The sequence below is a fragment of the Streptomyces sp. NPDC057617 genome (assembly GCF_042800555.1).
Lineage (GTDB): Bacteria > Actinomycetota > Actinomycetes > Streptomycetales > Streptomycetaceae > Streptomyces.
Genome location: NZ_JBHVGV010000001.1, coordinates 797,319 through 854,432, shown reverse-complemented (window position 1 = coordinate 854,432; position 57,114 = coordinate 797,319). Strand labels below are relative to the sequence as shown.

The window sequence follows — 57,114 nt, the reverse complement described above, 5'->3', positions numbered from 1 at the left end:
GTGCCGGACGCGCCAAGTGGCTCAGCCACTCGGCAGGGTGGGGCGAGTGGCTCAGCCACTGGGCCACGGTGGCCGGGCCCTCCGCGTCTCTCGTGCGCCCCCGAGGTCATCGTGCTCTCCGCCGATGAACTGCACCGCGCCGCGGACGCGTTGGGGGAGTTGATGCTCGATGTCGTCGCTGGCGGGGCCTCGATCGGGTTCTTTCATCCACTGGAACACACGACCGCCGTGCGGTGGTGGCGTGGGCAGGTGTCCGCCGTGCGGGAAGGGCGGCTGGCCGTACGGGTCGTGCGGGACGGCGGACGGATCGTCGGCACCGTCGGACTGGCGTTCGCGGACAAACCCAACGCCCGGCACCGCGCCGAGATCGTCAAGCTCATGGTGCACCGTGACGCCCGGGGCCGAGGGCTCGGCCGGGCACTGCTCACCACCGCCGAAGAGGCCGCGGCCGAGGCCGGGGTGACACTGCTGCTGCTCGACACCGAGACCGGCAGCCCCGCCGAGACGCTCTACCGCTCCTCGGGCTGGACGGAGATCGGGGTGGTCCCGGGCCATGCCGCCGACCCGGGTGGCACGCTCCGTCCGACTACCTTCTTCTACAAACACCTCGGGACGGGCCACGGGACGGCCCTCGGGAAGGCCGACGGGCCGGTCCCGGCCACCGCGTGAACGCGGCGGCCAGGACCGGCCCGTACCGTACCCCCGGCTCAGTACCGCAGCCGCGACAGATACCGGTAGCTGTTCAGCGCGCTCACGAACGGATCGGCCGGCGCGTCATGCTCCACCAGCCACTGCCGTACGCCGCCACTGCGCGCCGTGTCGAACATCGCGGGGAAGTCCAGCACCCCCGACCCGACGTCCTCGAAGCCACCGTTCGCCGCCATGTCCTTCACATGCAGCGCCGGGAACCGCCCGGGGTGTTCGACGAAGAGCCGGCCCGGATCGTCCCCGCCCTTCGCCGCCCAGTACAGATCCAGCTCGAAGCCCACCAGCTCCGGATCGGTCTCCTTCAGCAGGATGCCGTACAGATTCTCGCCGTCGACCACAACGTGATCGGCGTCGTGGTTGTGGAAGAGCACCTTGAGTCCCGACTCCCGGGCGATGCGCCCCGCCGCGTTGAACTGCCGTGCCGCTTCCCGGTATCCGGCCGGTGAGTGCATCGTGTCAGGCAGGCTCGGCACCACCACCCACTTGCCGCCCAGGGTGCGGACGTCCTCGATCGCCTGCGGCAGACCACTGCCGGCGACCGTGGTGTAGGGGACATGTTCGAGCACGGCCCTGAGCCGGGTCTCGTCCAGCATCCGCCGGATGTCGGCGGCGCTGTGACCGTGCCTGCCGCTGACACCGACCGTCGCGTAACCGATCTCCGCCAGCCGCTCCAGCGTCCCTCTGAAGTCCGTCGCCAGCGGTGTGCGCATGGTGTAGAGGTGCATACCGATCCCGGACGGCGGTATGCGCCGCTGCCGGCAGCGGTCCGCGCCGGCCTTCACGGCGCCCGCGGCAGTGGCCCCGGACGCCGGGCCCGCCGCCGTACCCACGCCAAGCGCCGCCAGTCCGACAGCCGTGCCCAGGAACGCCCTTCGAGTGCTTCGCGCGCTGCTGCCGCTCATGGTCGCTCTCCTCTCAGGACGGCTCATGACGCCGTACCCACGTTGATCCGGACCTCACCGGTCGTCGTATCGCCCTTGTCGTCGGTGACGGTGAGATGCGCCGTGTACGCGCCCGGCCTGGTGTACGTGTGGGCCGCGGTCGGCCCCTCCGGACCCGTGACAGCGCTGTTGTCGCCGAAGCTCCAGTGGTACGAGGCGATCGTGCGGCCCGCCACCGGTTTCACCGTGCTGCTGAGCTGTACGGCCAGCGGTGCGCCGCCCGAGACCGGCGAGGCCTTGACCGACACCGTCGTGGCCGGCTTCTTCTCGACCCCGGAACCGTTGAAGCGCAGCCAGTCCAGCGCCAGGAGATCGGGCTTCTCCGCCGACCAGCCGGGGTTGGTGAAGACGGCGTACAGCTTCACCGAACCGCCGGGGTTGCTGAGCGCGACAGTGGGCGAGATGACATTGCCGAAACCGCCCGTGTTCGGGATGGTCGCCTTGCCCAGCAGCGGCCCGGTCGGCGAGCCGTTACGGAACTCGATGTCCCCGCCGAGACCGCCCGAGGCCGCGCCGACCGTCACCGACGAGATCCCCTTGAGGTTCACCGGGTCGAACGCGATCCAGTCGCCGTCCTCGATCTCGATCAGCCGCTTGCCGCCGGAGGCGTCGGGGCGGTCGCCGGTCAGCACGCCGTCGTGCGCGCCACCCGTGGCGGTACGGTGCTCCGCCTCCCGGAAGGTGGTCCGCAGGGTCAGCGAGGACGAGCCGGTCAGGGCGGGCACGCCCGCGGCGCCCTTGTCCTCGTACTGCGCGGTGATGCCGTAGTACAGATTCTGCCCCGGACCATGGCTGTCCCCGGCGTCCGTGACGATCTCGCCCGCGCAGCCCGTGTAGTTGTCGAGCGGATGGAGATGGCTGTCATGGCCGAGCTGCGACTGGACGACCACCCGCGAGCAGTCGATCGCCCGGTGTCCGCGCCGGCCGGTCGAGCCGTCCTCGCGGTCCTCGACCTTCACGGTGAACGGGATGGTGTCGCCGAAGCTGAACATCCCGCCGTTGGGCGGCTGTTGGATGGTGACCACCGGCCTGGTGTTCCCGACGGTGATCTCCCGGACTGAGAGCGCGGTCAGCCCGCCGGGTCCTGTGACGGTCAGCCGTGCGGTGAACCGGCCCTTGTCGCGGTAGACATGGGACGGATTCGGCTCGGTGGAGTCGGTGGTCCCGTCGCCGTCGAAGTCCCAGGCGTAGTCGACCGGTTTGCCGCCCGGCAGCCCCGAACCCTCACTGGAGAACGCCACCGTCAGCGGAGCGGGCCCGCTGTCCGGGGCCGCCGCTGTTTTGGCGTCGGGCAGCCGGCCGTCGCCGACATAGTCGATACGGTAGATGCCCGAGCCCTCGTTGCTGCCGCCGCGGCCCGTACCGCTGCCGAGCCCGAAGTCGATGACGTACAGCGCCCCGTCGGGTCCGAAGTCCGCGTCGAAGGGCTGGTTCCAGCTCATGTCGCCGAACACCCCGTTGATGGAGTGGAGATCGCCCGCCTTGGCGGGCTCGAAGCGCGGATCCGTGAAGGTCTGGTCCTCCTCCTGGAACGAGAACGCCTTGAACCAGGTCCTGGTCAGCTCGTAGTTGAGCCACTTCCCCTCGAAGTACTCGGGGAACTTGGACGGATACGGGTTCGCCGGGTCGTAGTCGTAGACCGGTCCGCCCATCGGTCCGCCGCCGCCCGTGCCGAGTTCGGGGAATTCGGGCGAGGCGGAGTAGGCGTACCAGACCGTCGCGGGCTTGGCCGCGGGCAGCTCGCGCAGACCGGTGTTGTTCGGCGAGTCGTTGACCAGGGCGGCACAGTCGAACTTCGCCCCCGAGGCGCCGGTGGCGAAGTCGTAGTCGTTGAACGGGGTGTTGTTGCCCGTGCAGTACGGCCAGCCGTAATTGCCGGGCTCCGTGATGCGGTTGTACTCGACGGTCCCCTCGGGGCCGCGGTCCGCGACCGCCTCCCGCGCGTCGGGCCCGTAGTCGCCCACCAGCAGCGCCCCGCTCAGCGGGTCGGTGGTGATACGGAACGGATTGCGCATCCCCATCGCGTAGATCTCCGGGCGGGTCTTCTCGGTGCCCGGTGCGAAGAGATTGCCCTCGGGGACGGAGTACGTGCCGTCGTCCTCGGGCGTGATGCGCAGGACCTTGCCGCGCAGATCGTTCGTATTGCCCGCCGTGGTCTGGGCGTCCCAGGCGCGGCGCCCCTCGCGCTCGTCGATCGGGCTGAATCCGTCGGAGGCGAACGGATCGGTGTTGTCACCGGTCGCCACGTACAGATCGCCGTTCCTGTCGAAGGTGATCGAGCCCGCCATGTGCGAGTTGGCGCGGCCCTCACCGCGCAGTGTGGGCACGGTCAGCAGCCGCTTCTCCGAGGCCGGGTCGACGGTGTTGCCGGTGACCGTGAAGCGCGACAGGTTCAGCCGTTTCTCGGTCTTGTCGGAGTGCAGCAGATAGAGCCAGTTGTTCTCCGCGAAGTCCGGATCGAGGGTGAGCCCGAGCAGCCCGTCGGACTGGCTGGTCATCTCCGGCGTGTACGCGAAGTCCAGCGCGGTCGAGACCTGGAGGGTCTGCTGGTCGATCACCTTGAGCTTGCCGGTGCGCTGGATGAAGAAGACCCGGCGGTCCGGGGCGACGGCCAGCTCGAAGGGGTCGGCGAGATCACTGGTGGCCAGCGCGGTGCGCTGGAAGGCACCGGTCTTGGTGGCCGTGCAGTCACCGGGCTTGTTGCCCGCGGCCCACTGGATGCCGCCGAGCAGGTGCTTGCGGAAGGCGTCCTCCTGGAAGGCGGACGCGGCGTGCCCGCCCGCGGTGAACCAGGAGCGTCCGCCGTCGTAGTTCTGGCACCAGGACCACGGGTGGTCGACACCCTCGTCCAGTCCCTCGACGCCGTCGTTCACCTTGATCTGCGCGAGGGTGTGCACCTTGCCGGTCGGGTTGACGCGCCAGTTGTACCACTCCTCCGTACGCTCCCAGAGCTGCGGCAGCCCCTGGGTGGAGGGGTGCACCTGGTCGAGCACCTTGACCCGGCCCGTCTGGACGGCGGGGTGCTTGTCGAAGATCGCGCCGACCAGCCCCTCGTACCAGTCCCAGTCGCGCTCGCTGGCGGACGCGGCGTGCAGACCGACCCAGCCGCCGCCCCCGCGGACGAACGCCTGGAGCGCGGCACGCTGGTCCGCGTCGAGCAGATCGCCGCTCTCCGGGGTGGAGTTGGTGTTGTTGAAGACGATCGCCTGGAAGCGGGCGAGATTCTCGGCGGTGAAGGCCGTGGCGTCGCTGGTGGCCTCGACCTCGAACCCGTTCTCGCTGCCGAGCTGCTGGACGGCCTCGATCCCGGCCGGGATCGAGTCGTGCTCGAAGTTGGTGACCTTGGAGAAGACCAGAACGCGGAACGGAGCCGCGTCGGCGCGGGGCGGCGAGGCCATCCCGAGTCCGAGGACGAGCGCCAGTAACGCGGTGATCACAAGGAAGGGCGAGGAGGTGCGGAGGGGCGTTCTCATGGGCGCTCCCGGTGCTCGTAGGGCCGGCTGCGGGTTAGAAAGCGCTTTCTTCGGTACGTCGCACAGCGTAGGTTCCGGTGTCACAGGGGGTCAATGGGTCGGAAGCGCCCGCCGCGGCCGGGGATCCGCCCGTCGGGGCAGGGCAGTTGGGGCCCGGCCGAGTGCGGGGCCGGGGTCCGGCCGCGCGGTGGGTACGGCCGATCCGCCCCCGGAACGCGGCTGACCCGTCCGGGCGGGTCGCCCGGACGGGTCAGGGGTGCGGCGATGGTACGGGCGGGCTGAGAGCGCTCTCGGGGGTGGGGGCGCTCTCAGCCCTGGGTGGTGGCTTTGAGTGTTCTCGGGGGCGGGAGCGCTCTCAGGCCCGGTCGGTTCTGTCAGGCCGCGTCCAGCTCCGCCAACTCGGCCTCGTCCAGCACCAGTTCGGCCGCGCCCACCGAGTCGCGGATCGTCTCCGGCCGGCTGGATCCCGGAATCGGCACCACCACGGGCGACTTGGCCAGCATCCAGGCGAGACACACCTGCTGCGGGCTCACCCCGTGCGCCTCGGCGATGCGAGCGAACGCGCCGTACGAGGAACCCAGTTCACCGGCCCGCTTGATCCCGCCGAACGGGCTCCACGGCAGGAACGCGATGCCCAGCTCCGTGCACAGCTCCAGCTCCGGCTCGCTGGAGCGGAACGCCGGCGAGAACTGGTTCTGTACGGAGACCAGTCGGCCGCCGAGGATCTCCTGCGCCGAACGGATCTGGTCCGGGTCCGCGTTGGAGATACCGGCCTGCTGGATCTTGCCCTCGTCGAGCAGGTCGCGCAGTCCGCCGACGGACTCCTCGTACGGCACCTTCGGGTCGGGGCGGTGGAACTGGTACAGCCCGATCGCCTCCACACCCAGCCGCTTGAGCGACGCCTCGCACGCCGCCCTCAGGTGCTCGGGGGAGCCGTCCAGCGTCCAGGAGCCGTCGCCGGGCCTGAGGTGGCCGCCCTTGGTGGCCACCAGCACCTCGGAGCCCCGCGGGTGGGACGCCAGTGCCTTGGCGATCAGGGACTCGTTGTGCCCCACCTCGTCGGCGTCACGGTGGTACGCGTCCGCCGTGTCGATCAGTGTCACCCCCGCGTCCAGCGCCGCGTGGATGGTGGCGAGGGAACGCGCCTCGTCGGGCCGTCCCTCGATGGACATCGGCATACCGCCCAGACCGATCGCGCTGACCTCGACGGTTCCGATGCGGCGAGTCTTCATGGTGGAGTGCACCCTTCCTGCTGCGGTCCCCGCCGGTTCCGGCGGGTACTTTCCAGCTTTGCCGCTGCCACGCGGGCCGTCCAATAGAAGAAACCGAACGCATTGAGCGCCCCCGCTTCTCAATTAGGCTGGGTCACCATGGAACTGCGTCACCTCGAATACTTCGTCGCCGTCGCCGAGGAACGCCACTTCACCAGGGCCGCTCAGCGGCTGATGGTCTCGCAGTCGGGCCTCTCGGCGTCCGTACGGGCCCTGGAACGCGAGCTGGGCGCCCGGCTCTTCGTACGCTCCACCCGCAGGGTCGAACTCACCGGGGCAGGACGGGCCCTGCTGGTGGAGGCGTCCCGCGCGCTGGCGAGCGTACGGGCGGCCAAGGAAGCGGTCGCGGCGGTGCAGGGGCTGCTCCGCGGCACACTGTCGGTGGGTACGGAGCAGTGTGTCACCGGGGTCCATGTGCCCGGACTGCTGGCGCGCTTCAGGGCGGACCACCCCGAGGTGGAGGTACGGCTGCGGCAGGCCGGATCGGCCTCGCTCGTCGAGGATGTGGCGGCCGGGCGGCTCGACCTGGCCTTTGTCGCCCTGTCCGGGGCGGTTCCCGAGGGCGTACGGCTCGTCCCGCTGGCGAGCGAGCCCATGGTGCTGCTCTGCCACCCGGACCACCCGCTGGCCGACGCGGCCGAGGCCGACTGGGCCGAGCTGGGCGACGAGGTGTTCGTGGACTTCCACGAGGACTGGGGCGCCCGCGGCCTCACCGACCGGGCCTTCGCCGCGGTCCGTACGGAACGGCGTGTCGCCCTGGAGGTCAACGATGTGCACAGCCTGATTGAGCTGGTCGGACACGGTCTCGGTATCGCGGTGGTGCCCCGGCCGATCGCGCGCAAGGAACAGGCGGCAGCGCTGTGCACGGTGCCGCTCGCGGGCGCCGAGGACCATCTGTGGGAGGTCTCGGCCGCGCTCCCCGACGAGCAGCGCACCGGCCCGGCCGCCCGGGAACTGCTCGCGTATCTGCCGGAGACGGCCGGCCTGGAAGGCGGGCCGGAAGGCGGGTCCGGTACGGATGACCGGCCCCGTACGGACGGCAGGTCCCGTACGGACGGCAGGTCCGCCGGCCCGGCGGACGGGCCGCGTACGGAAGGCGGACCGCACCCGGACGGCAGGCCGTTCGTCACGGCCGTTCCAGCCAGCCCCTGATGAAGGCGGCCTGCCCGGCGTGCTGGAGATCATCGGCGATCACACTGACCAGCCGTACACCGAGCGTCACGGCCGGCACCCACGCGTCATCGACGACCCGCCGCAGATCCGCGTCCTTGAGCGGCCGGACGAACTCGACCGTCTGATCGTGGACGGCGTCGTGATACCCCGTGAGCAGCTCCGCCGAGACCCCGCCCAGCGCGGCCACCTCCTTGGGGGAGTGCCCGTAACCGGTCGCCCCGCGCGTGAACGGCAGCTCGAACCGCTCCGACCAGTCCTGCGCGATCCACACCTCGTCGATTCCGGCGGCATCGGCGATGTGGTCGTCCTGGATCCGGGTGAGATGCCAGACGAGCCAGGCGATCGAATTGGCCCCGTCGTCGAGCCGTACCGCCAGCTCGTCGGGGGAGAGGCCGTCCACCACCTCGTGGACGGCCTCGTTGATACGGCCGAAGGCGTCGACGAGCAGGTCGGCACTGGCGGTCATGGCACCCTCCGGGGGCCGGGCCGGGAGTAGCCCCTGTCTGCGTGTGACAGACAGGCCCTGGCCCGGCGGGTGGGCGGTATGTCCATGTCCAGGGTGCCCCGGACGGACCGGGTCAGCGCGTCGGCGGTGAATCAGCGTGAGCGCGGTCAGCGCGTCAGGAACGCCGAGATCCGGTCCCGCAGCGATTTCGGGTCGAGCCCGTGCGCGGCCAGGTGCTCGTCCAGCTCGCCGTAACGCCGCAGCTCGCGCCGCGCCACCCCGAGGCCGAGAACCCGGTGCGGTGTCGCGTACAAGGCGTCGTTCGCCGCGGCGGTGGAGGTCCCGGCGAGGTACGGCTCGACGAGTACGACATCCGCCGCGGCCCCGCCCGCGACGGCCCGCCGCAGCGCCTCCCCGTCGAACGGCCGCACAGTCGTCGCGTACAGCACCGTCGTGTCCAGGCCCTCCGTCGCCGCCAGTACGTTGTCGAGCATCGGCCCGACGGCGATCACGACCCCGCCGCGCCCCTCCCGTACGGTCTGGAAGCCCGGCCCGGTCACCGGCCGCGCCTGCTCGTTGCTCTGGAGCGAGAGCCGTACGTACACCCGGCCGTCCCCGGCGGCGGCGTCCCGCAGCAGTGTTTCGGCCTCGTCGGGGTGGCCCGGCACCTGCACCGTCCAGCCGTCGAGCGTGTCCATGAGCGCCACATCGCCCGGCGACATGTGGGTGAACCCGCCCGCCGGCCAGTCGTACGAGGCCCCCGCGCTCACCAGCACCCCGCCCACGCCCTGATGGCCGAAGTCCAGTTTCACCTGCTCGAAGGGGCGCTCGACCAGGAAGCTGGCGAAGGTGTGCACGATCGGGCGCATCCCGGCGAGCGCGAGCCCGCCGCCGACTCCGACCAGGAGCTGTTCCCGGATGCCGACATTGATGACCCGGTCCGGATGGCGGCGCTCGGCCGCGTCGAAGCCGTCCCGGCTGATCTCCGCGAGGACGAGCGCGAGGCGTGGGTTCTCGTCGAGCAGCGCGGAGGTGGTGGAGATGAAACGGTCCCGCATGGTGTCCATGAAAGATCCCCTGTGGTCAGCGGTGCTGTGTCCGGTGATGCCTTGGAGTGGTGATGCCTTGGAATTGGGGGGCTCAGGCCTTGGGCTCCACGCGGGCCACGACGGCCCGGGGCCGGCCCGGGTGCGGGGCGGTGAACGCGGCGTACATCGCCTCGTGGTCGCGTCCGTCGACGGTCTCGGCCGACCAGCCGGCCGCCTCGAACCGGGAGGCGATCCCGCCGGGCCAGCCGTATGTGGCCGAGGCGTTGTCGATCACCAGCGTGTGGAGCTGTTCGAGCCCGGCGGGGCCCGCGTAGGCGAGCGCCTCGTGATTGCTGCCCTCGTCGAGTTCGGCGTCGCCGATCAGCACCCAGACGCGCGGGTCGGTGAGCCCCCGCGCCCGCAGTCCCAGCACCGTACCGACGGCGAGCGGCAGCCCGTGCCCGAGGGAGCCGCTGCCGATCTCGACGCCGGGAAGCAGTGTGCGGTCGGGATGGTGGCCGAGGGGCGAGTCGTACGAACCGAACCCGGGCAGCAGCTCCTCGGCGAGGAACCCCTTGGCGGCGAGGACGGCGTAGTACGCCATCGGCCCGTGCCCCTTGGAGAGGAGAAAGCGGTCCCGCTCCGGCGCGTCGACAGTCTCGGGGGACACCCGCAGCACCCTGTCGTACAGCACCCAGAGCGCGTCCAGCGTCGAGGTCGCGGCGGGTCCGTGCTTCTCGTCACCCGTCATGAGGCCGAGCAGCCTGGTCAGATCCTGCTGGCCCGGTACGGGGGCCGGTTCTGTCTTCGTCATACAACCCACCGTGCAACGTCAACCACACTTGAGGTCAAGCGCGCCCGCCGCCGGGCCCGGGCGCGCCTTGGCGGCGCGGAAAGCAGTTCGTGACCACCGCGCCGAGTGCGGTATTGTTCTCATGCGCGTTCGGCCAGGGGAAATCCCAGGTCAGACAGCATCGGGACGTGGCGCAGCTTGGTAGCGCACTTGACTGGGGGTCAAGGGGTCGCAGGTTCAAATCCTGTCGTCCCGACCAGCGTTTACGCAGGTCACAGGCGGTATCGGAGAAATCCGATACCGCCTTTCCGTGTGTCCCGGGTACGAGCCGGGTGCCGGCCGGGGACCAGCCGGTCCGGGCCTGTCAGGCGGATCGTGCCGCATGGATGAGGCCGATCGCCCGCCCCCGGAGTGATCGCCCGCCGCCAGATCCGCCGTCGGCTCAGCGCAGTGCCGCGAGGACCTCGCCCGTCGCGTCGCAGAGCGTGACGCGGCGGATGAAGTCCGCCGGCGCGTCCGCGTTCCCGCCGGTGCCGGCTCCGGCGCCCATGCCTTCGGCCCCGAGGTCCGCCGTGTCGGGCGGCGGTTCGGTGGTGGTGTACCAGACGCCCCAGCCGGGCCTGCCCGCCAGCTCAAGCAGCTCGGCGCGCATCACACGGCCGGTCGCGGTCGTGATCTCGACCCGTACCGCGTCGCGCGTCCCGTAGTAGAGGCCGGAGTGGAAGTAGCTGTCGCCCGCCGGTTCCGACTGGCGCGAGACGTCCGGTGTGCTCAGGTTGAGGTTGCCGTCGATCACGCTGCGGAACTGTTCGCCGTCCGGGGTGGACCAGTGCTTGCCCTCCCCGGTCAGCCATACCTCCACGCCCGGCGCCGCCTTCACCCGCTCACCCGGCCGCACCACACGGGCGGGCGCCGGGGCGGGCGAGGGCGCCGGGGCGGGCGAGGGCGTCGGCGGTGCGGTGAGGACCGGCACCGGCGGGGGTACGGGGTCCGGCGGCGGAGCGGAGCGTACGAGGACGACGGCCAGCGGGCCCAGCAGCAGCCCGCAACCGGCCGCCACCAGGGCGGCGTTGCCGAGCCGGCGCCGGGCACGGCCGGACCGTTCGATCGCGGCCAGCGGGACGGGGGAGGGCGTGACGGCGTTCGCGGTGTCGGCGAGGGCGGCGCGCAGCACGTCGTCGTAACCGAGGTGCGGTACGCGGCGAGGTGTGTTGTCCGGCTGTGGTGCGGTCCCGGAGGGGGGATTCATGGGCGGACTCCGGTTCCTGCTCCGGTGCCGGGGGCGGCTCCGGTCGCGGGGGCGGTTCCGGCTCCGGAGCGCGGTGCGGGAAGCCGGTGGGCGAGGACGGGATGGGCGCGCAGCGTCTCCAGAGCGCGCCGGGCATGGGTCTTGACCGTGCCGACCGAGCAGTTCAGCAAGCCGGCTGTCTCCTGTTCGCTCAGGTCCTCCCAGTAGCGCAGCACCACGACCGCACGCTGCCGGGCCGACAGCGCCGCCAGCGCCTGGGCGAGGGCGGCGCGCTCCTCGATGTGCTCGGCGTGCCCGGTGTGCCGGCCGTGCACCGCCTCCGGCAGTAAGGGCGTCAGCAGATGGATGACGCGCCGTTTCCGTACCCGGCTGAGGTTGTTGTTGACGAGCGCCCGGCGCACATAGAAGTCGACTTCCTCGCGCGGGATGCGCCGCCAGCGCGCACAGACCTTGGCGAGGGTGGTCTGCACCAGGTCCTCGGCCTCGTGGAAGTCGCCGGTGAGCAGGTGCGCGGCGCGTACGAGGCGGGGCCAGGCCGCGGCTGCGTACTCGGCGAAGTCGTCGTTCGTGTACGGCACAAGCGGCGGTCCCTCGGTTCGGGTGGAGAGCGCAGGGTCGGTACGGCGGTGGCGGGGCGCGCCGGGGAGCGGGAGCGGGTACGGGTGGGGGCCCGGACTCCCCCGGGCGGTCAGGACGTCCCCGCCCGGGCCCCCACCCGGGCTGTCAGCCGGCCGGGGAGGACAGGGTGGCCAGGACCCTGCCCGCCGTGTCGTACAGCGTCACGCTGCGTATGAAGTCCACGGACCCGCCCGTGGCCTCACCGGCACCGCCGGTGCCCGCGCCCTCGGGGCCGAGGACCTTCGGGGCGGAGGGCAGCTCGGTGGTGGCGTACCAGGCGCCCCAGCCGGGCCTGCCCGCCAGCTCCACCATCGAGGCGCGTACGGTCCTGCCCGTCCGCGTGGTGATCTCGACGCGGGCCGCGGCGCGGCTGCCGTAGTAGACGCCGGAGTGGAAGTAGCGGTCGCCCACCGGCTCCGACTGGCGTGAGATGCCGGGGGTGGTGAGGTCGAGGTTGCCGTCGGTCACGCTGCGGAACTGTTCGCCGTCCGGGGTGGACCAGTGCTTGCCCTCCCCGGTGAGCCACAGCAGGACGTCCGGCGCGGCCTTCACCCGCTCACCCGGAGCCACCACGCGGACGGACGACGCCTGCCCGGCGGGCCGTACCCCCGCGCCGAAGACCCCGGCTCCGGTCGCCGTACGGGACTTCGCGACCCCCGCGGACGGAGTGGCGGCCGAGGGCGCGGTGGGCGCCTTGTCCGACGTCAGCGCGTACGCCCCCGTCGGCACGGCCAGTACCGCCGCCGTGACCGTCGCGGCGGCCACATACTTCTTGATCCGTGTCATGAACGGACAGCTCCTTGTACGTCTTCGAGTTCGAACGGTACGGAGGGCGCCTCTCCCACCCGTTCAAACCCCGGTCGCCGCCCGGCCGGATGACATGCCCCGCGAACTTTTTTCCTGACACCTCATCCGGCCGCGGCGCGGAGCCCCGTGGCAGACACGTGAGCGAAGTGCCTCCGCGCTGTGCGGGCGTACGGAATGCGCCATTCTCGTGGGCTTGCCCATGTTGCGGAGCCCTCTGTTCCGTACGTACCGTCGCCGCTCGACCACCCTGCGCGTTCACGGGGTCCGGGTGCCGTCGTGAGGCGGGAGGCGGGCGTGGGGCGGGCGTGCCCTTCGAGCCGATGCGGGACGGGCGGGGAAAGGCGGGGCAGACGGGGGGCCGAGCGGTCTCCTAGCCTTCCCGCCATGCCCATCACGAAGCTGAGACGCTTAGGTCTCGCCCTTGCCCTCGCCCTCGCCACCGCGCTGTTCGGCCTGGCCCAGCCGGCCGCCGCCGACACCCCTGACCTGGCCTTCTCCGTGGACCAGCCGGTCACCGTCCCGGGGTCCACGGTCAACATCACGATGACGCTCACCAACAACCAGACCACGGACATCTGGTTCGTCTACCAGTCCGTCCAGCCCACCTGGGCCACCACCCAGCGCCGGGACCTCAAGTACACCTTCACCTCGTGCACCGCCGACGGCGTCGCCTGCACCGGAACCGGCACCACCACGCTCGGCGTGAACTACGAGATCCCGCTCCCGCCCGGGGCGACCCGTACCGTCACGCTGTCCTACGACATCGCCGCCGATTCCGGCTGCAACGCCGACATCGCCTTCTACTCGTACCTCTACTACGAGTACAACTACGGCCAGAATGTGAAGGACGGCACCTACAACACGCCGACGACCCGGCTGAACTGCGCACCGCCCCCGGCCCCCGCCGCGGCCCGTGCCTGACACCTCCGGCCCGTCGCGAGGGCCGGTAAGGAACACCGGGATCGCCCGCGTTTTTCCGTCATGTTTCACAATCAGCGCACGAAACCCGCACGCACCCACCACCATGTGAGACATCAGAGCGTGGCGCCGGTCCTCCGTACGAGGGCCGGCGCCGTGCTGGGGGTGGGGGTCCGGCGGTCGGGAGAGCCGACCGGACCCGCTGGGGAGGGATTCGACCGCATGAAGCAGAGCCTTCGCACGACCGCACTGACCACCGGAGCGCTGCTGCTCGCGCTCGTGTTACCCACGGCGCCGGCGATCGCCGACGAGCCGGCGCCCCGTATCGATCTGCGTGTCCTGGTCGTCAGCGACGGCGGTCCCGCCACGGCCGCCATCGCCGCCGAACTCGACACCGCGGGCACGCCGTACACCCTCGTGGACCTCGGACGCTCCGACCGGCCCGTGATCGGACCGGCGTTCCTGGCCGACACGGTGGACGGCCGGCCACGGGCGAAGTTCCAGGCCGTCGTCCTGCCCAACGACAACCCGTTCCAGGCCGGTTCACCCGAGATGGCCGCCCTCGCCGCCTATGAGCAGACGTACGGCATCCCTCAGGTCGACGCGTACACCTACGCGCGCCCCCAGGCCGGCCTCGAAGTTCCCACCGCCGGGGGCTACAGCGGTTCCGTCGACGGTATACGGGCCCAGGTGACCCCCGCGGGCAGCGCGGGCCCGTTCGGCTATCTCGACGGCGAGGTGCCCTTCGAGGACAACGCCCCCGACGTCGGGGAGAGTTACGCCTACTTGTCCCGGCCCCGGGCCGGCGCCGATTTCACCACCTACGTGGACGCGCCGATCCCCGGCTCCACGGCCAGGGGCTCCCTCGTCGGGGAGTACCGGCACGACGGCCGCCGGGAGCTGGTGGTCACCTTTGTATACAACCAGTATCAGCAGCAGTTCAGGCTGCTCGCCCGGGGCATCGTCGACTGGATGACGCAGGAGATACGCCTCGGTGCCTCCCGGAACTACTTCGCCGTCCATGTGGACGATGTCTTCGGCGCCGACGACCGCTGGGACCCCCTGCTGAACTGCACACCGGGCGATGTGGACTGCCCACCGGGCCAGGGCACCCAGAACCCCATCCGGATGTCGGCCGCGGACGTACGGGACGCCGCCGACTGGTCGCGGCGGCGCGGCTTCACCCTCGATCTCGCGTACAACGGCGGCGGCAGCGTCCAGCACCGCGAGGACAACGGCGGCGCCGATCCGGCCGCCGACGAGTTCCTGGCCAGGCGCGCCGACTTCCGCTGGCTCAACCACACCTATGACCACGCGTTCCTCGGCTGTGAGCAGAATGTCTCCGTCGTCCCCTGGAAGTGCGCCACCAACGCCGACGGCAGTACCCGCTATATCGGCCGCACGGAGATATCGGGGCAGATATCGGACAACCAGCAGTGGGGCGAGCGGGCCGGACTCCCGCTGCGCGCCGAGGAGTTGGTGACCGGTGAGCACTCCGGGCTGAAGGTGCTCCCGCAGCAGCCCGACGACAACCCGAATCTCGCTCCCGCGCTCGCCGACAACGGCATCGCCTGGCTCGCCTCCGACAACTCCCGCGACCCGGGGCAGCGCGCCGTCGGCCCCGCTCTCACCGTGGCCCGGTATCCGATCAACATCTTCTACAACGCGGGCCGGAGGTCCGAGCAGGTCGACGAGTACAACTGGCTCTACACCAGCCGGGCGCAGGGCGGCAGCGGACTGTGCGAGGAACTCGCCAACACCACCTGCCTCGACGCGCCCCTGGACACCGCGACCGGCTACGCCGACTACATCGTGCCGCTGGAGACGGGCATCGCCCTGGGGCATGTGCTCGCCAACGACCCGCGGCCGCACTTCATGCACCAGTCCAATCTCGCCGAGGACCGGATCGGATACCCGGTCCTGGACGCGGTCCTCGACCGGTACGCGGCTCTCCACGCCGACAACACCCCGCTGGTGAACCTCCGGATGAGCGACATCGGCGAGGAGCTGCGCGAGCGCGGCGCCTGGAACGCCGCCGTCAGGAGCGGCGCCGTCACCGGTTTCCGGATCGGCGGCACCGTGACCGTACAGGCCCCGGAGAACGTCGCGGTCACGGCCAGCATGCCGGCCGGAACGACCCGGAGCGTTCCGGCGGGAAGCACGGGCTTCGGGGAGCCGTACGCGGGGACCGTCTCCGGCTGGGTCTCGCGCGCGGCCGGCCAGGACCGGGTCACGCTCGTGCTGCCCCAGGCCCTGGTGCCCGCCCCCGTCGACGCGGGCCACGCCGCCGTGGCAGGCCGGGCGGCGGATCCGGCCGGCCGGACCGGACAGCGCGCCGAGGAGCCGTCACCGGGGACCGCGCCTCGCACGCCGGTGCCCGCCGGTGTGCTGCGGCCCGCACGGCCGGGCACCGGGTACTGATCCCGGCCCTCCTGCTCCCGGCACCGGGTCCCGTCCGCCGCGCGGCCGGCGGGACCCGCCACGCCCCCGCACTCTTCTCGCCGTGGAGAGCCTCCATGCCCCTGCGTCACCACGCGCCACGTCCCGGCGCGGCACGTGTCACCCTTCTCACCGAAGGCACCTACCCCCACAGCCACGGCGGTGTGAGCGTCTGGTGCGACCAGCTTGTCAGCGGCATGCCCGATGTGGACTTCCATGTCGTCGCGGTCACCGGAAGCGGCCGCGAGAGCGCCGTATGGGAGCTGCCTCCTCAGGTGACCGGGCTGGACCCGGTCCCGATGTGGGGGCCCGCCCCCGACGGGGCCATGCCGCGCGGCCGCGCGCTGCGCCGGCTGCTGGCCGCGTACGAGCGGTTTCTGACAGCGCTGCTCGACCCGGCCGCCGAGAGCGGATTCGCCCCCGCCCTCTACGAGATGGCGCGCGCCGCGCAGGACGGGACGCTCAGCCCGGCCCTGCGCGACGACCGCGCGGTGCGGATACTGACCGCCGTCTGGAACCGGCCGGGACTGCCCGTACGGGAAGCCCGCCCCACCCTGTACGACGCGGTCACCGCCACCGGACTCCTGGAGCACGCGCTGCGTCCGTTCGCCGCCCGTCTGCCGGAGCGGGGGGTGAGCCACGCGGTCAGCGGCGGTGTGGCCGCGCTGCCCGGCCTGGCCGCGGCCGAACTCCACGGTGTCCCGCTGCTTCTGACGGAGCACGGGGTCTATCTGCGGGAGCGCTATCTCGGCTACCGGACCGCCCCGTACCGCTGGCCCGTGAAGGCCGTCCTGCTGGGATTCTTCCGGCTGCTGGCGGAGGAGACGTACCGCAGAGCCGCGCTGATCACTCCCGGGAACCGCTACAACCGGCTCTGGGAGGAGCGGGGCGGAGCCGATCCACGGCTGATCCGCACGGTGTACAACGGGGTCGATCCCGCCGCGTTCCCGCCCGCCGGACCCGAACCGGAGCTGCCGACCCTGAGCTGGGCGGGACGCGTCGACCCGATCAAGGACCTGGAAACGCTGATACGGGCGTTCGCGCGGGTCCGTTCGGAGCTGCCGCGTGCGCGGCTGCGGCTCTTCGGCGGCACCCCGCGCGGCGGCGAGGCGTACCGCGTGCGGTGCGAGGAACTGGCCGCCTCCCTCGGGCACAGCGACGCGGTCACCTTCGAGGGACGGGTGGACGAGATCAAGGACGCCTACGCGGCGGGCAATGTGGTGATGCTCTCCAGCATCAGCGAGGGGTTCCCGTTCACCCTGATCGAGGCGATGTCGTGCGGGCGGGCGACCGTCTCGACCGATGTCGGCGGGGTGCGCGAGGCGGTGGGCCCGACCGGTCTGGTGGTCCCTCCGCGCGAGCCCGCCGCCATGGCGGCGGCGGCGCTGGAACTGCTGGCCGACCCGCCCAGGCGTGCCGCGATGGGCGAGGCGGCACGGCTGCGGGTGATCGAACAGTTCACCCTCAGACAGACGGTGGACACGTTCCGCGCCATCTATCTCGAACTGTCCGCGCGCGGCACCTCCTCCGCGGCTCCGTCGGCCGTCGGCCCGGCGCCTTCGCCGGCGGCGACCGCCGTACGGTTCCCGGCCGCGGCGAGGGCGGCGCAGCTCGCCCCGGCCGGACATCCGGCCGCCGCCGATCTCGGGGGAATGGCCGGATGAGCGGCCCGATACCCCTGGAGCCCGGCGACGGGCGGGACGACACCCTCTCCCTCAGACTGGCGGACGGCACCTCTGCCGCCGGGAGCGAGACGACACTCGCGCTGCGGCTGCCCCGTACCGGCCATGTCGGGCGGCGGTCGCGGACCGACGGTCCCGTGGACCGGCTGGCGGCCGAACTGGCCGAGCGGATAGGGCCCGCCGTGCACGCGTACGAGGTGGCCGCGCTGCTGGAGTCCGAGGGGCTGACCGGTGAGCGGATACAGCGCCAGTACGGGCATCCGGATCTGTTCTCGCTCGCCGAGGACCTGTTCCGCAAGGTGCCCCGCAGCTTCCCGGAGCCGCCCTCCCCGCCCGATCCCTGGGTCCCCGACCATGTGCGGTGCGCCCTGCGCGGTGCGCTGTTCGCCCTGCCGGCCCTGGCCTATCTCCTGGTTCCCCCGCTCCCGCACGGCGGACGGGAGACCCAGGGGCTGATCGCCGCCGCGCTGTTCTCCTGGGCGTGGGGCCAGGCCCTCGGGCACCGTACGCATCTGCGGCTCGCCGTCGGCCGCCGCGAGGCCGGCCGGGCACTGCTGGTCGGCGCGCCGACGGGAGCGCTGCTGGCGTCGGCCGTGGGAGCGGCCGTCGCCGGAACCGGTCCCGCGGCGCTCTTCGCCGCGGCGCAGTCCTGCTACCTCGCGGCGGCGGGCGTCCTGCTGGTGCTCGGCCGGGAGCGCGTGCTGCTGGCGACGCTCGTCCCGGTGGCGGCGGGGGCCGCGGCGCTGCCCTGGTGGGAGCCCGGTCCGCCGGTGCGCACCGGACTTCCGCTGCTCACCCTCGCGCTGGCCGCCGCGGCGGCGGGCCACGCCGTACGGGAAACGCTCAAGGCGCCCCCCGTCCCGGACGTCCGGCGGCCTCCTCCGCTACGGACCTCCCTGCCGTACGGTCTGTTCGGCCTGGCGGCCGGGGTCCTGGTGCTCTGGGTGGGGCGCGGCCATACGCTCGCCGTGGTCGTGCTGACCGTGAGCATGGGCCCCGCGGAGTGGCTGCTGTACCGCTACCGGGGGCTCTCGGTGGCGGCGCTGCGCGCGGCCACGACGCCACGCGGCTTCCGGCTGCGCTCCGCCGCCGTTCTGGCGGTCTGTCTGACGGCCTATGTCCTGCCGCTGATTCCGGGAGCGCTGCTGACCGGAGCCGATCCCCTGCCGCTGGTCGCGCTGGGGGCGACGCTGTGGACGGCCCTGCTGCTCCAGGCGTTCGGCATCGGCCTGCCACCGGCGTTGATCTGCTCCGCGGTGGCGGCGGGTCTCACCGCCGCGCATCTCCTGGACGCGCCACCGGATCCTCTGACACTCGCACTGTCCTGCGGCGCCGCGGCGGCCGTTCTCATCGGCTGTGCGCTGTGGCTGCTGGGCAGGCCGACGGCGCACGCCTGACCTGCCCGGGCGCTCATCGCGCCTCCGCCGGGCCCGTGCGCCGAGGCCCGGCCCCCGTCACCACCATTCACGGACAACCACGCTCAGACCACTCAGGACCACGCGAGGAGACACCCGTTGACATCCGTACCGCTCGTAGCCGTCACAGGAGCCGAGGGCTTCATCGGCTCGCACCTGACCGAGGCGCTGGTGGCGTCCGGACACCGGGTCCGGGCCATGGTGCAGTACAACTCCTTCTCCTCCTACGGCTGGCTGGAGAGCCTTCCGTCCGAGGTGCTCGACCAGGTCGAGATCGTGCTCGGGGACGTGCGTGACCCCGGCTCCGTCCGGGCCCTGGCCGAGGGCGCGGAGACGGTCTACCACCTGGCCGCACTCATCGCGATCCCCTACTCGTACCAGGCGCCGCACAGTTACGTGGACACCAATGTGACGGGCACCCTCAATGTGCTGGAGACGGTCCGCGCGCTGGGCACGCCCCGGCTGGTGCACACCTCGACCAGCGAGACGTACGGCACCGCGCGGACCGTACCCATCACCGAGGACCATCCCATCCAGACCCAGTCCCCGTACGCGGCCTCCAAGGCGGGCGGGGACCGTCTCGCCGACAGCTACCACGCCAGTTTCGGCACCCCCGTCGTCATCCTGCGCCCCTTCAACACCTACGGTCCCCGCCAGTCCATGCGCGCCGTGATCCCCACGGTGATCGGCCAGGTCGCCGCCGGGTCGCGGACCGTCACACTCGGGGACCTGCGGCCCACCCGCGACTTCACCTTCGTGTCCGACACCGTCCGCGCCTTCCTGGCCGTGGGAACCGCCCCGGCCGCCACCGTCGTGGGCCGGACCTTCAACGCGGGGACGGGGGACGAGATCTCGATCGGCGATCTGGTCCGGCTGATCGGCAAGGTGATGGGGGCCGAACTGGCCGTACGGGAGGACGAGCAGCGTATCCGCCCCGCCGACTCCGAGGTCATGCGGCTGGTCGCGGACGCCGGACGGCTGCGCGCGGCCACCGGCTGGGCGCCGGAGCACGACCTGGAGAGCGGGCTGGCACGCACCGCCGGCTTCTTCCGTGATCCCGCGAACCTCGCCCGCTACAAGGCAGGCATCTACCACATCTGATCCGCGCGCCATCCCGGACACACCACCGCACCTCTTCACAGGCGGCCCCGTCGGGCCGCCCCACAAACAGGGAGACTCTCCATGCACGCAGTGATACTTGCCGGCGGCAAAGGCGTCCGCTTACGCCCGTACACGACGGCACTGCCCAAACCCCTTGTACCGATCGGCGACCGGCACGCCATTCTGGAGATCGTGCTGCGCCAGCTCGCCGCCGCCGGGTTCACCAGTTGCACCCTTGCCATCGGCCATCTGGGACAGATCATCCGCGCCTATGTCGGCAACGGCTCCCGCTGGGGGCTCGACGTCGACTACTCCAGCGAGGAGAGCCCGCTGGGCACCATGGGCCCGCTCCTGACGATGCGGGACCGGCTGCCCGAGACCTTCCTCGTGATGAACGGCGACATCCTCACCGATCTCGACTACCGCGATGTGCTCCTTCGCCACCGCAGTTCCGGCGCGCCCCTGACGATCAGCACCTACGCGCGCAAGGTGCACATCGACTTCGGTGTTCTGACCACACAGGCCGGACGGGTCGTCGGCTTCAAGGAGAAGCCGAGCATGGACTACCGGGTCTCGATGGGCGCCTACGGGCTGAGCCGGGCGACGCTCGACGCCTACACCCCCGGACTGCCGCTCGGATTCGACGAACTCGTCCTGGATCTGATGAGATCGGACAATCCCCCGCACGCCTACGAGTTCGACGGATACTGGCTCGACATCGGCCGCCCCGACGACTACGACCGCGCGAACGCCGAGTTCACCACCTACCAGTCCCTTCTGCTCAAGGGAGCCTGAGCACTCCATGCGCATCCTGGTCCTGGGCATCACCGGATACCTGGGCGGGCACGCCGCCGAACAGCTTCGCACCCTGCCCGGTGTGCGGCTGCTCGGCGCCGGCCGGACCCCGGCCACGGGGCCGGCCGTCGATCTCGCCACCGTCGACACCCGTCAACTGGCGGACGTGGTCGCCTCGTTCGCCCCGGACGCGGTCGTCAACTGCGCGGGCGCCGTCGGCGGTGACGCGGTGACACTCGCCGAGGTCAACGCCCGGGGCCCCGCGGTGCTCTGCGCCGCCCTGCGGGAGGCGGCTCCCCGGGCGCGGCTGGTCCATCTCGGATCCGCCGCCGAGTACGGTCCGGCCGCACACGGCGAGCGGGTCACCGAGGACGCCGCCACCCGGCCCGCCGGTCCCTACGGTGCCACCAAGCTCGCGGGCACCGTCGCCGTCACCGCGGCCGGTCTTGACTCCGTGGTGCTGCGCGTCGGCAACCCGGTCGGGCCGGGCGCCCCGTCCGCCGGACTGCCCGGCCGGGTGGTCCGGCAGCTCCTGCCGGCCGGCGCGGATCCCGGCGCCGTCGTACGGCTCGGCGATCTCTCGGCGTACCGGGACTTCGTCGATGTACGGGACATCGCCCGCGCGGTCGTGCTGGCCACCACCGCACCGGGGCCGCTGCCCCCCGTACTGAACATCGGCGGCGGACAGGCCGTCCCGGTCCGTGAGCTGGTGCACGGCCTGGCACGGGCGGCGGGGTTCCGGGGCAGGATCGAGGAGACCCAGGGCGGCTCCGCGCGCTCCTCGGACGTGTCCTGGCAGTGCTCGGACATCTCCGCCGCCGCGGACGCGCTCGGCTGGGCTCCCCGGTACGGACTGGCGGAGTCCGTGGCCGCCCTGTGGGCCTCCGCGCGCACCGGGCCGGCACCGGCGCCGGCCGGGGACCGTGTGCGGTGAGCCTGCTCGTACCGCTCTACGTCCATCCCGCCGAGGACCCGGCGGCCTGGCGGCTGCTGACCTCGGCCGCCGGTCTCCTCTACGGTGTGGTGCTCAACCCCGGTGACGGTCCCGGCCATGCCTCGGATCCCGCGTTCGTCTCCGCCGCGCGTGCGCTGCGGGAGGCGGGCACACGCGTCCTCGGTTATGTCGATCTCGCCTACGGGGAGCGGCCGGGCACCGATATCAGGGACGATCTCGACCGGCACCGCGAGTGGTACGGCACCGACGGCTGCTTCCTCGACCAGGCCCCCGCCGGCGCGGGTGAACTGCGCCGCTGCCGCCGTCTGGTCCGCGCCGCGCGGCGCCGGGGAGCGGCCACGGTCGTACTGAACCCGGGAGTCCATCCGGCCCGCGGCTACGCCCGGATCGCGGATCTGATCGTCACCTTCGAGGGGCACTGGACGACCTATCTGTCGCCCTTCGCCCGGCCGCGCTGGACCGCCCGTCATCCGGCCGGGAGGTTCTGCCATCTTGTGTACGGTGTGCCGCCCGCCCTGACCGGACTCGCCGTGCGCACCGCCCAGGAGCGTGGCGCCGCCGTCTCCTGTCCGGTCGCGGGAGAACTGCCCAACCCGTGGACCGCGCCCCCGTTCGGTCTGCTCCGGAAGGCACCATGACCCGTCCACTCCCCGCTCGGGCGCGTTGGAGCGTGCCCCGCCCGGTCCGTGTGCCATGTGCCGGCGCGCCGCGTCTCGTCGTTCCGCTGCCGCACTTGCTGATCCTGCTGGTGTTGCTCCTGCTGGTGGCCGGCTGTTCGACGACGGACACGGAGAAGGGTCCGGAAACCGGGAAGCCTGCCCCGGCGAAGCGCTGGGCGCCCCGGCCGGGCACTCCCTGGCAGTGGCAGCTCGACGGACGGGTGGATCCCCGGACCGATGTGCCCGTGTACGACATCGACGGTTTCGAGAACACCGCCGCCGATGTCGCCCGTCTCCACCGGGACGGGCGGAAGGTCATCTGTTACATCAACGCCGGTGCCTGGGAGGACTTCCGGCCGGACAGCGACACCTTCCCCTCCTCCGTCCTCGGCCGTCCCAACGGCTGGGACGGCGAGCGCTGGCTCGACATCCGGCGCCTCGACGTCCTCGGGCCTCTGATGGCGAAGCGCTTCGACATGTGCCGGTCGAAGGGGTTCGACGCGGTCGAACCCGATCTGCTCGACGGCTATCTCAACGACACCGGATTCCCGCTGCGCGCCGGCGATCAGCTCACGTACAACCGGCTGATCGCCCGGCTCGCGCACGAGCGCGGTATGTCGGTCGGACTCAAGAACGATCTGCCGCAGGTGCCCGCGCTCGTGGATACCTTCGACTTCGCGGTGAACGAGGAGTGCGCGCAGTACGACGAGTGCGGCTCGCTCACCCCCTTCGTACGGGCCGGGAAGGCCGTCCTGCATGTCGAGTACGCGCTGCCCACCGAGGACTTCTGCGCGCAGAGCCGCCGTCTGGGCCTGTCCTCCATGCGGAAGAAACTCGAACTCGGCACCTGGCGCCAAGCCTGCTGACCGGTACCCCGCCGGGTGACGCAAGGGGCCCGGAGTAAACAGTGCCCCTTGCGTCCGGTACGGAGTCCATGTCCCGGAGGACTACGAGGGTGCCGTCGAACGCCCCGGTGTCAGAGGGAGACGGCGACGGCGTTGAAGGTCGTGTCGGGCGTCTGGGGGCTGGTGAAGCGGGCGTTGACGAGGTACAGGCGATCGCCCCGGCGGGCGGCGGTGGTGGGCACGTCGAAGCGCGGGTCGGTGATCGTACGGCGCAGGGTGGCGGAGCGGACCGTGGCGTCGAGGCTGAACACGCTGATGAGGTTCAGCCGGTTCTGTACGACATACAGTGTGCGGCCGATACGGAAGAGACCGTCGCCGTTGGCGACGTCCGTCGCGCCGTTCAGTGTGATTTCAGTGGCGCGGCCGGTCTTCAGACCCACCTGGTAGAGCTTGCCGGGCGTGCTGCTGACGACGATCAGCCCTCGGCCGTCGGGGGTGCCGACGATGCCGTTCGCGTTGTTCACATCGGGCGTCTGCACCCAGTCGCCGCTGAGCGGCAGGCTGCGGATCCCGCCTCCGCGGCCGCGCGGTATGCCGTAGAGCACGCTGTCGCGTGAGTCGGTGAACCAGGCGCGGTCGCCGAGCAGGATGACGTCGTTGATGAAGTGGCCGGTGGCGCCGGTCAGTTGGTACGTGGCCACCAGCCTGCCCGTGCGGGAGTCGACGACCCGCGCGGTTCCGCCGCCGCCCCCGGCGATGTAGAGCAGGCCGTCATGGTCCAGCTTCAGCCCGATGGCCACCGTTCCGGCGGCGCCCTCGTGGATGAACCCACCCTCCCCGGTGCGCAGATCCGTGCGGTAGACGGCCCCGTTGGCGCGCGAGCCCATGTAGGCGTACGGCTTGGCGCCGATGGTGATCCCCTCGGGGAGGAAGCCGTTCGGGAGGGGGAACTCGGTCGGCCACGCGCCGGCCTGGGCGGCGGTGGCGGCGTTCGCCGTGCCGACGCCGGCCGCCGCCGCGAGCGTGGCGAGGGCGGCACCGCCGAGAACGGTCCGCCGGGACGGTTGGAGCTGGTTCCGGGCCATGGTTCCGGGCCTCCGTGAAGAGTGGGGGTGGAAGTCTGTGAACTCGGCAACTCGGTGAACTCGCACAACTCGGTGGCGAGTTCTCCTCATTCGTAACGGGCCGTCACCTGCCAGAGTTCCAGCCGCCGGGGCGGATCCATCGCCATACGTATGCCGTCTACGTCATCTGTGTGTGCCCTAATACCACGTGAATATGACATTGGCATCAAATTTGCCCATAAATATCGTGGCATGCCATTTGCAGGCGCATGAAACAGCAGTGAAGTCCAAAGGATGGCGATTTATCGTACTAATTGGAGTCTTTCATGTCCAACGACTTGCGGGATCGGTCCGCCTGCGCATGTGAGCCCTTCGCGGTCGAGGGACGTCATGTCACCGTCATCGGTGCCGGAATGGCCGGGCTCGTGGCGGCGTACGAACTGGAACGGCTCGGCTACTGCGTCGAGGTCCTGGAGGGTGAGGCCCGTGTCGGCGGGCGTATCCGCACACACAGATTCGGTCCCGGCCCGGGCGCGCCCACGGTCGAACTCGGAGCCATGCGCATTCCCACCCGGCACCGGCTCACGCGGGAGTACATCCGGCGCATGCGGCTGGGCAGCTCCCTGTGCCCCTTCACGACCCTGCTGTCGGACGAGAACGCGCTCCTGCACACCGACCGCGGATTCATCCGTATCCGTGATGCATCCCGGCCGCTCCGTGAGGACTTCCGGCACGCCCTGGACCTGCACCGCCCCGGTCACGGCTACAGCGACGCCACCATCGCCTTCGGGGCCTGGCTGACCGCCATCGTCGACGCGATCGCCCCGCCCGATCTGCGCGAGGCGCTCCGCGGGGACCTGCGGCGCGAACTCCTCGATCTCGTCGACCGCACCGATCTGACGCCCTACCTGTACAGCGCGGCCGGCGACAGGGTCGACCTCCACGCGCTCTTCTCCGCCCACCCCGGCATCCGCGCCGGGTGCAGCGGCCGGCTCAACAGCTTCCTCGACGACATCCTCGCCGAGACCAGCCCGACACTTCTGAGACTGCGCGGCGGGATGGACCAGTTGCCACGCCGGCTCGTCGGCCACCTCCGGTGCACGGTCTTCCGGGGCCACCGGGTCGTGGGCATCGACGTGGGCCGCGACAGCTTACGCATCCACATCCGCGTGGGCACCCGAAGGATCGTACGGCGAGCCGACTTCGCCCTGTGCACCACGCCGTTCCCGGCCCTGCGGCGGATGCGTCTGACCGGACTGGACGACGACAAGCTCGCCGTGATCCACGAGGTGGACTACTGCCCGGCCACCAAAGTGGCCTTCCTCTGCCGGGAACCCTTCTGGCAGGAGGACGGCATCCTCGGCGGGGCCTCCTTCACCGGCGGGCGCATCCGCCAGACCTACTACCCGCCCGTGGAAGGCGATCCGGAACAGGGCGCCGCGCTGCTGGCCAGTTACACGATCGGCGAGGAAGCCGCCTGGCTCGGCCGGCTGCCGCCGCGGCGCAGGCACCGGCTCGTCCTGGAGGAGCTGAGCGCGGTTCACCCCGAACTGCTCAGGCCCGGCATGGTCCTGGAAGCGGTGAGCGCGGTGTGGGGCAACTCGCCCTGGAGCGCGGGCTGTGCCACACGCTGGGGCAAGACCACCGCGCAGTGCGAGAGGGAACGGGCGAGCGCCGCGCGGCCGGTGAACCGCCTCTTCTTCGCGGGCGAGCACTGTTCGACGGCGCCGGCGTGGGTCGAAGGAGCGATCGAGTCCGCTCTGCGCGCCGTCGAAGAGGTCCGCTGTTTCGACGTGGGCCGCAAAGCCGCGGCCACCTGAGTCCGTCACACGCCCCCGGGAGACCCGCGATGAGCGTTTTCGACCTGCCAAGGCTCCACTTCGCCGGAATCGCCACGACAAAGCTGCCGACCGGGCCGCGCAGCGGACTGGTCGACCTCGCGGCCAGGCGGGCGCTGACCGGCGACGGCACGCCGTTCCCCGCCGACCGGCCCGCCACCGAGTACCACGCCTATCTCCAGCGGCGCGGCCCCCACTTCGACAAGGAGGGGCGCCCCGACCCGCGCGGCGAGTTCAGCGCCGCCAAGGGGTGGAACTTCGACGGCAACAGCCACTTCTGGCTGGACGCGCAGATCGTGTCCATCGAGACCCCGGACAGCGCCGGATCACCGGACACCGCCGACCCGTTGGTCGGCCGGAGCGTGGACGTCTGGGGCCACTACAACGAATACCTGCGCACCACCGCCAACCGCGCCCGGGTCTTCGATCTGGACCCGGCATCCCGGTGGACCATGGCGCTGATGACCGGCCAGTTCGGGGTCGGCCGGACGGGCCGCTCGCACGACACCGGCTATATGGTCCTCGGCGAGGTGACCGGCCTCCACCCGCCGCGCTGGGCCGACTTCGGCCATGTACGCGGTCTCGGTGACCACGCCCTGGCCCCGTACCTCCGCTACTGCGCCGTGCACCAGTTCGCCGTACCGAAGAGCGGTCTTGGCTGGCTGCCGGACATCCGGCACTCTCCCGCCGTGACCGCCCTGCGCTCCGCGGTGGACGAGGCCGACGGTCTCGTGGTGCAGCTCGCGCTGGACAACATGGCGTCGCCCGTGGCCCCGGACGCGCCCAACCACTGGCGTGTCCGGGGCACCGTCGCACCCTGGCACTCCCACGAGTTACGTACGTACCCCGCCGGGCGGCTGCTCGTCCCGCCCGCTCCGGGTGGCCCCCTTCACCACGCGACCGTCGAAGTCGCCGCCGGGCGGGCCCACTTCAACCTGATCTCCGCCGTACCGCTCACCGGCCGGGCCGCCCACGCCGGCCCCGGCCCGCTGCACCGCCTCGGCCCGCCGCTCGACTGCGGCGACCTGGAGCTGCGTACGGCCGGCTCCGGACGGCTCGTGGCCCGGCTGCCGGCGGGCACGTACCCCGGTGACACCACCTCCGGGATCCTCACCGTGCCCGCCGGGCCCGGCCGGCGCGAAGCCGCGGACCACGGTCTGTATCTGACGGGCCGCGGGCCCTCGGGGCGGCGGGAGACCCTGCTGACCGAGCGCGAGACCAACATCCAGACCGACGAGGCACTGCTGACCCTGCACCACCGCGACCGCGCGCGGCTCAGCGACCACGCCGTCGAGGTGCCACTGCGCTCCTACGTCCGCGGACGTCCGGCCGGTCCCACCAAGGTGTACGTGAAGCAGTACTACAACCCGCGCGCCCTGCCCGGCGACGGCCTGGCGGGCAGCCCCGACGCCCAGTGCGGGGACGCCGTGATCCTCGGGCTGCGGGGCGAGGACGGCTACGCCGGGGAATGCGCGGTGGAGACCGACGAGCACGGCCACGGACTGCTCACCCTCCGGGGCGAACGGGCGGGCACCTGCCGGGTGCTGCTCTCCGCCGACCCCACCGACCGGCCGGCCGCCTTCCCCGGCGCACGGGGCTCGGCGTGGACCGCGTACGACGACCAGGACGCGCTCGGTTACTGGGCCGGGGCCGGATCGATGTGCGTACGGGTGCTCCCCGACGACTGGCACCTCGACGACGTGCCGCGGCAGGACGTGGACTTCGGCCTGCTGCACCGGGAGATCTTCGCCTACTACGAGCACACCTCCTCCTTCATGCGCTCGGACGTCTTCAGCCTCGCCGACCAGTTCAAGGTGGACACCTACGCCGACCTGGTCTGGCAGATGTGCGATCCGCGCAACAGGACGAAGACGTACTACATGCCGCCGACCCGGGACCTGTCGGATCCGCAAGCCCGTCTGCTGCTGGCGTATCTGCGCAACCGTCAGGCCCGGGCGCGCCCGCCCGTACCCGTACCCGCCGTACTCGGCAGCGGACCGCTGATCACCACCCGGGGCGAGCTGTGGGCCGTACTGAAACAGGCGGCCACACTGGAACTGGCCGTCATGCTCCAGTACTTGTACGCGGCCTTCTCGGTCCCGACCCATGGGGCCGGGCTGGAGTACGTACGCCGGGGGCACTGGACGGCCGCGCAGTTGGCCCACGCCTGCGGCAAGGGAAGCGAGACCAACGCTGACGGAATGCGTGGCGCTCTGCTGAATGTCGCCCGCGAGGAAATGATCCACTTCCTGGTGGTCAACAACATCATCATGGCGATGGGGGAGCCGTTCCACGTCCCGCTGATCGACTTCGGCACCCTCAACAGCGTTCTGCCCGTCCCCCTGGACTTCGCGCTGGAGCCGCTGAGCGTCGGCAGCGTCCAGCGGTACATCGCAATCGAACAGCCCGCCCGGCTCACACCGGACCTCTGCCCGGAACACGCCGTGCGGTCCGGCGCACACCGGGCCGGTACGGACCCGGCGCCCCCGTTCTCCTGGGGCTCGATCAGCGAACTGTATGCGGGAGTACGCCAAGGACTGGAGCGCGTCCCCGACCTGTTCATGGTGGAGCGCGGCCGCGGTGGCGGTGAACACCACCTGTTCCTCCGCGAGTCCGTCAACGCGGTCCACCCGGACTACCAGCTCCAGGTCGACGACCTCTCCAGCGCCCTGTTCGCCGTCGACTTCATCACCGAGCAGGGCGAAGGCGCCACCCTGAACAGCGCGGACGCCCAGGAGGTCTCGCACTTCGAGACATTCCTGCGCATCGGCGAACTGCTCACCACCGAACGCCTCCCGGGCCCGCACGGCCGGCTCGTGCCCTGGAACCCCGCGTACCCCGCGCTCCGCAATCCGACGCTGGGGACCGGCGACGCGGCGAAGGACCCGATCACCGACCCTCGGACCCGCGCGGTGGCCCAGCTCTTCAACCGCTCGTACTACCTGATGCTCCAACTCATGGTGCAGCACTTCGGCGAGAGCCCCGACGCGAGCCTGCGCCGCTCGAAGCTGATGGGCGCCTCCATCGATGTGATGACCGGCATGATGCGCCCCCTGGCGGAGCTGCTGGTCACCATGGAGTCGGGACGGCGGGGCAGAACGGCGGGACCGACGTTCGAGCTGGAGACCGCACCTGTCTGCGTCTCCCGCCCCGATGTGGCACGCCGTTCCCTGGCCCTGCGCTTCGCCCATCTGTCGACGGCGGCACGCGCGCTCGATCCGGTGCCCGGCCAGGTCGCCGACATGATGACGTTCTACGCGGACTTCTTCCGGCGCGAACAGGAGTCGCGATGAGCGCGTATCCCCGTACCGGTGCGGCTCGTACGACGGATCCCGTGCGGGGCGCGCGATGAACGGCGGCCGGCCGGCGCCCTTCCGGACCGCGGACGTTCCGCTCCCGGACCCGTACCCCCACTACCGCGCGTACCGGGAACGCGACCCGGTCCATCGCGGGGCGGACGACGCCTGGTATCTGTTCCGTCACGCCGATGTGGCACAGGTGCTCGGCGACCGCCGTTACCTCCGCGGAGGACCGCCCGCACAGCTCCCCCGGACATGCCCGCATCTGCGGAACACTGTCGCCAACTGGATGGTTTTCATGGACCCTCCCCGGCACACCCGGGTCAGGGCCCTGGTCGCCCAGAGTTTCACCCCGGGCGTCGTGGAGGCGCTGCGCCCGCGCATCCGACGGCTCGCGAAGTCCCTCGTGGCCGAGTTGGGCGAGGAGGCCGAGGCCGACTTCGTCGACCGCTTCGCGGCTCCGTTCCCGCTTCTCGTCATCAGCGAACTGCTGGGCGTCCGCGCCGGGGACCGGGACTGGTTCCGGTCCCGTGCCGTCGACCTCCAGCAGGCCACCGGCTCACGAGTCGCCCGCCGGGCCGACGCCTTCGCCGTGGCGGACGCCGCGGCGCGGGAGCTCGACACGTACTTCCGGAGCGAACTGGCCCGGCGCCGTGCCGGGCGGGAACGGGACGGCGCGGACCTCATCGCGGTCCTGCTGCGCCGGGCCGCCGGTCAGGGGTTCGGGGACGAGGTGCTGGTGGGCACCTGCATCCACCTCCTCACCGCGGGCCACGAGACGACCACCAACCTGCTGTCCAAGGGGCTGCTGGCGCTGTTCGCCCATCCGGACCAGCTCGCGCTGCTGAGCGCCGGTCCCGAACTGCTGCCCGGCGCGGTGGAGGAACTGATCCGCTACGACCCGCCGGTCCAGATGGTCACCCGGCAGGCCCAGGAGGACGGGGAGGTGGGCGGGCGCGCGATCCGCCGCGGCAGCCGGCTCGTTCTGGTCCTCGGCTCGGCCAATCGCGACCCGGAGTCCTTCCCGGACCCCGACCGGCTCGACCTCCGCCGCGACACGGGCCGCCACAGCGGATTCGGCATGGGCACCCACTACTGCGTGGGCGCTTCGCTGGCCCGCGCCGAAGCCGAGCTGGGCCTGGGCGCGCTGTTGCGCGGCCTGCCCGGCCTGGCACCGGCCGACGAGCCGGTGCGCTATTCGCAGGACCTGGTCTTCCACGGCCCGTCGCGGCTGCTCGTACGGACCGGCAAACAGCGACCTGACGGAGCGTCAGCGCCGTGAATTCGGGATATGAGGAGGCAATTGTGTCCACCAAGGTGACCGTTCTCGGCCTGGGGGAGATGGGTACGGCGCTGGCCGGCGCGTTCGTGGCCGCGGGCCATCGGACGACCGTGTGGAACCGTACGCGGGGCAAGGCGGACGCCCTGTCCGCCAGGGGTGCCATGGAAGCCGCTTCGGCCGCCGAGGCCGTCGCTGCGAGCCCGCTGATCGTGGTGTGCCTGTCGGCGTACGACGTCGTTCACACCGTACTCGGCCCGCTGTCCGGCGACCTCGCGGGCCGCACGCTCGTCAATCTCACCTCCGGCTCGCCCGTGCACGCCCGGGAGACGGCCGCCTGGGCGGAGAGCGGCGGAGCCCGCTATCTCGATGGGGTGATCATGACAACCGCGTCCGGCATCGGCAGCCAGGACTTTCTGCAGCTCTACGGCGGTCCCCAGGACACTTTCGAGGACAACCGCAAGACGCTCGCCGCCATGGGCAACCCGATCCACCTGGGCACCGATCCGGCCCTCTCCTCCGTGTACGACACAGCGCTGCTCGGCCTCATGTGGTCCACACTGACCGGCTGGCTGCACACCGCCGCACTCATCGGGGCCGAAGGACCCGGCGGCAATGTGACGGCGACGGCATACACCGAAGTGGCCGACCGGTGGCTGGACACCGTGCGCTTCTTCATGACCACATACGCGCCGCAGATCGACGCGGGGGAGTACCCGGCCGGGGGTTTCCCCCTGGACCTCCACCACAGGACGATGGACATCCTCACCCACGCGAGCGAACTCCGCGGGGCGGACTCCGGTATGCCGGAGCTGTTCAACAACCTGGTCGAACGAGCCATCGCAGCCGGCCACGGCAACGACAGCTACGCCCGTCTGATCGAGTTCGTACGAAAGGACGGCCGAACGGCGACGCCGCGGCCCTGACCCGGTGGACGAGGGCCGGGGGCTGGCCCTGGCCGCGGATGGGCCCTGCCACCCCCCCCGGATCACAGCGACCGGATTGAGCCGGGAAAGATGAGGGGCGTGAACATCGACGGGGCTGTCGCAGCGATCGGGAACGCTCAGGACATGCCAGGTCTGCCCATGGCATGGCGATGGTCACCCATGCCTCGGTTCGTGTTCTCCCTGGCGATGGATCCTGACGGGCTCTGGGCTTACCAGATGAACTCGCTCGATGTGCACGACGACGGCCTGGCCAAAGCTGTTCTGGCGTTCGCGAGGCAGCATCAGCTCGGCCGGGGCCGAGATGCGCGACCGTTTACGGTCCTCTCCGGGTTTTCGTATGGGGCCTACCGGTTCGATGCCGTGGCAGCGGCGTCGCCGACTGTGCATGGGTACCACCACGGGCGCAACGAGGCCTTGAACGAGGTCGTCTCGGCTGTCTTCCCTGCGTACCGGTGCGAGTTCCGCGGTGATGAGAACCTGGAGGAAGCGGTTCTGCGGTTCAAGCGCATGCTGCGGCCGACCCTCGTGTCCCGGCTGCCCGTCCCCTACCTGCGCATGCGATACGAGAACACGCGGACCGGTAGCGGCAGCGTGGGTTCGTCCCGCGGGTTCACCGAGCACAATGTGCTGTTGCGGGAGCTCGGGCTTCTTGAAGGCGCTCCTAGCAGTTTCGTGGAGTTCGAGAACCTGCACGGCGAGGTGTGGCACGTCGAGTGGGACGGTTCCTGGCTGGTGAACGGCCGGCCCCAGGACGTACCGCTCTCAGAGGAGTGGGTGATGACTGCTCTGGGGTGCTCGGATACGGGTCTCCGGTAGTCGCCGCGGCATGTCAGAGTCAGCCTTCTTTCCCGAACTGGTCTCGCCGCCCGGGTTCAAGCGGTTCTCTGGACGGCTCTGGATGGAACGCTTCGGCGGATGAGGCGGACACACTTGAGATAGGAGACGCGGTCCGCGTCCACGGGTAAGGCGGGCCCCACAGCTCCTGCCGGACGCCTTCCGGCGTGCGGGACCGGATCGGCCCGCCGGGACCGAGATGCTTCTTGATCTCCTCGAAGGCCAGCTCGATCACGGTGAAGGCGTGCGCGAACTCGACCGACCATAAGCCGCGGTCGGCGATGACCAGGTCACCAGAACCGGTGGAGCCGGCCGGCTGGTGGGCGAGGCTCCGTTCGCCGTAGCGGTAGCCGCCGAGGCGGGCATCAAGCACGCCGTGTGTTCCGATCTCGGCGAGTACCACTGCCCTCACCTGGGGGAAGCCGAAGGGGACGCCGCCCGTGGCGGAAGGGCCGTCGAAGGTGTCACCGTTGCAGGTCGGTCGCTTCTTGGCCCTGGCCGATGTCGAGCACTGCGACGATGCCGTCAAGGATCCCGACGAACTCCTCCATCGGGATCTCCGCCACGAAGACCGCGCCCGCGTCCTCAGGATGGTTGAGCAGGTGTTCCTGACGCCAGAACTCCAGCGTGATCACCAAACGGTCCTCTTCACGGAACAGGTGCGTCGTCACATTGTCGGTGGTGGGCCCCCAGAGCAGGGTCCGGAACTGGCTACGCAGCCCGTAGTCGGCCTCGGTCTCATCGTCATTGCCCGCACGGTGCATGAGACGCCGGTGTGTGGCTTCGGCGGACATACCAGCGAACGGCATGGGGGAACCTGCGCCCGAACGCAGCCAGGCGGCCGTGTCCAGCACATCGCGGCGGAACTGCGGGACGTAAGCCGTGTTGTCGTCGCAGGTCAGCCACTTGCCAGCGGCCCAGAGGTCCACTCGGCACAGCTGGCCCTGCTCGCCGACCTCGGCGGCGAACCTGTGCTTGTCTCCCAGAACCACGTTCACGTCAGTGACCGTCGCAGGTTCAGCCCTTCACACACAACCGAATAGGGGGTTGAGGAACATCGACGTCCGCCAGTTCGCCCACGCAGCCGCGCTTGCCGGTCCAGCAGTGGACAGTGACCGCGTCTTCTACCTGAAGTGCGTCCGCATCGCCCGCCGCAGCATCCCATCCCAGCTCGGAGCGACCACTGCCAAACTCACCCGCTCCTTCACAGCGGCCGGGCGGGAAGCACGCAGCCGCCTTCTTCCGACCCGGCGCAACCGGGACTGCCCACGGGCGATCAAAAAACCGAACCGCTGGCCCGTCCTGAGAACCCGGGCCAGGCGAGACACGGTCCAGCCCGGCCGCTGGGCCCACAATCAGACCACCAAGCCGAAGAGCAACCGCCGGGCCGGAAGACCGGTGCTCAAGGCATCGCAAACCCCGACGTTGCCCTAGGACTTGTCCAGGCGATCATGTGGCGGGCATGGGCTGCTTGAATCGTTATGCTCGAGAACGGCAGCCAGTTGTAGATGGTTGGTGTCACCGAAGGGCTGCGCCTGGACCTCGACGACTGATGCGTCGAGCCGGAGTGTGAAGTGCGGGCTTGCGTCAATGAGCTCTCGCAGGTGATTGAGAGCGTCGTCGTCGGGAGGGGGTGAGATGACGGCCTCCCACTCGCCTTTGGTTGAGACAGCCGTCAAAGTGACTGGTATGCGCGCGAGGCATGTGGAGTGGTTGGCCCACCACTCCAGATACGCCGTGTTCTCGTCGCAGTCCATCCTCCGAGCGTAAATGCCGGTATTTCCTTGCGCGCCGCTCGTTGACGTGGGCATGGGGCGAGGTGATCGGACAGGTCCGGGCCGCGACTGATGCAGCGGATGAGATCGACTGGGATGTCTCGGTCGATTCCACCATCATCCGTGCGCACCAGCACGTGGCCGGCGCCCGCATCGATCCGCCGCCCGCCCCTGCTTCAAATTCAAAAGGGGGGCCGAACCGCAGGAACGTCAGGGCGAGGCGCCGTGGCAGAGCCTGGTCGCCCGCCTGGTGGAGGTGGTGCGGGAGGTGAGGGCCTGGGCCGCTCGTGCGGCATACAGCAACGGCCCCTGCCGTGAGTACCTGCGTCACCGGGGCCTCCCGCACACCATCCCGGAGAAGACCGACAGCCAGGCTGCCCGTCTGCGCAAAGGCTCACGTGGCGGACGGCCACCAGTTTTCGACGAGAACGGCACAACAAGCGCAACACCGTCGAACGGACGATCAACCGGCTCAGACAGCACCGGGCCGTGGCCACCCCATACGACAAGCGCCGCTACGTCCACCTCGGCACCGCCAGCCCCGCGGCGCTGGTGATCCGGCTCCGCTCGTGAGCGCCAGGATCAGCCCCTAGCCGTCTTCCGGCAGATGGAAGTAGACGGTCCCCGACCGCCAGGGGCCGTGCTCGGTCGTCTCTGACTCGATCACCACGTCCTGGACCTCAACAGGGCCCAACGCTTCAATGGCATCGGCCAGCCGCCGCAGGAGGGCCGGAACACTGTCGCAGCCCGGGCCAGCGGGGTTGGCCTGCGAAAAATGGCGCACGGTCCAATGCTTCGGGGCGTCAATCATGGGCAGATCGTAAAGCCTGCCGTCACCTGGTCAGCAGGCCGACCGCTGGAGGACAAGCGACCCAGATCCCGAAGCGGTCCAGACCGTGATCGACCGGACAAGTCCTAGTTATCAGCGTCTGTCCTGCGCCCATCAATCTGCGGCGGCAATCAGGGAGCAACCTCGTGGCCCGGCGGCCGCTCGGGGCCCCTCGCTGGTTCCCCTGGCACCACTTCGCTGGTCACGGACTGCTGACAGTTGGCACAGCGAAAGACGGTCATACGGTCATTCTCCCGGGCTGCACGCGGCACTACGTGACCGGGACGCCAAGGCAACTGCATTGGCCGGTGCAGGCCCCGGCCCCCCGGGGTCACTTGGTGCCGATCACCATCGACTCGGGTCCGTCCAGGTGCCGTACGCGGCTCTCCCGGAACCCGGCCTTCGCCAGCCAGTCCCGGCACTCGGCGCTCGTGTACTCGAAGCCGCCCGGGGTCTCAAGGAGCATATTGAGGCTCATCAGCAGCCCTTGGACGTTCTCGCGGCGCTCGTCGTCGATGAACGTCTCGTAGACGATCACGATGCCGCCCTCCGGCAGTGTCTCGTACGCCTTGCGCAGCAAGGTCATTGACGTGGGCAGGGCCCAACCGCTCAGGATATGGCCGAAGATCAGCACATCCGTCCGGGGCAGCGGCTCGGTGAAGAAGTCGCCGGTCTGGAAGGAGAGCCGCTCGGTGAGGCCGGACTCCTCACGGCGGCGCTGGAAGGCGGGGCGCAGGGCGGCCAGATCGAAGCCCGTGCCGCGCAGGTGCGGATGGCGCTGGAGCAGATGTGTCAGCAGGGCGCCCTCGGCGCAGCCGATGTCGGCGACGGTGCGGTAGCGGGACCAGTCGACGGCCTCCGCGAGGGCGTGCGTGGAGCCCATCGACAGACCGGTCATGGCCTGCTGGAAGGCGGCGAGGCTCTCGGGATCACGGTAGAGGGCGGCGTACATGCCTTCCTCACCGGTCTTGATCTCGTTCTGGGGGTCTCCCGAGCGCAGGCCTTCGTCGAGCCGGCCCCAGAGGTCGTACATCCTCGTGTCGCTCATCTCCAGCAGGCCGCCCACATAGGAGGGCTTGCCGCGTACGAGATAGTGCGCGGTGGCAGGGGTGTTGGCATAGATGCCGTCGGTGCGTTCCAGGACTCCGAGAGCGACGAGGGTGTCGAAGAAGTCATGGGCGGCGCGGGGGTGCAGCTTCAGCCGGTCGCGCAGTTCGTCACCGGTGAGGGGGCCCTCGGCCAGTTCGGAGAAGAGGCCCAGGCGGGCAGCGACGAGCAGCACCTTCGAGGCCATGAAGCCCGTGGCGATCTCCATGAGACGGCCGAGCGCCGGGGCGTGTGTCAGGTCGGAAGATGTGTCGCTCATGAGGTCCTCACAGTGGGGGGCAGGTGGTGGGGTCGGGATCGGGATGGCTGGTCTGCCGGGGCAGGGCGAAGGTCAGCATCAGGGCCACGGCGTTGAAGGCGGCGAGCCACGCCAAGGTGATGGGGAACGCCTCGACGAATGCCTGGGCTCCCGCGGACGACGCATGGCCGTGGGCACTGCCCGCGGGGAGGAGGGCGAAGAAGAAGACGGAGGCCAGCGCGATACCCATGGCCTGGGCGAGCTGCTGGACGGTGTTGAAGACACCGGAGGCGGAGCCCGCGTGCTGATGCGGGACACCGGAGAGGACCAGATCGGTCAGCGGGGCGAGGACCAGTCCCATGCCCAGGCCCATCACGGTCAGGGGCGGGATCATCTGCCAGGGGGTGAGGCCGCCGCTGAAGTGCTGGGCCTCCCACAGATAACCGAGGATGCCGAGGGCCATGAGTGTCACGCCTGCCTGGATGACCTTGCGGCCGAACCGGGGCACCAGCACCTGGACGGAGACGGCCGCGGCGGCGGAGACACCGACGGAGAAGGGGATACCGGTCAGTCCGGCGCGCAGCGGGCTGTAGCCGAGGCCCAGTTGGAGATAGAGGATCCAGGCCAGGAAGAAGAGCCCGGTGGCGGTGCTGAAGAGCAGCTCGACGGTCACGCCCGCGGTGAAGCTCCGCGCCTTGAACAGCGAGGGCTCCACCAGCGGGGCTCCACCCCGGCGGGACAGAGCGCGCTGATGGATGGCGAAACCGGCGAGGACGGGGAGCGCGGCGGCCATCAGGACGAATCCCCAGACGGGCCAGCCGTGTTCACGTCCCTGGGTGAGCGGGAACAGCAGCAGGAGCAGGCCCGCGGTGGCCAGCGCCATACCCGTCGGGTCCAGGCGCCGGCTCTCCGTGGCGGTGGACTCGGTGAGATAACGGCTCCCCAGGGCCAGTCCGGCGACACCGAGCGGGACGTTGATGAGGAAGATGGACCGCCAGCCGAGACCGAAGAGATCCGCCTGGGTGAGGATGCCGCCCAGGATGGGGCCGGCGATGGCCCCGGCGCCGAGGATCCCGCCGTACATGCCGAAGACCCTGCCGCGTTCGGAGGGCGGGAAGGTGACATGGATGATGGCCAGGACCTGTGGAACCATCAGCGCGGCCATCGCGCCTTGCAGGACACGGGCGGCGATGAGCATTTCGGAACTCGCGGAAGCGCCGCAGAGGGCGGAGGCGACGGTGAACCCGGCCACGCCGAACAGGAACAGGCGCCTTCGCCCGTAGATGTCGCCGAGCCGTCCACCGGAGATCAGGCCGAGGGCGAAGGCGAGCACATAGCCCTCGGTGATCCATTGGACGGCCGAGTAGGAGGCGCCGAGGTCCCGCTGGACGGCGGGGATGGCGACATTGACGATCGTCACATCCACCAGGTCCATCAGGGCCGCGGTCAGCACCACCGCGAGCGCGATCCAGCGCCGGCGGTCGGAGGGCGACTCCGATAACGAGACGGGCGGGGCGGTGTCCGTTCGGTCATGCATGGCAGGAGGCCGTTTCTGATGAGGTCGCGTCGGGGCCGGTCAGCCGCCTGTGTCGGGATTTCTCGCAGGTGACTGCCGCGACGGGAAAGCCGACTGCCGGTCCGTCGCCGAGGGACCCGGTCGGCTGGGTTTCCGTTCACGACCCTGCCCTGCCTCCGGCCACGACAGCAGCAGCGTCAAGCGCCCCGCCAGAGCCCCATGCCCGTCATCACTCGTTCGGAGCAGCGCAATCACTCGCCAGGGCGACCGGCCGCATTGCTGATGCGAGCAGCGGCGTGGTGGTACGTGCCGCCCCGGCGAAGGGGCGGCAGGTGTCGTCAGCGCGAGTCCCTCTTTATCGCTCCATCAGGTGATTCAGTGCGGAAAACGGTCCCGGCTCGCCGGGGGGTGCGGGACTCTCGGATCCCGTGCGGCAGACCGTCGCGCCGGCGAGGAGAAGGGGACCAGGGAATGCGTCTTTCGTGGAAGAGAGCAGCGGCGTCCGGCTGGCTCGCGCTGGTGGTGACGGTGTCCGGCGCCGGAGCGACGCACGCCGTCCCGGTGGCGAATCCGGCCGACGACAGGACTTTTGTCTCCACCACGGCCACGGGCGGGTCGGAAACCACTCTGCGCGTGGTTCTCGACGCGAATTCCAACGGCTCCCCGCTGAAGCTGACCCACGCGGAGCGCGACCGGATCGCCGCGATCGTCGGTGGGGCGGCGCCCGGCCGTGGACATGCCGGGGATGCCCCGGCCGGTGCTCGGCAGCCGGCGGGAGCGGCGGGGAAGAAGAGGGGGCCCGCGACCCTGCGCTGCGACAGGAATCCGAGCTGGAGCGATGCGAACGGCACACTGAGCGCCCGGTTCAACTGCAAGTACAGCACCATCAATTGGGGCTACAAGATCTCCGCGCGGGTGAAGTCCTTCATCACCGGGAACGTCAAGGAGCGGGGCGTCTCGTGGTGGAACAACGGCAAGAGGAAGCCGAACAACGCGGGCCATGTGGTCGGGAAGCACTATCACTTCCACGGCACTCTCAAGCCCGTCAAGCACGCCGATCATGTCCAGTTCCAGGACTACATGACCTTCCGGGTCAACGTCGGCGGAAGGACCGGCACCGGGTCCATCACCTGGGCGTCGGATGTCAGGGCGAAGAAGTGAAGTGACGAAGCGGCGCGATGAAACTGACCATCACGACAACCCGGAACTGGGCGGAAGACATTCTGCGGCAGCTCGGTGATCCCGTCGGTCGGACGCTGGAGGTGACGGTGCCGCCCGCTGATACCGAGCCCGAAGCACCGCCCGGCGAAACCGCGTTCACCTCCCGGCTGGAGATCCAGTACGGCGAAGGCCCCACCGAGCCGTCCGCCGCTGCCCGTCACGTCAGTTCTGTGCTCGTTGTGCTCGCGTTCGACGACGGCTCCGCCACCAGCGTGCTGCTGGAGGACTCCATGACGGAAGCCGAAGCCGTGACTCTGCTGGCCGAACAGTTGCAGGACGGCGTACTGGAACACACGGGCGGCGCCCCGGCCCCGCCCTGCCCGGGACACCGCCACCCCGCCGTGGCCGAGGTGGTGGACGGCGTCGCCTCCTGGACCTGCCCACAGGGCGGACGGGACGGGCAGCACGGAAGAACACGCCCCGTCATCACCGGCGCCGCCGGACACACCACGCGGTGAACCGCCCCGCCGCGGTCACAGGTCGACGATGAACTCCGCCTTTCCCGAGCGGCGGCCGTTGATCTGGATTTCCAGGGCATGTGCGCCGGGGTAGTGGCGGCGGGTGCTGATCGGTTTGAAGGAGTGGCGGCGTTCCAGGGCGAGGCGCCGGCCGGGGGCCAGAGTGCGGGTGGTCAGTTTGAAAACGCGGGGAGCGGTGGAGCCGTTGGCCTTGCGGTAGTGGATGACGTAGTCGACCGCCAGCCGGACCGGCGCCGGACCGTCGTTGAACACGTCGACGCCGAAGACCAGTTCGTCGACTTGGGTGACCTTCGTGCTGCGCAGTTCGGGGCCGGTGATGACCAGGTCGGCGGAGGGCGGGGCGAAGCCGAGCAGGTCGAGCGCCTGGGCGTCGGCCTGCTTGATGAGCGTGCGCATCGCGTGTTTGACGAGCGCCGGGGTGGTGGTGGCGGTGGCGCCCTCGGACCAGCGGCGTGCGGTGGAGACGGCGAGGACCGGGTCGAGCCGTGAGACGTCGTTGAGGTGGTTGGCCACGGACCGGCGGACCACTTCGTCGGTGTCGGTGTGGAGGTCGTCGAGGATCGGTACGGTCACGGAAGGGCGGCGGCGCAGCTCCGGCACCTGCTTCGCCCAGGGCAGCCGCGGTCTGGTGCCCTCGCTCGCCAGCCGTCGTACGGCAGGGTCGGCGGACCCGGTCCAGGTACGGACGGTCCGCAACGTCCGGTCGGTGTCGGCGTTCAGAAACGTACGCAGCGCGAATTCGCCGGTCAGCCGGGGTGTCAGCGCGGCCAGCAGCGCGAGGCCGTCCTCGAAGTCGTCGGGGCGCGCCGAGTCCACGGCCAGCACTGCCACTGCCTCGGTGACCGGCCAGATCATCCAGCCGGAGAACCCCGGATCGGTCAGCGCGGTACGGAAGACCTCCGCGGCGGCGGTGTACGTACCGCTACCGGGGAGGTCCTGGATCAGCGCGTCCCGTACCGCGCGGGCCCGCTCGCTCAGGGCGAGCGGGCCGAAGGCCCCGGCGCTCTCCCGTACGGCGGACCAGCGCGAGGCCGGTCCCGCGGTCGTGCCCAGCACGCGGGCCAGCTTCTCGATGCTGTCCGGGCTGATCAGCTCGTCGGCGGTGGGCATGTCGGTGCTTCTTCCGTGTGCGGGGCGTCCATGCGTCGATGCCCGACGCTACAGCGCGGCAAGGACAGTCGCGGTCCGCGCCTTCGCGGTCGTACGGGCTTCGCCGTACCGCTGCCGCACGCCGTACGTCAGCCGCGGCCCGTTCTGCCGGTGCGCGCGGGCGTGTTCAGTACGGCCGACGCGGCGGCGTGGCACGCGCCCCGGCCGTCCGCGCGGGCGACGATCCGGTGTGCCTCGATACGGACGGCCGCCTCGGTCCCGTCGCTCACGGCGGGCAGACCGGCCGCCGCGGCGAGGGCTCCCGACTCGTCGAACACCACCTGGAGACGCGGCCACGCCGAGGGCGGGAACGCCTGGCGCAGACAGCCGGAGAGTTCGGCGACCGCCAGCCGCGCCAGCGGTGCGAGTTCGGCGGGATCCCCGGTGACCAGGGCCGCGGTGATCCGCGCTCCCGGCGGGGCGGCCCGTACCGCCTCCTCGACGGCCTCCAGCCGGTGCAGCCCGAGGACGGCCACCACACCATCGTCCGCGAGCCGGGCCGGCTCGCCCCGTACCGCGTCCAGCGTGTCCGGCGCGGCGGGCGGGACCCAGGGGTCGTCGACCGGCAGGGCCTGGGTGATCACATGGGAGGGCGGCCACCAGCCGTGCAGATCGAGGCCCGCCAGCCGTTCGCAGGCGCTGACGACATTGAAGGGCTCGATGAACCCGGGCGCGGCGGCGGCCATCTGGTTCGCGCCGTGCAGGGTCGTGAGCACCGCCTCCGCGACCCGCACCAGGCTGCCGGGCGCCGCGCCGGGAGGCCCCAGTTGCTCCAGGGCGAGGCCGAGCAGAATCGCGTCCAGCTTCATGAGCTGCGCGAACGGCCGCCGGATCCGCTCCTCGGCGAGGATCTCGGGCAGCAGATGCACCGCGAGCCGTGCCGGTCCGTGCGGCTCGCCGACATCGGCGAGCGGCAGCCGCCCGACCCAGGCCCGGGCAAAGGCGCCGAGCGCCTCGGCGGCGGAGAGGGAGGCAGGCGCGGCGGGTTCGCCGCCCATGAGGCCGGACTCAGGAACCGTACGGCCCGGCCTGTCGCCCGTACGACCGGACTCGGCGCCGCTACGGCCCGTACGACCGGGTCCGGGCCGGGCACCGGGTCCGGGCCGGGCGGGTCCGGGCCGCGACGGCTCCGGCGCCCCGGCCGGTGACGGCGCGCGCTCGGCGAGATCGGCCAGCACCGCGAAATACAGCGCCCGTTTGCCCGGAAAGTTGGAGTAGACGGCGCCTCGGGTCAGTCCGGCGCGCTGCGCGATCCCGTCCACCTTCGCGTCCCGGAAACCGCGCTCGGCGAACTCGCTCCTGGCCGCCGCCAGCACACTGGCGCGATTGCGCTCCTGTGACTGCGCCCTGCTGAGCCGGCCCATCGTCCTCACTTGTCCCCGCGTTGCCGTCCGTCGCGGTTCAAGATACCGTCGGCTATTCAGATGTTCACGCCATATGGTTGAAGCATCTGGACCGACCAACCCGTACCACCCTTGAGGAGACACTTCCGCGTGGCAGGCATCGGTGACGGCGGCACCCTGCTGAAGTGCACGTTCTGCGGGAAGAGCCAGAAGCAGGTCCAGAAACTGATAGCGGGTCCGAGCCCGGTCTGTATCTGTGACGAATGCGTCGGCCTCTGCAACGAACTCATCGCGGAGGACCTCGACGGCCCGCCCGGCGACGGACTCGCGGAGCTGCCGAAGCCGAAGGAGATCTACGACTTCCTGGGGCAGTACGTCATCGGGCAGGAGAGCGCCAAGAAAACCCTCGCGGTGGCGGTCTACAACCACTACAAGCGTATCGGTGCGGCGGCGGGCGGAAACCGGCGGCACGGCACCGAAGAAACTCCGGTCGAACTCGGCAAGTCCAACATCCTGTTGATCGGACCGACCGGCTGCGGCAAGACCTATCTCGTCCAGACCCTGGCCCGGATGCTCGATGTCCCGTTCGCGATCGCCGACGCGACGGCGCTCACCGAGGCGGGCTATGTGGGGGAGGACGTCGAGAACATTCTGCTGAAGCTGATCCAGGCGGCCGACTACGACGTCAAGAGGGCCGAGACCGGGATCATCTACATCGACGAGATCGACAAGGTCGCGCGCAAGAGCGAGAACCCCTCCATCACGCGTGATGTGAGCGGTGAAGGAGTCCAGCAGGCGCTGCTCAAGATCCTTGAGGGTACGGTCGCGAGTGTGCCGCCGCAGGGCGGACGGAAACAGCCGCAGCAGGAGTTCATCCAGATCGACACCGGCAACGTGCTGTTCATCGTGGGCGGCGCGTTCGCCGGTCTTGAACGGATCATCGAGCAGCGCGTCGAGCGCAAGGGCATCGGCTTCGGCGCCGCGATCCGCGCCAAGGAGGACCGGGAGAACGAGGCCGGCTTCGCCGAGGCGCTGCCCGAGGACCTGCTGAAATTCGGGCTGATCCCCGAATTCGTCGGTCGGCTCCCGATGCTGGCGACCGTTCAGCCGCTGGATCTGACCGCGCTGACCAGGATTCTGACCGAGCCGCGTAACGCGCTGCTCAAGCAGTACCAGAAACTCTTCGAACTCGACGGAGTGGAGCTGGAGTTCACCGATGCCGCCGTCGCGGCCGTCGCGGAACAGGCGCTGCTGCGCCGCACCGGCGCCCGCGCGGCACGCACGATCCTCGAAGAGGTCCTGCTGAATGTGATGTACGAGGTGCCGAGCCGCGACGATGTCGCCCGGGTCGTGGTCGACCGCGACACGGTCCTCGACAACGTCAACCCGACGCTCGTACCGCGCGAGGACCGCGGGCACGGGCGCCGGGAGAGGTCAGCCTGAACTACACCGGGGCGCCCGGCTTCACCGGCACCCAGCTCCACCGGCGCCCGGTTTCATCGGGCCGCCCGGCCCGGACTCTCCCGGCGCTGCTCGGGCCCTACTCCAGGGAGCCGGTGAGGCGCTCGTAGCCGAGCCGCGCCCGCGCCAGGAATTCGTCGACGGCCGGGCACCCCTCGTACCCGATGACCTGCCAGGAGTGACCGGGTCCGAAGCGCAGCAGCATCTCGCCCAGCGCGGCTTCGTCGGCGTGCCAGGCCCGCAGCTCACGCACCCCCGTGATCGCGTCAAAGTCCGCCGCCTTTTCGGCCACACACACCACCGTCTCGCGCGGCTCGCCATCGACGACGAGACGGGCGAGCGCGACGGGGCGGGCGGCCACGGCCGTACCCGGCAGGGCCGGTTCATTGAGCAGGACCAGCGCCTTCGCGGGCTCGCCGTCCTCGGTGAGGCTGTTCTCCACGTACCCCTCGCCGACCGGCCATCCCGTCAGCACACGAGAGGGGGCAAACGAGTCTTCAGGGGTGAAGCGGGATCCCGCGGTCGCTTCGACCCTGACGGTTACGGCGTTCATCACTGCCTCCCGTGATGCCCGAGTCCGGTACCACGCAGAGGCCATCAGCACCTGAGGTGCGGTCGCGGCGAGCCTCATCGCCGTCGCCATGCTGTTCCCATGACGATGTGCGGTCCCCTCCGTCCATTGTCGCCGATGGTGTGCGCGACGCAACGCCCAGGTGGGGCCGACCGGGCGAGCGAGCCTGCGCAGCGCCTCCTCCCCGTCCAGAATCAGTCCATGTCCGAACCGGCCGTGGGGCGCTCAGCGGTGTGTCCGCCGGGACACACCGCGCCGACGCCGCCGCCCAGAGAGGTACGAGATGACACCGCCAGCGCCACCACGGGATCCGGAGCCGGCACCGGCCCGTCTGATCGTCCTCCGGCACGCCAAGTCCGCATGGCCGGAGACGGTGGCGGACCATGAGCGGCCCCTGGCGCCCCGGGGGCGCAGGGATGCCCCGGCCGCCGGGAAATGGCTGGCGAAGTCCGGGTACCGGCCCGATCTGGTCGTCTGCTCCACCTCCCGCCGTACCCGCGAGACCTGGGAGCTGGCCGCCGCCCGGCTCGGCACGGAACCGCAGGTGATCCACGACCGCCGGGCGTACGACGCGAGTGCCGCCGAACTGCTGCGCCTGGTACGGGAGTCACCCCGGCCGGTACGGACATCCGGGCCGGTACGAACGCTTCTGCTGGTCGGCCACCAGCCGGGGGTGCAGGACCTGGTGCTGAGTCTGGCGGGCCGGGGCGAGGGCGACTGTCTGGCCCGGGCCCGGGAGAAGTTCCCCACCTCGGCGATCGCGGTGCTCACACTGTCCGGTCCCTGGGAGGCGCTCGCCCCCGGGACCGCCACCCTCACCGACTTCGCCGTCCCGCGCGGCCCCAAAAAGTAACCGCCGGACCCGGAACGTAACCGCCGCACTCGGAACGCAACCGCCGGGCTCGCCTCCCGTACCGCTCCGGCGCGCCCGGCAGCGTTCACACGCGCATGCGCCCCGCCGCGGTCACACCCACAGCGCCTGCGCGACCGCGACCCCCATGAACACCGCGCCGAGCCCGGCGATCACACTGGCGACGACATTGGCGGCCGCGTAGAACTTCGCGCCGTCCTCGGCCAGCCGCAGCGTCTCGTAACTGAACGTGGAGTACGTCGTGAGCGCGCCGCACAGCCCCGTCCCGATGAACAACTGCACCTGGGAGGACGCCGCGCCCGCCGTGACCGCACCCGTCAGCACCCCGAGGATCAGGCATCCCACCACATTGACCACGAAGGTCCCCCAGGGGAAGACGGTGTCGTGCCGGGTCTGCACCGCCCGGTCGGTCAGATAGCGCAGCGGGCCGCCGATGGCGGCTCCGGCCACGACCAGCAGCCAGTTCACCGGTCCCGGTCCTCCCTGTCTTTCGGGTCCTTCGGGTCCTTCGGGTCCTTTCCGCGGTCCGCGTAGCGGATGACCTCGCAGTCGTCGAGCATGACGAGGCCTTCGCGGACCAGCTCGTCGAGCTGCGGCAGGAACGCCCGGATCTTCTCCCCGGCGTCCACGATCACGATCGCCACCGGCAGGTCCTCGCTCAGCGACAGCAGCCGTTGGGTGTGGATCAGCGACGACGCGCCGTACCCCTCGACACCGCGGAACACACTGGCCCCGCCGAGCCCGGCCGCGTGTGCCCGGTGCACGATCTCCGTGTAGAGGGGCCGGTGGTGCCAGAGATCGGACTCCCCGACGAAGATCGTCAGGCGCAGGGCCGTACCCGCCAGCTTCGTCATGACTGCCTCCACGCCACCACGCGGCGTGTCACCCACACCGCGGTCCACACCGCCGCGAGAGCCGCGAACAGTGTCACACCCAGGTAGGCCATGCCCGTACGGGCCCGGCCGGCATCCACCAGCCGCTCGATATCCACCGCATAGGTGGAGAAGGTGGTGAACCCGCCGAGGATGCCGGTGCCGACGAACGGCCGGATCAGCCGGTGTGCCGTCCAGACATCGGTGATCACCACCATGAACACACCGATCAGCGCGCACCCGGTGACATTGACGGTGAGCGTCGTCCAGGGAAAACCGGCGGCGGGGGTCGGCCATATGAGCGACGCCCCGTACCTCGCCGCCGAGCCGCACATCGCACCGAGCGCCACGGCGGTGACCACCGGCCACAGCACCCGCGCGCGCTCCGCCCGCTGTGCGGGTACGGAGAGATCGACATCGGGATCGGTGGGCTCTTCCACCACACGGCTCCGGGGAACTCGCACCACAACGCGTCTCCTACTCGTACGGCGCCCGGCCTGCGGGCGCGCTCCATCGCGAGTAGGGACCGTTGGCGGCCTGTGGCCGCGGTTCGGGTACGGCGGGCCCCACCGCCGCGTAACACTGTGCCGCCCAGGCTAGCCTCCCGTACCGTCCGGACGCCAACCGCAGGCGCGCGGTGCACACCGGAACCGGTGGCCACGCGGGCGGCACACAAGGCGGCACACGCCTGGGAGCGCGTGCCGCCGTGCTCAGTGCCACCGTGCGCAGTGCTGCCGTGCTCGGTACGGCCGTGCTCAGCGCGGCCGGTGCGGCCGGTGCGGTGGCCTCACCTCGTGAGCCCTCACTTCTTGGGCAGCGGGGTCTTCAGCCGCTGGGCGATCCGGTCGCGCATGGCGGGCATGGTGAAGCCCTTGGGGTCGATCTTGTCGTTGGACCATTCGAGGTGGCCGATGACGCTGCGGGCGCTCCACTTGTGCGCACGGCAGATCGCGGCGCTCACGCGCTCGATCGCCGTGAGCTGCGCGGCCGGCCACGGGTCCATGCCGTCCCCGAGGTTGACGCACTCGAAGCCGTAGAAGCAGACGTTGCCGTCCACTCCGTCGTTGTTGCCGACGGTGGGCCGGGGCGGCCGGTCCCCGTAGTCCTCGGCGATCACATGCTTGAGGACGAGCGGGTCGCCGCCGCCCGCGTGGTTGGCGCGGCCGTGGCCGACGAGGTGCACGACGCCGTCCTTGGCGATGACTCCGTGGCACAGCGGGCCGGGCAGCGCGCTGTGACCGTCGCGGCACAGGGCGACGGATGCCTGGGTGCCCGAGGTGACGGTGTGATGGATCATCACGCCGTTTACCGGGCCCCAGGGGCCCTTGTGATTGCGGTTGTGGGTGCGCCAGTTGCCGACTTCGACGACTTTGACGCCTTCGGCGCGCAGGGCCGCGACGAACGCCGCGGCGGTCAGGGGTGATGCCATGGAAGCCCTCCTGGATCCGGCCGCTGTCACCAGGACGGCTTGCGGTCGTTCCCGTAACCGCCGCCACGCGGGCGGTCCTCGAAGTGCAGGTGCGGCCCGGTGACGTTGCCGGTCGCTCCGACATCGCCGAGCTTCTGGCCGGCCTTGACCTTGTCGCCCTTCTGGACACCGCGCTTGGACAGGTGGCAGTACCAGTAGTCACGGTCGTTGTCGGCACGCAGGACGATGTAATTCCCGTACGAGGCACCGTCGTTCCTCGACTCCCCGATGGTGCCCGCCCGTACGGCCACGACATCCGTGCCGCTGGGCGCCGGGTAGTCGTCACCGGTGTGGTAGCCGGAGCTGTAGCCCGAACTGCGGGTGCCGTAGGGGTTGTTCTTGTTGATGCCGTAGCCGGGCACCGGCGAGGACACCTTGCCGCCGCTGGTCCTGTGGCTGCCGTCGGTCAGCTTGAGACGCGCGAACGTCTCGGGTCCCGGTGCCCCGTCGGCGTCGCTGCCGCTCCAGCCCTGCGCCCGCTGGAAGGCGGCGCAGGCGGCCTTGGTCTCGTTCCCGTACAGCCCGGTGGGGCCGGACGGGATCTTGTGGCCCTTGGCGATGAGGGCCTTCTGGAAGCTCTTGACACAGGCGTCTTCCGAGCCGTGCTTCACATGATCGAAATCTATCGCGGTCACGCCGCAATCCCCCTTGTGGTGTTCGCTGGACGGCCTCGCGTGAGGTCCATCTGTGCACCAGCTTGCAGAGGGCAAAAAATGTTCAATAAATCGTCAATAAATCACCAAGTCGCGCCAGGGGGGTTGTGCGGATGGCCTGGAGATCGCTATGGGCCGGACTCGACCGGTCAGACCGGCTGCGGGCGGCCGAAGAGGAGGTCGTAACCCGGCGGGAGCTGGAGCAGGACACGGCGCATCAGATCCTCGTCGGCGGCGTCGGCGACCACGCTCAGGACCGCGCCGACATCCCATTGCGCGGTCTCGTCGGTGGCTCCCTGGATCCATGCGGCGGCGGCCTGTACGAATCGTTCCGCCGTGAGCGGTTCGGCGGCCGGGAGCGGATTGAGCAGCACCAGCGCGCAGGTCTCCGGGAGCCGCGCGGCCAGTTCGGCCCGTTCGCTCCCCACCACATGGGCGCCGAGGAGCGCCAGCACCACACGGAGGGCCCGTTCCGCCTCCTTCGGCGAGGAGTACTCGCCACGCTCCTGTACCGCCGACAGGAACGCGTCCCACCGCATCACCATGACGGCCTCCCTCCTGCGACACCACCGGTATAACTCGCCCGCAGCAAACTTGACAAGGAAAGGCTCAACTTGGCCCGGCTCGGCGGTTCCTGCGGTTCCTGCGGTTCCTGCGGCTCCTGTGACCGGGGCTCGTACGGCTGCCGCGGCTCCCGGGGTGCCCGGCAGCGCGGCGCCCGGGGCCGCCATCAGGCGCGTTACGGTCCCGGGCGCAGCAGAATGGCGGGGTGACTGTCGACCCCGCCACCCCGGCCCTTTCCGGCCAGACCACCTGCGGCGACGAGATGCGGACACCGCTCCGCGACTTCCTGCGCACCGAGACCGGCAGCGCGTCCGTCCTGCTGGCCGCCGCGCTGGCCGCGCTGGTGTGGGCCAACGCCGGCCCCGGCACGTACGCCACGTTCTGGGCGACGGACCTCTCGGTCCGTATCGGCTCCGCCGGAATCTCCCTGGGGCTGCGCGAGTGGGTGAACAGCGGGCTGATGACACTGTTCTTCTTCGTCGTCGGCCTGGAGGCGCGCCGCGAGTTCGACATGGGCGAACTGCGCGAGCGGAAACGGGTCACCCTCCCGCTGCTCGCCGGCATCAGCGGCATGGTCGTACCGGTTGTCATCTACCTCGCCTTCAACGCCGGTGAGGCGTCGGCGCGCGGCTGGGGCGCCGCCATGTCCACCGACACGGCCTTCGCGCTGGGCATGCTCGCCGTCTTCGGCACCCGGCTGCCCGTGGGCCTGCGCGCCTTCATCCTGACCGTCGCCGTCGTGGACGACTTCGTCGCGCTCGGTGTCATCGCGATCGCCTACAGCGGCCATGTCGATGTCATGGCGCTGATCACGGCCCTGGTGATCTTCGCGGTCGTCCTGCTGGTACGGGCCGCCGGAGTGCGCCGGGGCGCGGTGTACGCGGTGCTCGCGGTGGCCCTGTGGGCGGCTGTCCTGGAATCGGGCGTCGACCCTGTCGTGACCGGACTCGCCATGGGGCTCCTGACGTACGCCTACCCCGCCGCCCGCAGCGATCTGGAGCGGGCCACCGGTCTGTTCCGCCTCTTCCGCGAGCAGCCCACCCCGGAGCTGGAACGGTCCGTACGGGCCGGACTCGCCTCGGCGATCTCGCCCAACGCCCGCCTCCAGCGCATGTACCACCCCTGGACGAGCTATGTGATCGTGCCGGTGTTCGCCCTCGCCAACGCCGGGATCACCATCAGCGGAAGCGTCCTCGCGAACGCCTTCACCTCGCCCGTCACCCTCGGCATTCTGCTCGGCTACGTCGTCGGCAAGCCCCTCGGCATCCTGGGCGCCTCCCTGCTGACCACCAGGCTGAGCCACGGCCGGCTGCGGCCGCCCGTTGGCTGGGGCGCCACCGCCGCCGGCGGCACCATCGCGGGCGTCGGCTTCACCGTCTCCCTGCTGATCGCCACTCTCGCCTTCAACGGCACCCGGCTCGCCCAGGCGAAGATCGGCATCCTCGCCGCGGTGCTCTGCTCCTTCGCCGCCACCTGGGCGGTCACCTGGGTGATCGGGATCCTGCCCCGGCGCCCCCGGATCACCGCCCTGCTCGGTACGGGCGAGTCCATCATCGATCTGTCGACACCCGTCGACCCGGACCACGACCATGTGCGCGGGCCGCGCGAAGCACCGGTCACCGTCGTCGAGTACGGCGACTTCGAGTGCCCGTACTGCGGTCTGGCGGAGCCCGTCATCCGTGAACTGCTCGCCGGCGCGGGCGACGTACGGTACGTCTGGCGCCATCTCCCGCTCACCGATGTGCACCCCAACGCGCAGCTCGCGGCCGAGGCGGCCGAGGCCGCCGCCGCGCAGGACGCCTACTGGGAGATGCATGACCTCCTGCTCGTCCACCAGGGCGATCTGCGCGCCGCCGATCTGCTGCGTTACGCCGAGGACATCGGCCTGGACACCGAACTCTTCCACCGCGATCTGCGCGCCCACACCGGCGCCGCCCGGGTCGCGGAGGATGTCGAGACGGCCGACATGAGCGGTGTGTCGGGCACTCCGACCTTCTTCGTCAACGGGCGCCGCCACCACGGCGCGTACGACATCGCCGGTCTCTCCGCCGCCGTACGCGCGGCCCGCGCACGCTCCCTGATCAAGAAGGTGTGATCCCGCGATCGGCCTCGGAGATCATCAGTCCTTGAGGAACTCGGAGAGATCATCAGGCCTTGAGGAAGTCGAGCAGCGCAGGGTTGACCACCTCGGAGTGGGTCCAGGCGATGTTGTGCGGGCCGCCCTCGACCGTGATGAAGGTCAGATCCTTGATCAGCCCAGGCAGCCGCTTCGCCGTGTTCGCGTACGGCAGGACCCGGTCGTCGGTCCCGTGCATCAGCAGTACGGGCACATCGATGTTCGGCAGATCCTTGCGGAAGTCGGTCAGCCAGGTGTCGACACAGGCGTAGGCGCCGTGGGCCGAGTTGGCGACGGCCGTGTTGAAGCTGAAGTTCCAGGCCTCGTCACTGATCCGGGTGCCCTTGTACTGATCGTAGTTGTACAGGTTGTTGATGAACACCTTCATATAGGCCGGGCGGTCGGCGACGATGGCGGCCTTGATGTCCTCGAAGACGGACCGGTCGACGCCGTCGGGATTGTCGTCGGTCTTGAGGAGGAACGGCGGTATGGCGCCGAGCAGTACGGCCTTGCTGATCCGCCCGGAACCGTATTTGCCCAGATAGCGCGTGACTTCGCCCGTGCCCATGGAGAAACCGACGAGCACCGCGTCGGAGAGGCCCAGATGGTCGATGAGGACCTTGAGGTCCGCGGCGAAGGTGTCGTAGTCGTAACCGAACGTGGGGCGGCTGGAGTTGCCCGTGCCGCGCCGGTCGTACGTGATGACGCGGTACCCGGTGGCCAGCAGGACGCGCTCCTGCTTCTCCCACGAATGCCCGTCGAGCGGATAGCCGTGGATGAGGATCACGGGCTGTCCCATGCCGTGGTCCTCGTAGTAGATGTCTATGGAGCCGGTGTTTTCCTGCCCGACGGTGACGAACGGCATGGGGATGCCTGCTTTCTGTGTTCGTTGATGGGGCTTTGTCTCCATGAAACCTCCGCGGGCCGGGGCTCGCCACATGGGTCGGTGCCGCGTCGGTCAGGGGTTCGGGCGCGCATAACGGCGGCGTGCGAGGGCACAAGGCAACAAGGGGAACGGAGAAGAGCGTCCGACGCATCGCCCTCACCGGTGCGCGGGCAGGAGTGAATGAGCGTATGAACGGACAGACCGTTGTCGGTACGGCTTTCGCGTCCCTCGCGGATTCCGTACGCCCGTTGCGCCGGGCCCGCGAATTCCTGGGCTCGCCGGGCTGTACGGCCGAGGCGCGGCTGCTCGCCATGCGTTTCCTGCAACAGCTCGAAGCCGAGTGGTGCGCCGCGCTCGCCGGCGGGCGGGGCGACGATGTGCTGCTCGTCGTCAATGAGCTGGTCACCAATGCCGAGCGGCACAGCCGTGGACCGTATTTGCTGGAGCTGGAGGGCACGGACCGGCAGGTGATCGTGACCGTGTACGACAGCAGCTCGGCCCTGCCGCGCCGCTATGAGCGGGACCCCGGCCGGCTGGGCGGGCACGGTATGGAGATCGTCCATGTGCTGAGTGACCGGCTCGTCGCGGAACGGGTCCCGGTCGGCAAGCGCGTCCAGGCCGTGTTCGAGCTGTGAGCTGTGAGATGCGTTGACGCTGTTGGGGGAGTGACCCTACCTTCGCTGTAGAAAGCGCTTGCAGTGCGGCGCTTGCTATGTGGCGCTTGCTATGCGGCGGTGCGCACTCGGCGCTCGTAGGTGACGGTGAAGGCGAGGAACTGATGGGTACGCAGACGCCTCCGGCGGCGGGCACGGTGAGCGCGGCGGGGTTCGCGGGGCTGCCCGGGGCCGTCGCCGTATCGCATCTGCGGGTGTACGACTGGGAGGCCCCGGACGGAGTGCGCGGCGGCACCCCGCATCTGCACCTCACCTGCTCCGAGGGGTACGTGGTGACAGCGGGCCGGGGAGCCGTCCAGACACTCGGCCCCGCGGGCTTCGCCGTGACACCGCTGGCGCCCGGGTCCCTGGTCTGGTTCACCCCCGGCACCATCCACCGGCTGGTCAACGAGGACGCGCTGCGCATTGTCGTCCTGATGCAGAACAGCGGACTGCCGGAGGCCGGCGACGCCGTACTCACCCTTCCCCCGGAGTATCTGACTGACCCGGAGACCTATGCGCGGGCCGCCGGACTGCCCGATGCCTCCAGGGCTTCGGAGGGCGAGCAGGCCGCCGCCGCGCGCCGGCGGCGCGATCTCGCGGTCGAGGGCTTCACGGTGCTGCGTACGGCATGGGAGGCGGGCGATCCGGGACCCCTGCTCGACTTCCAGCGGGCCGCCGCCGCGCTCGTACGGCCCCGGCTGGCGCGGTGGCGCGAGCGCTGGGAGGCGGGCGCGGCCGAGGCCGCCCGGCAGACCGGTGCCCAGCTCGACCTGCTCGCCGCGGGCGACGCCTCGTATCTGGCCGAGGCGAGGCTGCACACCCGGCTCCCGGCGGCGCGGGGCGGATTCGGCATGTGCGGGCGCCTCGATACGTACGACATCCCGGGCCCCGGGACCGACATCCCCGGCCCCGGGACGCTCACACCGTCATGACACGGCTCCCGCCTCGCGCTCCGCCGTCCGGTGTGACGGTGTGAAACACGGGACGGGGGCAAGGCCCTGGGAGCGATCTCAAACGGTCTCGAACGATCAGAGGCCGGGGGGCGGTTCGGCGCCGCCGGCGCGGCCGCCCTCGCGGCCTTCGCTGGCCTTGCGGCGGGCGTCCAGGACCTTTCCGATGAGGAAGTCATAGACATGGGAACCGACGATCGCGCCGATCAGCGGGCCGACAATGGGGATCCACATGTAATGGCTGAACCATTTGAAGGTCCCGGGAATGGCGATATCGCCCCAGCCGACGGCGTAAGTCCACAGCCGGGGGCCGAAGTCACGGGCCGGGTTGATCGCGTATCCGGCGTTCGTGCCGATACTGAGGCCGATCGCGACCACCGCCATGCCGGTGATGAAGGGGCCCAAATTGGACCCGGGCGCGGTGTTCCGCAGGTCGATGAGGGCGAAGATGGCCGCCACGAGGAACGCGGTGCCGACGATCTGGTCGAGCAGCGGCCCCCACCATGAATTGCCGAAATACTGGGCCGGGAAAGTAGCGAAAATCGAAAAGGTGGGGAGCGACTCGTCCCTGGCGAGCTTGGCCCTGCTGTTGGACGCGTTGATGGCCGAGGCGTACATACCGAACACCAGCGCGGCGGCGAGGAAGGCCCCCAGGAATTGTGCGCCCCAGTAGGGGAGGACTTTTTTCCAGGAGAAGCCCCTGCGCAGGGCGAAGGCCAGGGTCACCGCGGGGTTGAGATGGGCTCCGCTCACACCCCCCGCGATATAGACGCCGAAGACGACACCGAAACCCCAGCCGAATGAGATGATCAGCCAGTTCGCGGCGTCGAAGGGGGTGGACTGCCGGCCCGATCCGGAAAGGCCGGCGACGGCGACCGCGACCGAGCCGCAGCCGAGCAGGACCAGTACGAACGTTCCCAGGAATTCCGCGAGCAGTTCACCGCCGAGTCCCTCTCGATAGCCGCGGCGCTTCGTACTGGTGGCTGGCATTACGCCTCCCGCTTCGCGATGTGGGGCCGCACGGTGGAACCCGCCCGATAGCACTGTTCCACGGCTGACGTTCCGTCGCGGATATGTGGTGGGCCATTCGGGGGACGGGGTGACCGGCCGCAAAACGAACGCCCGGCCGGGGATGTCCCGGCCGGGCGTACGGATTTCCGGTTGTACGGTCTGCTTTTCGGATGTGCGGCAGTGCGGTCTACGGCTAGCTGGTGTAGGCCTCCAGCTCGGAGAGCTGGGCCGCCGGCCAGCCGGTGTTGGCCGTGAACGTCAGCCGCAGATAGCGGACCTCCGTTCCGTCCAGAGTGATCGTCGCGGTGTTGCCGCTCGACGGGTTGAACGTGTAGTTGGCCGAAGCCTTCAGTGTGCTGTACGTGGTGTTGGTGGCGCCCAGCACACTCAGTGTCTGCGTACGGGTCGCCCACGCGGCCGCCGGAGGAAGCTTCAGCACGACCCGCTTGACCGCCTTCGGGGCGCCGAGGTCCACTGTGATCGACTGGGGGAAGGCGTTGTTGGTGCTCTCCCAGTACGTGTTGGCGTTGCCGTCCACCGCGTTGCCCGCGCCGTACACATCAGCGTGTCCCGACTCGGTGACCGTACGCCCCTGGGCGAGGTTGCCCGTCTCCGCCGGCGGGGTCGTGGGCGGGGTGGTGGGAGGCGTTGTGGGCGGTGTGGTCGGCGGGGTGGTGGGACCGCCCGGCACACCGCCGTTGGTCCACACCGGGTCGGGCCAGGTGCCGGTGCAAGCGGGCGGGTTGGCGTACCAGCCCGAGTTCCCGGTGCCCTGGGTGATCTGGAAGCCGCTGCCGACACAGTTGTGGATCGGGTTGGACTGCGCGATGTGCGTGGCGGTCACATTGGTGAACGAGGCGGTGCCCGGTGCCTGGATCTGGAGCGCGTAGGTGCCCGCGCCGTCGATCCGTATGTTGTTGAAGCGCAGCCCGTTCGTCGCGCCCTCGATGAGATGGATCGCGGCGTAGGAGCTGTCCAGGACCTCGCTGTCGGAGATGTTGACGGTGGCGTTGATCGGCTCGTTGAGACCGCTGAACCAGATCGCGCCGACGCCGAAGCGCCAGTTGTAGTCGTTGTTCCCGGCCCGGATCAGGGTGTTGCGCGCGGCGGTGGCGACGCCCGAAACCGCCGTGCCCTGACCGGAGTTGCCCCCCGGGTAGCGGTTGGCGATGTGCAGCCCGCCGCCGTTGGTGATGGTGTCCGACATGACATTGTCGGAGATGGTGATGTCCCGGCCGCCGTAGGTGACGATGTTGTTCGCCAGGATCGGCAGGATCACCGTGTTGAAAGTGAACTTGTTGTTGACGTTCGGAATGGCCTCCGCCCACATGGCCAGACCGTCGTCACCCGTGTTGCGCACAAAGGTGTTGGTGACCGTCGAGTTGGTGACGCCCCGGTGGAAATTGACGCCGTCCGCGGTCTGGTCCAGGATGCGGCTGTTCTTGATGGTGAAGTTGTTCATCGGGCCGTCCATCCAGGCGCCGCACTTGGTGTGCTGCATCCAGACGTTGTCGACGACCGAGTCGGACATCGCGCCACCGATGGCGTTGACCTGGTCGTTGTCCACGCGCTCACGGATGTCGCCCATGATGGCGAAGTCCCTGAGAGTGACATTGCTGCTGCCGCCCGCGTCGGCGTACTTCCCGTACACACCGACGGCCTTGCTGCGGTTGACCGGATCGCGCCCGGTCAGCACGCTGTACCAGGGGCCCGCGCCGCGCAGGGTCACCTTGTCGACGATGATGTGGTCGCGCACCTGGAAGGTGCCCTGCGGGATGTAGACCTCTCGGCCCTGGGCACGGCCCGCGTCGACCGCCGCCTGGATCCTGGCGGTGGAGTCGGCGCCACCGGTCGGGTCCGCGCCGAAGTCGGTCACCACGTCGAGCGCGTTGGCGGGCTTGCCGATCGGCGCGGCCACCTGCTCGAAGTCGGCCAGGTCGATGGTGAAGCTCGGGGACGCGGCGGTCGAGGAGACCTGGAGCCTGACCTTCGTACCGGCCGCCAGGGTCGACCCGAACATGGTGCGGGTCTCGTCGTAGAAGTGGTGCGGGTTGGTGTCGCCCGGGTTGTTGTTGAACGGGTAACCGCCGTAGTACCAGCCGTACTTGGAGGTCACCGGCACGCTTTTGAGGGAGGTGCCGTTGACCCGCAGGTCGATGGCGGCGTCCCGGCCGGTGCCCGCGGCGTTGTCGGGCAGTGAGTAGCGGAACGACATCGCGTTCGCCGGGGCGGTGAGCGTGAACTCCACATACTCACCGACCGCGTCGAGCGTCACGGCCTGCCGCCCGGAGGCTTCCGAAGGCAGCGTGCCGTAAAGGCGGTTGGGACCGATCAGGGTGCCGTTGGTCGCGGCGTACTCGGCCTCCTGCTCCTTGAACGGCACGGTCGCGCCGCGGCCCTGGACATCGAGGGGCGAGGGGGCGGGGACCGCCGCCGCCTGAGCGTCGGGCGCGGTGGACAGCACCACCGCCGCGGCCGTCCCGGCCACGGCGAGTGCGAGGGAGAGGGAGGCGGACAGGCCGCGCCTGAGCAAACGGCTTCTGGGGGATGGGGGGAGTGTCACAGACATACGTCCTTGCGGCTCGTGGGGACTCTGCGGACGCGAAAAGGCTAGAAGCGCAGTCGCATGAAGTCTATGAATCCGCGCAATTTTTGAAGCCAGAAGCAAAAATCCTCGACCCAACGGGACGGGTGGGGTGGGGCGTAGGGGATGTTTCATCTCAACTCGCCTGGGAGGGCAGACTGGTTGAGGGGTGCTGAGGCTCGCAAGGAGGCGACCGCCGGGTGCTGCGATGCGGCGCT

At 70.3% G+C, this 57,114-nt stretch carries 49 protein-coding genes, 1 tRNA gene, 1 pseudogene and 1 riboswitch; of the genes and pseudogenes, 24 read left to right on the top strand and 27 right to left on the bottom strand.

What is annotated here, in order from left to right; genetic code table 11:
* Window positions 1-162: 162 nt before the first annotated feature.
* Window positions 163-669 carry a GNAT family N-acetyltransferase gene (locus ACFU9P_RS03770; RefSeq protein ID WP_384077914.1) on the top strand — a complete coding sequence of 169 codons (507 nt, stop codon included), beginning with the start codon at window positions 163-165 and terminating at the stop codon, window positions 667-669.
* A 38-nt stretch (window positions 670-707) separates the two neighbouring features.
* On the opposite strand, the gene ACFU9P_RS03765 is transcribed toward ACFU9P_RS03770, so the two are convergent.
* The 3 genes from ACFU9P_RS03765 to ACFU9P_RS03755 all read right to left on the bottom strand — a co-directional run bounded on the left by ACFU9P_RS03765 (window position 708) and on the right by ACFU9P_RS03755 (window position 6,354).
* Entirely contained in the window at window positions 708-1,610 is a 903-nt protein-coding gene (locus tag ACFU9P_RS03765) for a TIM barrel protein (RefSeq protein WP_384077640.1), read from the bottom strand.
* A 23-nt stretch (window positions 1,611-1,633) separates the two neighbouring features.
* On the bottom strand, window positions 1,634-5,122 hold the full coding sequence (locus ACFU9P_RS03760; protein WP_384077638.1) for a ThuA domain-containing protein: 3,489 nt from the start codon (window positions 5,120-5,122) through the stop codon (window positions 1,634-1,636).
* 374 nt (window positions 5,123-5,496) lie between these two features.
* Window positions 5,497-6,354, bottom strand: coding sequence for an aldo/keto reductase (locus ACFU9P_RS03755; protein WP_376374447.1), 858 nt, complete (start codon window positions 6,352-6,354; stop codon window positions 5,497-5,499).
* Window positions 6,355-6,492: 138 nt separating this feature from the next.
* On the opposite strand from ACFU9P_RS03755, the gene ACFU9P_RS03750 reads away from it, so the two are divergent.
* A complete protein-coding gene (locus ACFU9P_RS03750) occupies window positions 6,493-7,545 on the top strand; it encodes a LysR family transcriptional regulator (RefSeq protein ID WP_384077636.1) in 1,053 nt (350 codons plus the stop codon).
* Here ACFU9P_RS03750 and ACFU9P_RS03745 read toward each other — a convergent pair.
* From ACFU9P_RS03745 to ACFU9P_RS03735, 3 genes are all read right to left on the bottom strand, one after another.
* Complete coding sequence (locus ACFU9P_RS03745) at window positions 7,520-8,032, bottom strand: DUF664 domain-containing protein (RefSeq protein ID WP_376374452.1); 513 nt, start codon at window positions 8,030-8,032, stop codon at window positions 7,520-7,522. The genes ACFU9P_RS03750 and ACFU9P_RS03745 overlap by 26 nt on opposite strands.
* A gap of 146 nt (window positions 8,033-8,178) precedes the next feature.
* A complete protein-coding gene (locus ACFU9P_RS03740) occupies window positions 8,179-9,078 on the bottom strand; it encodes a transketolase family protein (protein WP_384077634.1) in 900 nt (299 codons plus the stop codon).
* Between the two features lie 73 nt (window positions 9,079-9,151).
* Window positions 9,152-9,853, bottom strand: a complete 702-nt coding sequence (locus ACFU9P_RS03735) for a transketolase (RefSeq protein ID WP_384077632.1) — start codon at window positions 9,851-9,853, stop codon at window positions 9,152-9,154.
* Window positions 9,854-10,014: 161 nt separating this feature from the next.
* On the opposite strand from ACFU9P_RS03735, the gene ACFU9P_RS03730 reads away from it, so the two are divergent.
* Window positions 10,015-10,091, top strand: a tRNA-Pro gene (locus ACFU9P_RS03730).
* 183 nt (window positions 10,092-10,274) lie between these two features.
* On the opposite strand, the gene ACFU9P_RS03725 is transcribed toward ACFU9P_RS03730, so the two are convergent.
* The 3 genes from ACFU9P_RS03725 to ACFU9P_RS03715 form a co-directional block, all read right to left on the bottom strand.
* Entirely contained in the window at window positions 10,275-11,081 is an 807-nt protein-coding gene (locus ACFU9P_RS03725) for a hypothetical protein (RefSeq protein ID WP_384077630.1), read from the bottom strand.
* Window positions 11,078-11,659 (bottom strand): SigE family RNA polymerase sigma factor, encoded by a 582-nt coding sequence (locus ACFU9P_RS03720; RefSeq protein WP_376374463.1) that lies wholly within the window; start codon window positions 11,657-11,659, stop codon window positions 11,078-11,080. Before ACFU9P_RS03720 ends, ACFU9P_RS03725 begins: the two co-directional genes overlap by 4 nt.
* 145 nt (window positions 11,660-11,804) lie before the next feature.
* Entirely contained in the window at window positions 11,805-12,485 is a 681-nt protein-coding gene (locus tag ACFU9P_RS03715) for a hypothetical protein (RefSeq protein ID WP_384077628.1), read from the bottom strand.
* 405 nt (window positions 12,486-12,890) lie between these two features.
* On the opposite strand from ACFU9P_RS03715, the gene ACFU9P_RS03710 reads away from it, so the two are divergent.
* The 9 genes from ACFU9P_RS03710 (at window position 12,891) to ACFU9P_RS03670 (ending at window position 23,336) form a co-directional block, all read left to right on the top strand.
* On the top strand, window positions 12,891-13,427 hold the full coding sequence (locus ACFU9P_RS03710) for a hypothetical protein (protein WP_376374468.1): 537 nt from the start codon (window positions 12,891-12,893) through the stop codon (window positions 13,425-13,427).
* Window positions 13,428-13,646: 219 nt separating this feature from the next.
* Window positions 13,647-15,845, top strand: a complete 2,199-nt coding sequence (locus tag ACFU9P_RS03705) for a hypothetical protein (protein WP_384077626.1) — start codon at window positions 13,647-13,649, stop codon at window positions 15,843-15,845.
* A gap of 95 nt (window positions 15,846-15,940) precedes the next feature.
* Complete coding sequence (gene pelF, locus ACFU9P_RS03700) at window positions 15,941-17,527, top strand: GT4 family glycosyltransferase PelF (protein WP_384077624.1); 1,587 nt, start codon at window positions 15,941-15,943, stop codon at window positions 17,525-17,527.
* Window positions 17,524-18,942 carry a hypothetical protein gene (locus ACFU9P_RS03695; RefSeq protein ID WP_384077622.1) on the top strand — a complete coding sequence of 473 codons (1,419 nt, stop codon included), beginning with the start codon at window positions 17,524-17,526 and terminating at the stop codon, window positions 18,940-18,942. The genes pelF and ACFU9P_RS03695 overlap by 4 nt, the downstream gene beginning before the upstream one ends.
* A gap of 117 nt (window positions 18,943-19,059) precedes the next feature.
* Window positions 19,060-20,061 (top strand): SDR family NAD(P)-dependent oxidoreductase, encoded by a 1,002-nt coding sequence (locus tag ACFU9P_RS03690; RefSeq protein WP_384077620.1) that lies wholly within the window; start codon window positions 19,060-19,062, stop codon window positions 20,059-20,061.
* Window positions 20,062-20,142: 81 nt separating this feature from the next.
* Window positions 20,143-20,856: an NDP-sugar synthase gene (locus tag ACFU9P_RS03685; protein ID WP_376374480.1), complete on the top strand. Its 714-nt coding sequence runs from the start codon at window positions 20,143-20,145 to the stop codon at window positions 20,854-20,856.
* Window positions 20,857-20,863: 7 nt separating this feature from the next.
* Window positions 20,864-21,790 (top strand): NAD-dependent epimerase/dehydratase family protein, encoded by a 927-nt coding sequence (locus tag ACFU9P_RS03680; RefSeq protein ID WP_384077618.1) that lies wholly within the window; start codon window positions 20,864-20,866, stop codon window positions 21,788-21,790.
* On the top strand, window positions 21,787-22,449 hold the full coding sequence (locus ACFU9P_RS03675; RefSeq protein ID WP_384077616.1) for a spherulation-specific family 4 protein: 663 nt from the start codon (window positions 21,787-21,789) through the stop codon (window positions 22,447-22,449). The genes ACFU9P_RS03680 and ACFU9P_RS03675 overlap by 4 nt, the downstream gene beginning before the upstream one ends.
* Window positions 22,450-22,535: 86 nt before the next feature.
* Entirely contained in the window at window positions 22,536-23,336 is an 801-nt protein-coding gene (locus tag ACFU9P_RS03670; protein WP_384077913.1) for an endo alpha-1,4 polygalactosaminidase, read from the top strand.
* Between the two features lie 110 nt (window positions 23,337-23,446).
* Here ACFU9P_RS03670 and ACFU9P_RS03665 read toward each other — a convergent pair whose 3' ends face one another.
* On the bottom strand, window positions 23,447-24,400 hold the full coding sequence (locus ACFU9P_RS03665) for an SMP-30/gluconolactonase/LRE family protein (protein ID WP_384077614.1): 954 nt from the start codon (window positions 24,398-24,400) through the stop codon (window positions 23,447-23,449).
* Window positions 24,401-24,705: 305 nt separating this feature from the next.
* Between ACFU9P_RS03665 and ACFU9P_RS03660 the strand changes: the two genes are divergently transcribed.
* From ACFU9P_RS03660 to ACFU9P_RS03640, 5 genes are all read left to right on the top strand, one after another.
* Entirely contained in the window at window positions 24,706-26,199 is a 1,494-nt protein-coding gene (locus ACFU9P_RS03660) for a flavin monoamine oxidase family protein (RefSeq protein ID WP_384077612.1), read from the top strand.
* A gap of 29 nt (window positions 26,200-26,228) precedes the next feature.
* The gene (locus ACFU9P_RS03655; protein ID WP_384077610.1) at window positions 26,229-29,510 is read left to right on the top strand and encodes a ferritin-like domain-containing protein; all 3,282 of its coding nucleotides are present in this window, start codon (window positions 26,229-26,231) and stop codon (window positions 29,508-29,510) included.
* 55 nt (window positions 29,511-29,565) lie between these two features.
* Window positions 29,566-30,798: a cytochrome P450 gene (locus ACFU9P_RS03650; RefSeq protein WP_384077608.1), complete on the top strand. Its 1,233-nt coding sequence runs from the start codon at window positions 29,566-29,568 to the stop codon at window positions 30,796-30,798.
* Window positions 30,799-30,821: 23 nt separating this feature from the next.
* Window positions 30,822-31,721, top strand: a complete 900-nt coding sequence (locus ACFU9P_RS03645; RefSeq protein ID WP_384077606.1) for an NAD(P)-dependent oxidoreductase — start codon at window positions 30,822-30,824, stop codon at window positions 31,719-31,721.
* 99 nt (window positions 31,722-31,820) lie between these two features.
* Window positions 31,821-32,558 carry a hypothetical protein gene (locus ACFU9P_RS03640; RefSeq protein WP_384077604.1) on the top strand — a complete coding sequence of 246 codons (738 nt, stop codon included), beginning with the start codon at window positions 31,821-31,823 and terminating at the stop codon, window positions 32,556-32,558.
* Between the two features lie 19 nt (window positions 32,559-32,577).
* On the opposite strand, the gene ACFU9P_RS03635 is transcribed toward ACFU9P_RS03640, so the two are convergent.
* From ACFU9P_RS03635 to ACFU9P_RS03615, 5 genes are all read right to left on the bottom strand, one after another.
* A complete protein-coding gene (locus tag ACFU9P_RS03635) occupies window positions 32,578-32,979 on the bottom strand; it encodes a hypothetical protein (protein ID WP_384077602.1) in 402 nt (133 codons plus the stop codon).
* A 61-nt stretch (window positions 32,980-33,040) separates the two neighbouring features.
* Window positions 33,041-33,574 (bottom strand): hypothetical protein, encoded by a 534-nt coding sequence (locus ACFU9P_RS03630; protein ID WP_384077600.1) that lies wholly within the window; start codon window positions 33,572-33,574, stop codon window positions 33,041-33,043.
* Between the two features lie 1,366 nt (window positions 33,575-34,940).
* On the bottom strand, window positions 34,941-35,162 hold the full coding sequence (locus tag ACFU9P_RS03625) for a hypothetical protein (RefSeq protein ID WP_384077598.1): 222 nt from the start codon (window positions 35,160-35,162) through the stop codon (window positions 34,941-34,943).
* Window positions 35,163-35,511: 349 nt separating this feature from the next.
* Window positions 35,512-36,546, bottom strand: coding sequence for a methyltransferase (locus ACFU9P_RS03620; RefSeq protein WP_384077596.1), 1,035 nt, complete (start codon window positions 36,544-36,546; stop codon window positions 35,512-35,514).
* 7 nt (window positions 36,547-36,553) lie between these two features.
* On the bottom strand, window positions 36,554-38,062 hold the full coding sequence (locus tag ACFU9P_RS03615) for an MFS transporter (protein ID WP_384077594.1): 1,509 nt from the start codon (window positions 38,060-38,062) through the stop codon (window positions 36,554-36,556).
* 450 nt (window positions 38,063-38,512) lie between these two features.
* Here ACFU9P_RS03615 and ACFU9P_RS03610 point away from each other — a divergent pair, with 450 nt between their 5' ends.
* Window positions 38,513-39,202, top strand: a complete 690-nt coding sequence (locus tag ACFU9P_RS03610; RefSeq protein ID WP_384077592.1) for a hypothetical protein — start codon at window positions 38,513-38,515, stop codon at window positions 39,200-39,202.
* A 17-nt stretch (window positions 39,203-39,219) separates the two neighbouring features.
* Window positions 39,220-39,720, top strand: coding sequence for a hypothetical protein (locus ACFU9P_RS03605; protein ID WP_384077590.1), 501 nt, complete (start codon window positions 39,220-39,222; stop codon window positions 39,718-39,720).
* A 15-nt stretch (window positions 39,721-39,735) separates the two neighbouring features.
* On the opposite strand, the gene ACFU9P_RS03600 is transcribed toward ACFU9P_RS03605, so the two are convergent.
* Entirely contained in the window at window positions 39,736-40,851 is a 1,116-nt protein-coding gene (locus ACFU9P_RS03600; RefSeq protein WP_384077588.1) for a DNA alkylation repair protein, read from the bottom strand.
* 128 nt (window positions 40,852-40,979) lie between these two features.
* Window positions 40,980-42,254: a TetR/AcrR family transcriptional regulator gene (locus tag ACFU9P_RS03595; protein ID WP_384077912.1), complete on the bottom strand. Its 1,275-nt coding sequence runs from the start codon at window positions 42,252-42,254 to the stop codon at window positions 40,980-40,982.
* Between the two features lie 129 nt (window positions 42,255-42,383).
* Here ACFU9P_RS03595 and clpX point away from each other — a divergent pair, with 129 nt between their 5' ends.
* Window positions 42,384-43,676 (top strand): ATP-dependent Clp protease ATP-binding subunit ClpX, encoded by a 1,293-nt coding sequence (gene clpX / locus ACFU9P_RS03590; protein ID WP_384077586.1) that lies wholly within the window; start codon window positions 42,384-42,386, stop codon window positions 43,674-43,676.
* Window positions 43,677-43,773: 97 nt separating this feature from the next.
* Here the strand turns inward: clpX and ACFU9P_RS03585 are convergent, their stop codons facing one another.
* Window positions 43,774-44,247, bottom strand: a complete 474-nt coding sequence (locus tag ACFU9P_RS03585; RefSeq protein ID WP_384077584.1) for an inorganic diphosphatase — start codon at window positions 44,245-44,247, stop codon at window positions 43,774-43,776.
* A gap of 28 nt (window positions 44,248-44,275) precedes the next feature.
* Window positions 44,276-44,338, bottom strand: a riboswitch (Fluoride riboswitch).
* Between the two features lie 210 nt (window positions 44,339-44,548).
* Here ACFU9P_RS03585 and ACFU9P_RS03580 point away from each other — a divergent pair.
* Window positions 44,549-45,118 (top strand): SixA phosphatase family protein, encoded by a 570-nt coding sequence (locus ACFU9P_RS03580; RefSeq protein ID WP_384077583.1) that lies wholly within the window; start codon window positions 44,549-44,551, stop codon window positions 45,116-45,118.
* Between the two features lie 111 nt (window positions 45,119-45,229).
* On the opposite strand, the gene crcB is transcribed toward ACFU9P_RS03580, so the two are convergent.
* From crcB to ACFU9P_RS03550, 6 genes and pseudogenes are all read right to left on the bottom strand, one after another.
* Window positions 45,230-45,604, bottom strand: a complete 375-nt coding sequence (gene crcB, locus ACFU9P_RS03575; protein WP_384077581.1) for a fluoride efflux transporter CrcB — start codon at window positions 45,602-45,604, stop codon at window positions 45,230-45,232.
* Window positions 45,601-45,990 (bottom strand): DUF190 domain-containing protein, encoded by a 390-nt coding sequence (locus ACFU9P_RS03570; protein ID WP_384077579.1) that lies wholly within the window; start codon window positions 45,988-45,990, stop codon window positions 45,601-45,603. The genes crcB and ACFU9P_RS03570 overlap by 4 nt, the downstream gene beginning before the upstream one ends.
* On the bottom strand, window positions 45,987-46,451 hold the full coding sequence (locus ACFU9P_RS03565) for a fluoride efflux transporter FluC (RefSeq protein ID WP_376374848.1): 465 nt from the start codon (window positions 46,449-46,451) through the stop codon (window positions 45,987-45,989). The genes ACFU9P_RS03570 and ACFU9P_RS03565 overlap by 4 nt, the downstream gene beginning before the upstream one ends.
* Window positions 46,452-46,816: 365 nt before the next feature.
* Window positions 46,817-47,437: pseudogene (locus ACFU9P_RS03560) on the bottom strand (N-acetylmuramoyl-L-alanine amidase); the annotation flags it as partial.
* A 26-nt stretch (window positions 47,438-47,463) separates the two neighbouring features.
* Window positions 47,464-48,111 carry a M23 family metallopeptidase gene (locus ACFU9P_RS03555; protein WP_384077578.1) on the bottom strand — a complete coding sequence of 216 codons (648 nt, stop codon included), beginning with the start codon at window positions 48,109-48,111 and terminating at the stop codon, window positions 47,464-47,466.
* 167 nt (window positions 48,112-48,278) lie between these two features.
* A complete protein-coding gene (locus tag ACFU9P_RS03550) occupies window positions 48,279-48,674 on the bottom strand; it encodes a DUF2267 domain-containing protein (RefSeq protein WP_384077576.1) in 396 nt (131 codons plus the stop codon).
* A gap of 281 nt (window positions 48,675-48,955) precedes the next feature.
* On the opposite strand from ACFU9P_RS03550, the gene nhaA reads away from it, so the two are divergent.
* The gene (gene nhaA, locus ACFU9P_RS03545; protein ID WP_384077911.1) at window positions 48,956-50,788 is read left to right on the top strand and encodes a Na+/H+ antiporter NhaA; all 1,833 of its coding nucleotides are present in this window, start codon (window positions 48,956-48,958) and stop codon (window positions 50,786-50,788) included.
* A gap of 52 nt (window positions 50,789-50,840) precedes the next feature.
* Here nhaA and ACFU9P_RS03540 read toward each other — a convergent pair whose 3' ends face one another.
* Entirely contained in the window at window positions 50,841-51,674 is an 834-nt protein-coding gene (locus tag ACFU9P_RS03540) for an alpha/beta fold hydrolase (RefSeq protein WP_376374548.1), read from the bottom strand.
* Between the two features lie 209 nt (window positions 51,675-51,883).
* Here ACFU9P_RS03540 and ACFU9P_RS03535 point away from each other — a divergent pair, with 209 nt between their 5' ends.
* Together ACFU9P_RS03535 and ACFU9P_RS03530 are read left to right on the top strand one after the other, a co-directional pair.
* Window positions 51,884-52,330: an ATP-binding protein gene (locus tag ACFU9P_RS03535; RefSeq protein ID WP_376374551.1), complete on the top strand. Its 447-nt coding sequence runs from the start codon at window positions 51,884-51,886 to the stop codon at window positions 52,328-52,330.
* Window positions 52,331-52,473: 143 nt separating this feature from the next.
* A complete protein-coding gene (locus tag ACFU9P_RS03530) occupies window positions 52,474-53,283 on the top strand; it encodes a cupin domain-containing protein (RefSeq protein WP_384077573.1) in 810 nt (269 codons plus the stop codon).
* 96 nt (window positions 53,284-53,379) lie between these two features.
* On the opposite strand, the gene ACFU9P_RS03525 is transcribed toward ACFU9P_RS03530, so the two are convergent.
* Together ACFU9P_RS03525 and ACFU9P_RS03520 are read right to left on the bottom strand one after the other, a co-directional pair.
* The gene (locus ACFU9P_RS03525; RefSeq protein WP_384077571.1) at window positions 53,380-54,291 is read right to left on the bottom strand and encodes an MIP/aquaporin family protein; all 912 of its coding nucleotides are present in this window, start codon (window positions 54,289-54,291) and stop codon (window positions 53,380-53,382) included.
* Window positions 54,292-54,505: 214 nt separating this feature from the next.
* On the bottom strand, window positions 54,506-56,881 hold the full coding sequence (locus tag ACFU9P_RS03520) for a discoidin domain-containing protein (RefSeq protein ID WP_384077569.1): 2,376 nt from the start codon (window positions 56,879-56,881) through the stop codon (window positions 54,506-54,508).
* Window positions 56,882-57,114: the final 233 nt, after the last annotated feature.

Coding starts and splice junctions, on each gene's coding strand:
- ACFU9P_RS03770 (WP_384077914.1), top strand. CDS start 163: ATGCTCGATGTCGTCGCTGGCGGGGCCTCGATCGGGTTCTTTCATCCA.
- ACFU9P_RS03765 (WP_384077640.1), bottom strand. CDS start 1,610: ATGAGCGGCAGCAGCGCGCGAAGCACTCGAAGGGCGTTCCTGGGCACG.
- ACFU9P_RS03760 (WP_384077638.1), bottom strand. CDS start 5,122: ATGAGAACGCCCCTCCGCACCTCCTCGCCCTTCCTTGTGATCACCGCG.
- ACFU9P_RS03755 (WP_376374447.1), bottom strand. CDS start 6,354: ATGAAGACTCGCCGCATCGGAACCGTCGAGGTCAGCGCGATCGGTCTG.
- ACFU9P_RS03750 (WP_384077636.1), top strand. CDS start 6,493: ATGGAACTGCGTCACCTCGAATACTTCGTCGCCGTCGCCGAGGAACGC.
- ACFU9P_RS03745 (WP_376374452.1), bottom strand. CDS start 8,032: ATGACCGCCAGTGCCGACCTGCTCGTCGACGCCTTCGGCCGTATCAAC.
- ACFU9P_RS03740 (WP_384077634.1), bottom strand. CDS start 9,078: ATGGACACCATGCGGGACCGTTTCATCTCCACCACCTCCGCGCTGCTC.
- ACFU9P_RS03735 (WP_384077632.1), bottom strand. CDS start 9,853: ATGACGAAGACAGAACCGGCCCCCGTACCGGGCCAGCAGGATCTGACC.
- ACFU9P_RS03725 (WP_384077630.1), bottom strand. CDS start 11,081: ATGAATCCCCCCTCCGGGACCGCACCACAGCCGGACAACACACCTCGC.
- ACFU9P_RS03715 (WP_384077628.1), bottom strand. CDS start 12,485: ATGACACGGATCAAGAAGTATGTGGCCGCCGCGACGGTCACGGCGGCG.
- ACFU9P_RS03710 (WP_376374468.1), top strand. CDS start 12,891: ATGCCCATCACGAAGCTGAGACGCTTAGGTCTCGCCCTTGCCCTCGCC.
- ACFU9P_RS03705 (WP_384077626.1), top strand. CDS start 13,647: ATGAAGCAGAGCCTTCGCACGACCGCACTGACCACCGGAGCGCTGCTG.
- pelF (WP_384077624.1), top strand. CDS start 15,941: ATGCCCCTGCGTCACCACGCGCCACGTCCCGGCGCGGCACGTGTCACC.
- ACFU9P_RS03695 (WP_384077622.1), top strand. CDS start 17,524: ATGAGCGGCCCGATACCCCTGGAGCCCGGCGACGGGCGGGACGACACC.
- ACFU9P_RS03685 (WP_376374480.1), top strand. CDS start 20,143: ATGCACGCAGTGATACTTGCCGGCGGCAAAGGCGTCCGCTTACGCCCG.
- ACFU9P_RS03680 (WP_384077618.1), top strand. CDS start 20,864: ATGCGCATCCTGGTCCTGGGCATCACCGGATACCTGGGCGGGCACGCC.
- ACFU9P_RS03665 (WP_384077614.1), bottom strand. CDS start 24,400: ATGGCCCGGAACCAGCTCCAACCGTCCCGGCGGACCGTTCTCGGCGGT.
- ACFU9P_RS03660 (WP_384077612.1), top strand. CDS start 24,706: ATGTCCAACGACTTGCGGGATCGGTCCGCCTGCGCATGTGAGCCCTTC.
- ACFU9P_RS03655 (WP_384077610.1), top strand. CDS start 26,229: ATGAGCGTTTTCGACCTGCCAAGGCTCCACTTCGCCGGAATCGCCACG.
- ACFU9P_RS03650 (WP_384077608.1), top strand. CDS start 29,566: ATGAACGGCGGCCGGCCGGCGCCCTTCCGGACCGCGGACGTTCCGCTC.
- ACFU9P_RS03625 (WP_384077598.1), bottom strand. CDS start 35,162: ATGATTGACGCCCCGAAGCATTGGACCGTGCGCCATTTTTCGCAGGCC.
- ACFU9P_RS03620 (WP_384077596.1), bottom strand. CDS start 36,546: ATGAGCGACACATCTTCCGACCTGACACACGCCCCGGCGCTCGGCCGT.
- ACFU9P_RS03615 (WP_384077594.1), bottom strand. CDS start 38,062: ATGCATGACCGAACGGACACCGCCCCGCCCGTCTCGTTATCGGAGTCG.
- ACFU9P_RS03610 (WP_384077592.1), top strand. CDS start 38,513: ATGCGTCTTTCGTGGAAGAGAGCAGCGGCGTCCGGCTGGCTCGCGCTG.
- ACFU9P_RS03605 (WP_384077590.1), top strand. CDS start 39,220: ATGAAACTGACCATCACGACAACCCGGAACTGGGCGGAAGACATTCTG.
- ACFU9P_RS03600 (WP_384077588.1), bottom strand. CDS start 40,851: ATGCCCACCGCCGACGAGCTGATCAGCCCGGACAGCATCGAGAAGCTG.
- ACFU9P_RS03595 (WP_384077912.1), bottom strand. CDS start 42,254: ATGGGCCGGCTCAGCAGGGCGCAGTCACAGGAGCGCAATCGCGCCAGT.
- ACFU9P_RS03585 (WP_384077584.1), bottom strand. CDS start 44,247: ATGAACGCCGTAACCGTCAGGGTCGAAGCGACCGCGGGATCCCGCTTC.
- ACFU9P_RS03580 (WP_384077583.1), top strand. CDS start 44,549: ATGACACCGCCAGCGCCACCACGGGATCCGGAGCCGGCACCGGCCCGT.
- ACFU9P_RS03570 (WP_384077579.1), bottom strand. CDS start 45,990: ATGACGAAGCTGGCGGGTACGGCCCTGCGCCTGACGATCTTCGTCGGG.
- ACFU9P_RS03550 (WP_384077576.1), bottom strand. CDS start 48,674: ATGGTGATGCGGTGGGACGCGTTCCTGTCGGCGGTACAGGAGCGTGGC.
- nhaA (WP_384077911.1), top strand. CDS start 48,956: ATGCGGACACCGCTCCGCGACTTCCTGCGCACCGAGACCGGCAGCGCG.
- ACFU9P_RS03540 (WP_376374548.1), bottom strand. CDS start 51,674: ATGCCGTTCGTCACCGTCGGGCAGGAAAACACCGGCTCCATAGACATC.
- ACFU9P_RS03535 (WP_376374551.1), top strand. CDS start 51,884: ATGAACGGACAGACCGTTGTCGGTACGGCTTTCGCGTCCCTCGCGGAT.
- ACFU9P_RS03530 (WP_384077573.1), top strand. CDS start 52,474: ATGGGTACGCAGACGCCTCCGGCGGCGGGCACGGTGAGCGCGGCGGGG.
- ACFU9P_RS03525 (WP_384077571.1), bottom strand. CDS start 54,291: ATGCCAGCCACCAGTACGAAGCGCCGCGGCTATCGAGAGGGACTCGGC.
- ACFU9P_RS03520 (WP_384077569.1), bottom strand. CDS start 56,881: ATGTCTGTGACACTCCCCCCATCCCCCAGAAGCCGTTTGCTCAGGCGC.